The organism is Pseudomonas sp. FSL R10-1350 (assembly GCF_009600525.1).
Classification (GTDB): domain Bacteria; phylum Pseudomonadota; class Gammaproteobacteria; order Pseudomonadales; family Pseudomonadaceae; genus Aquipseudomonas; species Aquipseudomonas helleri.
This window is the reverse complement of sequence record NZ_WIVR01000046.1, coordinates 1-42,600: the sequence shown is the minus strand read 5'-3', so window position 1 is coordinate 42,600 and position 42,600 is coordinate 1. Positions and strand designations below refer to the sequence as shown.

The window sequence follows — 42,600 nt, the reverse complement described above, 5'->3', positions numbered from 1 at the left end:
TGCCCCGGTCGGCCAGCGCTGCCGGCCCCAACAACAGGGCTTGCCAGCCGCGCAAACCTGGCGCACCCGGTGACGCCTGCGGCTCATTGCCGGACGCCTGGTGGCTGATACTGGCAGCCGTATGCGCTACCGCAGGCGCGGGCCGGGAATCACGGAAAAAGTCGGCAACTTCGGCATCAGCGGGGTGTTCAAGCAACTCCTCAGGGGTCCCCACCTGCACTAAACGGCCATGGCGCAGCACGGCGATGCGATCCGCGAGGCGCAGGGCTTCCGCGGGGTCATGGGTGACAAGCAAGGTGGTAATGCCGCGCTCGTGCGCTAGTGACAAAAAGTGATTTTGCAGGTCGCGGCGGATAGTCGGGTCCAGCGCACTGAAAGGCTCGTCCATCAGCAGGATGTCTGGCTCTGTCACCAAGGCCCGGGCCAGGCCGACCCGTTGCTGCATACCCCCGGAAAGCTCGTGGGGATAATGCTCACCCCACCCCTGCAACCCCACCGCCTGTAACTGCAAGGTGGCAGCGGCATGACGAACCGGCTCGGGTTCGCCGCGCAGCTCCAGCGGCAGCGCGACGTTATCCAGCACCGTACGATGGGGTAACAGGCCAAAGTGCTGAAAGACCATGCCGATGCGGCGCGAGCGCAAATCCCGCAAGCCCTTGTCGTTCAGCCCGCTAATGGCCTGACCGTCAATCAACACGTCACCGCTGGTGGGCTCGATCAGGCGGTTAATGTGGCGCAACAGCGTTGACTTGCCGCTGCCTGAAGTGCCCATCAGGCACAGCACTTCACCGCGCCGCACCTGCAAGCTGACATCGCTGACGGCCAATAGCTCAGGGGCGGTTTTTTTCCCTGAATAGGTTTTGGTGACGCCCCGAAACTCAAGCACCACGTCGCCCTGGCTGGCGAATTCTGTGGGCACTTGAGGAGGCCTTTGTGGCGATGGAGTTCGCTCCGCCGCCAAAGGAAGTTGAATGACTGTCACAGGTGCTCCTGACAAACGCCGCTTGAAAACGGGCATCTGGTTCGCCCACAGGCTGCAAAAGTTGAGCGTCAGCGCATGACCTGAAAACAGTTAGCCTGATGCAAGAAAGCGCCGGACTAAAAGCCCGACGCTGTAGAGAGGCATAAAGCTAAACGATCTTAAAAAACAAAAATAAATACCATTTAATTATTAGCTTAAGCTTCTTAATTATTTCGGCTTGTGACAGTCGCGCAGCCACAGTTGATTGTGGAACCGGGCGCCTGAATGTTTGGAATGTGCAGACGATTATCTGAAGGGCTTGGCACCGTATATTGGCCCTGATCAGCGCCATGGAGCGCTCCACTTCAGAGGTCCCCTAATGAGCATTCTGTTTTCTCCCTACACGCTGTCGGGCATAGAACTGAAGAACCGTGTCGTGATGGCGCCCATGACTCGCGCACGCGCCTTGACCACCGTGCCTGACGCGCTCACGTTGCTCTATTACCGCCAGCGGGCAAGTGCAGGGCTGATCATCAGCGAAGGGGTTCCGGTTTCCGTTCAGGGCCGCGGCTATCTGTTCAACCCCGGCCTGTACACCCAAGAGCAAGTAGAAGGCTGGAAAAACGTCACCAGCGCCGTGCATGAAGACGGCGGCAAGATCTTCGCCCAACTTTGGCACGTGGGCCGGGTATCGCACACCACCTTGCAACCCGATGGCGGCGCCCCGGTGTCCTCCAGCAATAAGTTGGCGGCCAATTCGCTGGCCTATGCCTACGACAAAGACGGTCAGCCCGGACCGATTCAAGCCAGCCCTCCCCGTGCGTTGTCGACCGAAGAAGTCGAAGCGCTCAAGCACGACTTTGTCCTGGCTGCCCGCAGAGCGGTTGAAGCGGGTTTTGACGGGGTGGAGATCCATGGCGCCAATGGCTATCTGTTTGAGCAGTTCATCAATCCAACGGTCAACGACCGTACGGACCGCTATGGCGGCTCCATTGAAAATCGCATTCGCCTGCTACTGGAAACCCTGGATGCAGTCGCCGATGCAATCGGTCGCAGCAAGGTGGGGGTGCGGGTTTCGCCCTTTGGCCGGCTGTTTGATATGGCGCCCTTTGATGATGAGGCCGAGACCTGGGTCGCCGTCGCGCGCGAACTGCAAAATCGGCGCATTGCCTACGTTCACCTGAGCGATCAATTGACCATTGGCGCCGAACGCATGCCCGAAGGTTTTGCCCAGACCTTTCGCGATTCGTACCAAGGCACCTTGATTGCTGCCGGTGGCTTTGATCGCGAATCGGCCGAGGCGGCGCTGGCGTCAGGTGAGCTGGATCTGGTCGCATTTGGCCGACCCTTTATTGCAAACCCGGACCTGGTGGAGCGGATGAAAAACGACTGGCCGATTGCACTGCCTGATCGCTCAACGTTCTACGGCAACAGCGGCGAAAAAGGCTACGTCGACTACCCGTTTTATACGCCAGCCCAGTAACCGTACTCACTTGAAGCGCCCGCCCGCGGCGCTTCAGGTCACTGCTTTAAACGGTCCCAAGGCTTAGGTCCGGTCGAAAAATCACTGCATCACGTTGTGCCAGCGCCAGCAGTTCATCCACGACCATGCGGACCTTGGGCTGTAGATAACGCGTCCGTGGCCAAATCACGTTTATCGGCATTTCAGCCCCGGCATAAGCCTCAAGCACCGGGACCAACAGGCCCTGTTCAACAGGCGTTTGCACCAGCCAAGTGGGCAGTTGTGCCAGGCCGCCCCCGGCAAGGGTCAGGTTTAATAACATCTCCCCATCACCGACCTCATGCTTGACCCGCACCTCATGTTCATGGGTTTGCCCCTTTTCGTCATTCAACATCCAGGTTTTGCGGGTGCCATTACGCCAGCCGACAATGCAATCGTGATGCAATAGATCATCGGGTGCCCGGGGTGTGCCATGCGCTTGCAGATAGGCCGGGGTCGCACAAATCAGCAGGCTTTGGCTGCCCAACTTGCGGGCAACTATATCGGCGTCATCTTTCAACACACCGATTCTGACCACAAGGTCGACACCCTCGTTGACGATATCTACCAGCCGCTCACTGAAGCTGACAGACAGATCGAGCTGCTGATAACGCACCGCCATGTCGATCAGCGTCGGCAAAATATGCCGACGGCCAAAGGCTGCAGGAAGATCGATGCGCAGCCGGCCAACAGGCGCTTGCTGGCCAGTGGTCAAAAAGCCCTGCGTTTCGGCCAGCTCATCCATCACCCGCAGGCAACTGGCCAGATACGCCTCGCCTTCAGCGGTCAGCACCAGGCGCCGGGTGGTGCGATGCAGCAGCTTCACCCCTAAACGCGACTCAAGGCGCGTGACACTTTTGCCCACCGCCGAGCTGGTCACACCCAACTCAAGCGCGGCAGCCGTGAAGCTTAGTGCCTGAGCGGCAGACACAAACTCGCGAATACCGTCAAAAGGGTTTTCAGACATTAGAGGCTCCAGGGCCTGGGGCTGTTTTCAGAATGGGATCGCCACCCTACCAGCTTGATCGTGGCTTATTCACGGGCATTACGCTCAGGCCAGACCACCTCAAGGCGGGTATGAGTGATGCGCCACTCCCCGTCGATTCGCTGATACTGATCGGCATACAGACCAAGCAACAGCAACGGGTTTGGATCGGGTTTCGAAGCCGTTTCAAAATCAATCAAGTAGCAGCGACCTTGCGCCGTATCCGGCCCGGTCAACTGGATCCAGTGGTTCACAATGGCATGCATAAAGGGATAACTCCCTTGCTTGTCCCGATCGAACAGCGTGAAAGCCTCAGCCAGGCCAGCACGTATGGCGTCGATGCCATGCATGTTGCCGACCGTGACTTGCACCACGGCGTCTGCCGAAAAAACCTGGTCCAGTGCCGCGATATTGTTGCTGTCCAGATGGTGTGCGTAAAGCGTGCGGAGTGCGCGAATCTCTTCGCGATCCAGCAATGCCTTGAGTTTAATGTCCATGCCAGTGACCTCTTAAAGATGCATGCCTGGAGGTTGGATGCCAACGCCCAATCAGTAGAACTGTCACTGTAGTCAGGATTAGGAGAAAGATAATGCGGGATTAATTCCAAACATTGTGGAATTGAAGGATGGAATAGAGCACTGGCGCAACGGTCAAGAAGGATGTAAGCGCACCCGACATTGATGGTTTTAGTTGGTGCGCAGAAACGAAAAAAGGACCCGAAGGTCCTTTTTTCAACGATTCACAGACTTCAGCTGAACTCTGTAAATCTTTATTTGGAGCGGGAAACGAGACTCGAACTCGCGACCCCGACCTTGGCAAGGTCGTGCTCTACCAACTGAGCTATTCCCGCGTTTTGGTGTTGCGCATTCTATAGGTTTCCAAGAATGCGTCAACCCCTTGATTCAAAAAGTTTTATTTATTTTGTCGAGGTGGTCTTCAAATGCGGCCAGGCAGCCCGCAAGTATTGAACCATCGACCACAGCGTCAACCCTGCCGCGACCATCAGTAACCCATAACCGATCAGGACCCAGAAGCTGAAGTCTGACGGGTTGGCCAGCAAGATGACCAATGCCAGCATTTGCGCCGCTGTTTTCCATTTGCCCATGTTCGACACGGCAACCTGGGCGCGCGCCCCCAGCTCTGCCATCCACTCGCGCAAGGCCGAGATGACGATTTCACGGCCAATGATCACCGCTGCCGGCAAGGTCAGCCAGAAGTTGTGATGTTCTTGCACCAGCAACACCAGCGCGACCGCCACCATCAATTTGTCGGCAACCGGGTCCAGAAAGGCGCCGAACGGTGTGCTTTGTTCCAGTCGGCGGGCCAGATAACCATCCAGCCAGTCCGTTGCCGCGGCAAAAGCGAACACAGAGCTTGCAGCGGCATAACTCCAGCTGTACGGGAGGTAAAACAACAGAATAAAGAACGGAATCAGAAGAACGCGTAGAACGGTGATCAAATTAGGGATATTCATCGGCACAACTGGCTACGAGGTGAGGGAGCATTCTACTCGCTGTGCAGGTTTGCATAAATCAACTCAGCGAGCTTTTTACTGATACCGGGTGCTTTGGCAATTTCTTCGATGCTGGCACGAGACAGCTCTTGTAATCCACCAAAATGTTTCAGCAGGTCACGGCGACGGGTTGGCCCCACCCCCGCAATCCCTTCCAGGGTAGAGGTGTTACGGGTTTTACCACGTCGCGCACGGTGCCCGGTAATGGCAAAACGGTGGGCCTCGTCGCGGATCTGCTGGATCAAATGTAGCGCCGGCGAATCACCTTTCAAGGTGAATTCATGGGCTGCATCGTTCAGGTACAGGGTTTCAAAGCCCGCCTTGCGCGTCGTGCCTTTGGCCACGCCGAGCAAAATCAGGTCCGGTACGGCCAGCTCATTGAGCACGTCACGAGCCATCGAAAGCTGCCCCTTGCCCCCGTCGACCAGGAGGATATCGGGCAGCTTGCCCTCGCCTTCCTTGAGCCGACTAAAACGGCGCATCAAGGCCTGGTGCATGGCGGCATAGTCATCGCCCGGGGTCACACCTTCGATGTTAAAACGCCGGTAGTCGGATTTGATCGGGCCTTCCGGGCCAAACACCACGCAAGAGGCAACGGTGGCTTCGCCGCTGGAGTGGCTGATGTCGTAGCATTCCAGCCGCTGGGGGATTTCATCGAGCTTCAAGACTTGCGCCAGGGCTTCAAAGCGCGCCGCAACATGCAGGCGGTTGGCCAGACGCGCGCTCAACGCCTGCTCAGCGTTGGTCACAGCCAATTGCTGCCAGCGCGCACGGGTACCGCGCACGCGATAACTGATGGCCATCTCGCGCCCGCGCAGGGCTTCAATCGCCTCGCTGATAGCCGCAAAGCTTTCGTGTTCGACGTTGACGATCAACTCGCTCGGCAAATCGCGCTCGGGGCTGCTGATGTAGTACTGCCCGAGGAACGCGGCCATGACTTCGGCCACCTCCTCCTCGATCCCCACCTGCGGGAAGAAGTTTTTGCTGCCCAGCACGCGACCACCGCGCACATTGATCAAATGCACGCAAGCACCGCCCGGGTTGACGAAGGCCGCGACGATATCCACATCGCCGGTGCCACCTTCCATACTTTGCTGGTCCTGAACCCGACGCAATAACGAGATCTGATCGCGTATTTCGGCTGCCCGCTCAAAATCGAGGGTGCTGGCGGCCTGCTCCATCTCGTTACCGAGTTCTTCCGTCAACGCACTGCTGCGCCCCTCAAGGAACATCACCGAGTGGCGCACATCCTGGGCATAGACCTCTGGCTCAACCAGACCGACACACGGTCCCTTGCAACGCTTTATCTGGTACTGCAAGCACGGCCGGGTGCGGTTCTTGAAATAGCTGTCTTCACACTGACGGACCATGAAGGTTTTCTGCAACAGGCTCAAACTCTCACGGATTGCCCCCGCGCTGGGGTAAGGCCCGAAATATTTGCCCTTCTGCTTCTTGGCGCCGCGATGAATGCTCAGGCGCGGGTATTGACCATCCGACAGAAATACGTACGGATAAGACTTATCGTCGCGCAGCAGGATGTTGTACGGCGGGCGCCATTCCTTGATCAGCGTCTGCTCAAGCAGCAACGCCTCGGTTTCGTTGGCGGTGATCGTGGTTTCGATTTGCGCGATACGGCTAACCAGCGCCGCTGTTTTGGGCGCCAGCCCGGTTTTGCGGAAATAGCTGGCCAGGCGTTTTTTCAGGTTCTTGGCTTTGCCCACATAAAGCAGGCGCGCCTCACTGTCGAACATGCGATACACGCCGGGCCTGCCGCTACACGTCGACAGAAATGCACTGGAATCAAACACGTCAGTCATCGTCAGCCAGCATCAACCATGCCATGACGAACGGCCAGCAACGCCAGTTCAACATCACTTTTGACCGAGAGCTTTTCATAAATGCGATAGCGGTAGGTATTGACTGTTTTAGGCGACAGGCAAAGCTTGTCGGAAATGACCTGGACCTTTTGGCAGCCAACAATCATCAACGCGATCTGGATCTCGCGTTCAGACAAGGCATCAAAAGGAGAATCGCTGGCAGGCTGGAAAGACTTGAGCGCCAACTGCTGAGCCACTTGCGGGCTGATATAGCGCTGCCCGGCAAACACCAGGCGAATGGCCTGAACCATTTCGGCCAAACCAGCCCCTTTGGTCATATAACCCGCAGCGCCTGCCTGCAACAAACGCGTCGGGAACGGGTCCTCTTCACACACTGTTACCGCGACGACTTTGATGTCCGGATGGCTGCGCATCATTTTGCGCGTCGCTTCCAGGCCACCAATGCCGGGCATCTTGACATCCATCAGGACGACATCCGGTTTCAACTCACGCGCCTTGGCGAGTGCCTCTTCGCCAGACTCGGCTTGACCAACGACCTGCAGACCATCGATATCCGACAGCATTCGTGTAATGCCCGTACGCACAAGATCGTGATCATCGACCACCAGAACCCGAATCAAGTCGACACCTCGCAAATTGCGTCTAAGTTGGTGCCGCCTACCTTAACAAAAAACAGTCAGCCGACCTACCTATCCATGCATTCATGAATCAATACGCCAGCACCCAGGGCCACTGATCAATCGTTGGACTCTTGACGCTTGCGCAACGGCTGCGCCACCGACATTTTCGCCAGGCTTGAGGTTAATTGGCGAATGGCATCCTGATCGTCTTTATGCAGCCCGCGATACGTGACCAACACCCGCTCTTCCACCTGGGTAAGGTTATCGACCAGTGTCGGCGTACGGGTGCCCGTCAACACATACAGAACATCAACGCCACGTGCTGCAACACGCGACAAGTAATCGGCTTTTGGCGCACGGTCGCCATTTTCATATTTGCCTTGGGCGTTCGCTTCAACCCCGCCGATTTCGCCAAATAATTTTTGCGAAAGGCCCAGACGCTCTCTTTCTTGCCGTAAACGCGAACCAATTCCATTCATTTGAATATACGACTCCACTCTTCACACCCATTAGGATGGTATAGTCTGCAATAATTGAACAATATTGAACGGTTTTGAACTATGGCCGGAATTCGTACTGCGGCACAAGCGAAGGCTTGGCTCGAACATCAAGGGAAGTCTGTTCAACAGTTCGCGCGTGAACATGGCGTTGACCCGGCGACAACCTATCAAGTGCTTGCAGGACGCAAAAAAGGAAAGCGCGGAGAAGCCCACAAGGTGGCGGTATTGCTGGGAATGAAAGACGGCATAATTCTCCCTTCTCCTGGCGACTCAACTGAAGACAAAAGCGACGGCCTGATGTGAGTCTGCGCCCAATTTGATTGAGCGACATAAAGAGATTAGCTGCCTCTGGCGATGCAAGCACGTAAACCGACAAAACGGTTATAAGCTAAGCATTGCATCCTGACCAGCGCTCATGGCAGCTACATTTTCCACATGAAGGTGATAGCAATTTTTAATTGAATCGCGCTACCGCTCTCGAGTAAGCTCCTGACCATTCAGTGGAGAACACACATGTTGCATAACGTACACACAGCCATTAGCAAGCAGGTCGCTACCCAGCGCCAGGCTGCTGCTGTGCGCACGCACAATGCACACTCGACTGCACGATTTTATTTTGGGTATTGGTTTAGCCACTGGCGCGCCTGATACCCATCCGGCGGCCACTTTCAAGGGGTCGCCTACCAGAGAATTCTCACCCCCGGTCGGCTACCCGACCGGGGGTTTTGTTTTTTTAGTCCCTGCAAAAATGACTTATTTGAGGAATGCACACATGAACTACACCACTTATTACCGCTTCGACCTTTGCACTGCCTGGCGATTTATCAGCCGCCGTTCGGGACAGCCTGCCGCCTCCGAACGGACCCACATCGGTGGCACGCATGAACTCACAGCCAGTCTGGCCAATTGTCGAACACCCCAGTAGGGCTGAGCGTGCGGGAAAGCCCGCCGCCTGCCCAGGAAGCACACACCATGAACGCATCTGTATCTGCTCTGCCAAACACCGCTCACACCGACACCAAAGCTGCCCTGACCCAGCGCCTGCCCAGCGCCTCACAGCTCAAACAGCAGTTGCCACTGGGCGCAGAACTCAGCCAGTTGGTGAGTCAGCAGCGCCAAGCCATCCGCGCCATCCTCAATGGCGAAGACTCCCGCCTGTTAGTAGTCGTTGGCCCTTGCTCCCTTCACGATCCGGTCTCGGCACTGGAATACGCCAGTCAACTGGCCGCCCTGTCTCGCGACCTGAGCGAAGACCTGTTGCTGGTGATGCGTGCCTACGTCGAAAAACCCCGCACCACCATCGGCTGGAAAGGCCTGGCCTACGACCCGCATCTGGACGGCAGCGACGACATGGCCCACGGCCTGACGCTGTCGCGCGAGCTGATGATTGAAATGCTGCGCATGGGCTTGCCCGTGTCTACCGAACTGCTGCAACCTATGGCGGCCGGCTACTTCGATGACGTGCTGGGTTGGGCGGCGATTGGTGCGCGCACCACCGAATCCCAAATCCACCGCGAAATGGCCAGCGGCCTGGATCTGTCGGTCGGCTTCAAAAACGGTACTGACGGCGGCGTAGGCATTGCATGCGACGCCATGCGTTCATCCGCCCACGGCCACCGCCACTTCGGTGTCGACAGCCAAGGGCATCCAGCCATCATCATGACCTCCGGCAACCCGGACACCCATCTGGTCTTGCGCGGCGGCCACAGCGGCCCGAACTACGACCGCAGCAGCGTGGCCAAGGCCCGCGCCGGTCTAGAAAAAAATGCCATCCCTGCGCGCCTGATGGTTGACTGCAGCCACGCCAACAGCGGCAAAGACCCTCTGCGCCAGCCGCACGTGTTCAAAGACGTATTGGCGCAACGCCTGGAAGGTGATCACTCGCTGATTGGCGTGATGCTCGAAAGCCATCTTTTCGAGGGTTGCCAAGCGCTGGGCAACGACCTGCGCTACGGCGTCTCCGTCACTGACGGCTGCCTGGGATGGGAAGCCACCGAGCAGTTACTGCGCGATGCGGCAAGCCAACTGCAACAGCAACGCCGTGCGCTGCTGGCCGCCAGCTAAACAATCGTCCTGCCTGACTGAATGCGCACCGCTGGGCCCTGCCCACGGTTGCGCGAAGTCGATCCCGTCTGACAGGCAAGCCGACAGATGTCGTCTGAAACTCTCCCGGCTCTAAACGATTACCGCCCTCGCGCACTTGGAATCGTCCAGCGCCCGCTCTGCCTGAAGGCCCACAGCCTGGCGCGGCCGACGGTAATACCCTGCAACCCGATCTGCCCGCTTCATGTTGTCGACTAAGGTGTTTTTATGACCTCAAAACACTCTCTGGAGAAACAACATGCACCGCACCCCCAGCACTCGCTACCCCCTTTTATTGGTCCATGGACTGTTCGGCTTTGAACGGATCGGGCCATTGCATTACTTCAACGGCATCAAAGAAGCGCTGCACGATTCAGGCGCCCACGTATTCACGGCCTCCGTGTCTGCCGCCCACAACAACGAAACCCGTGGCGAACAATTGCTCGCGCACATCCATGACCTGCGCCAGCAAACGGGCGCCAAGCGGGTCAATCTGATCGGGCACAGCCAGGGCGCCCTGACCGCACGCTATGCCGCTGCTGTCGACCCTGAATCGGTGGCCTCGGTGACCTCCGTCAGCGGCCCCAATCACGGCTCCGAGCTTGCCGACCGCCTGCGCCTGGCCTTCACCCCCGGCCAATTGCCAGAGACTGCGGCGGCAGCCCTGATCACCGCCTTCAGCACCTTCATGTCGATACTCAGCGGCAAACCCAAACTGCCCCAGCATTCACTTGAAGCCCTCAATGCGCTGACCTCAAAGGGTGTTGCCGACTTCAACAAAAAATACCCGCAAGGCCTGCCAGCAACGTGGGGCGGTATGGGGGCGGCGCAGGTCGACGACGTGTTCTATTACTCCTGGAGCGGCATTATCAAAGGCTCGTTACTCTCCGAATCAATGAACCTGTTTGATCCCATGCACAACGCCTGCCGCGTGTTTTCCAGCTTCTTCACCCGTGAAAGCAAAGCCAATGACGGCCTGGTAGGCCGCTTCAGCTCGCACCTGGGCACGGTCATTCAATCGGATTATGAGATGGACCACCTGGACACCATCAATCAAATGGCCGGCATGACTCGGCGCAAGGCCAACCCCGTAGCGCTGTATATCGAGCATGCGCAACGTTTGAAAAACCAGGGCCTTTGAGGCTGAAGTCGGGATCTTTAATCCATGGGAACTTTGCCGAGAAAAAAGCCACTGAATCCGGTAGGCTCACCACTTTCTTGAAAGGAGTAACTCCCCATGGCCAAAGCCACTGCCCGTCACATCCTGGTTTCCAGCGAAGCCAAGTGCAACGAACTGAAAGCACAAATCGAAGGCGGCGCTGATTTCGCCGAAGTTGCAAAGGCCAACTCCTCTTGCCCGTCCAGCCGTCAAGGCGGCGACCTGGGTTCGTTCGGTCCAGGCCAGATGGTTAAAGAATTCGACACCGTGGTCTTCAGCGCGCCAATCAACGTGGTGCAAGGTCCGGTTAAAACCCAGTTCGGTTACCACCTGCTGGAAGTCACCAGCCGCCAGGACTAATCCCCCAGGCTCTGCGTGAAAGCGGCCCACCTTTTGGTGGGCCGTTTCGTATCCGCAGTCGCGAAACGCGTGCTAAGTTTCCTCATCGATGAAATCACCGTGTCTCACCTGAGGAATTGATCATGAGCCTGAAAGGTAAAACCGCCTTGGTTACCGGTTCCACCAGCGGTATTGGTCTGGGTATCGCGCAAAGCCTGGCCAAGGCTGGCGCCGACCTGATACTCAACGGTTTTGGCGACGCCAGCAAAGTCATTGCCGAACTGCAACAGTTTGGCGGCAAGGTGGGGCATCACCCGGCCGATGTCAGCGACCCGGCGCAAATCGCCGACATGATCCACTACGCCGAACGCGAATTCGGCGGCATCGACATTCTGGTCAACAACGCGGGCATTCAGCACGTGTCCAGCGTCGAAGAGTTCCCGGTCGAGCGGTGGGATTCCATCATCGCGATCAACCTGTCCTCGGTGTTCCACAGTACCCGCCTCACCCTGCCCGGCATGCGCAAGCGCGGCTGGGGCCGCATCGTCAATATCGCCTCGGTTCATGGCCTGGTCGGCTCGGTCGGCAAAGCCGCCTATGTGGCTGCCAAGCACGGGGTCATCGGCCTGACCAAAGTGGTCGGCCTTGAAACCGCCACCAGCAATATCACCTGCAACGCCATCTGCCCCGGCTGGGTACTCACGCCGCTGGTGCAAAAGCAAATCGACCAGCGCATCAGCCAGGGCATCGACCCGTACCAGGCCCAGCACGACCTGCTGGCCGAGAAACAACCGTCTCTGGAGTTCGTCACCCCACCGCAACTCGGCGAGTTGGTGCTGTTTTTGTGCAGTGAAGCCGGCAGCCAAGTGCGCGGCGCAGCCTGGAACGTTGACGGCGGCTGGTTGGCGCAATAGCAGGCGCGCAATCCTGCTTGTTAGCCATGCAAAAATGCATGCCAAGCCTGCACGCATCCGGGTTGTCATCAGCAAATTTGCACTGTTAGCATCGACCATCGTTCGCCCGCGAACACATTCTAAAAATAATGCACAGCAGGGAGTTAGTGATGACTGCTCAGGTTTCATCCTCGCCGACACAGGATGTCGAGCCGACCCAAAGCACGGTACTTGCCGAAGTCCGCAACCATCTTGGCCACCTGACCCTCAACCGCCCCAGCGGCCTCAACGCCCTCGACCTGCCCATGGTCCGCAGCCTGCAACAGCAGCTCGATGCCTGGGCAGGCGATGCCAACATCAAGGCCGTGGTATTGCGCGGCGCTGGCGAAAAAGCCTTTTGTGCGGGCGGCGACATTCGCTCGCTATACGACAGCTACAAAAGCAAAGACACCCTGCACACCGTGTTCTTCGAAGAGGAATACGCCCTTGACCGCACGCTGCACCACTACCCAAAACCGCTGCTCGCGTTGCTCGATGGCTACGTTTTGGGCGGCGGTATGGGGCTGGCACAAGGCTGCGATCTGCGCCTGATCACCGAACGCAGCCGTCTGGCCATGCCGGAAGTGGCCATTGGTTACTTCCCTGACGTTGGTGGCAGCTACTTCCTGACCCGCACCCCCGGCCAGATCGGCACCTACCTGGGCGTCAGCGGCGTGCAAATCCGCGCCAGCGATGCGTTGTATTGCGGGCTGGCCGACTGGTACACCGACAGCAGCAAACTGCCTGAACTGGATCAAAGCCTCGACCACCTCCAGTGGCGCCAATCGCCCCTTGAAGACCTCAAGGCGCTGCTGGCTACCTTTGCCGTGCAAACCTTGCCCGACGCGCCGCTGGCCAACTTGCGGCCCGTGATTGATGAAGTGTTTGCCCACAATAGCGTGCTCGAGATCGTTGCTCACCTGCGCGCCGTGACAGCTCCGCAACACCGCGAATGGGCCACCGAGACCGCCAACCTGCTGGAAACCCGCTCACCGCTGGGCATGGCCGTCACCCTCGAAATGCTCCGCCACGGCCGTCAACTGACCCTTGAGCAATGCTTCGAGCTGGAATTGCACCTGGACCGCCAGTGGTTTGATCGCGGCGACCTGATCGAAGGCGTGCGCGCACTGATTATCGACAAGGATAAAACCCCGCACTGGAACCCGCCGACCTTGAGTGAACTGGACCCCAAGCACGTCGCCAGCTTCTTCACCGGCTTTAAAAAGAGCGAGGTGTAAGCCATGCAAGACCTCGAACTGACTGAAGAACAAGTGATGATCCGTGACATGGCGCGTGATTTTGCCCGTGGCGAAATTGCCCCCCACGCACAAGCCTGGGAAAAAGCAGGCTGGATCGACGACGCGCTGGTATCAAAAATGGGCGAGCTGGGCCTGCTCGGCATGGTCGTCCCCGAGGAGTGGGGCGGCACCTACGTCGACTACGTCGCCTACGCGCTGGCCGTCGAAGAAATTTCGGCCGGTGATGGTGCGACGGGTGCGCTGATGAGCATCCACAACTCGGTAGGCTGCGGGCCGATTCTCAAATACGGCAGCGAAGCGCAAAAACAAACCTGGCTAGCCGACTTGGCGAGCGGCCAGGCCATCGGCTGTTTCTGCCTGACAGAACCGCAAGCGGGCTCCGAGGCGCACAACTTGCGTACCCGCGCCGAACTGCGCGACGGCCAATGGGTCATCAACGGGGCCAAGCAATTTGTCAGCAACGGCAAGCGCGCCAAACTGGCCATTGTGTTTGCCGTGACTGATCCGGAGCTGGGCAAAAAAGGCATCTCGGCCTTTCTTGTGCCCACCGAAACACCCGGCTTTATCGTCGATCGTACTGAACACAAAATGGGCATTCGCGCGTCAGACACCTGCGCCGTCACCCTCAACAACTGCAGCGTGCCCGAAGCCAATCTGCTGGGCGAACGCGGCAAAGGGCTGGCCATCGCCCTGTCCAACCTGGAAGGCGGACGCATCGGCATTGCCGCCCAGGCGCTGGGTATTGCACGGGCGGCTTTTGAAGCAGCGCTGGGCTACGCCCGTGATCGCGTGCAGTTCGACAAGGCGATTATCGAGCACCAAAGCGTGGCCAACATGCTGGCCGATATGCAAACCCGCCTGAACGCCGCCCGCCTGTTGATCCTGCACGCAGCACGCCTGCGCAGCGCTGGCAAACCGTGCTTGTCAGAAGCCTCGCAGGCCAAACTGTTTGCTTCGGAAATAGCCGAGTTTGTCTGCTCCAAAGCCATTCAGATTCATGGTGGTTATGGCTACCTGGAAGACTACCCGGTGGAGCGTTACTACCGAGACGCGCGGATCACCCAGATCTACGAAGGCTCGAGCGAGATCCAACGCATGGTGATTGCCCGCGAGCTGAAGAACTACCTGATCTGACCCCGCAATGCCCCGTCTGCGACGCCGTGCTGTCGCACAGCAAACAGGACAGCGAGTATCTTCAGCATCCCCCAATCGGTTCCCTCTCCTTCGGGAGAGGGCTAGGGTGAGGGGGCTTTGGCTTTTATGTACATATCCATTGCTGCGGCAACGGCCACTTAGGGTTCCGGCCTTACGCCGCGTCACTTTAAAAAGTTGTAGAGACCGGACACATGGTTGACGGGGCCTCTCAGATCAAAGGCCAGATCAAGATCAAAAAATCGCGAGACAAGCTCGCTCCTACAGTGGGTTGCGCAGACGCTTAGCTGTTCTTGAACTGCGCTTCGCGCTTGCCGACGAACGCCGCCATGCCTTCTTTCTGGTCATGGGTGGCGAACAGCGAGTGGAAAACCCGGCGCTCAAAACGCACGCCTTCGGTCAGGTTAACTTCAAACGCACGGTTGACGCTTTCCTTGGTCAGCATCAGCACCGGCAGGGATTTTTTGGCAATGGTAGCGGCCACTTTCAGCGCTTCTTCCAGCAACTCGTCCACCGGGATTACCCGCGCCACCAGGCCCGAACGCTCAGCCTCGTTTGCATCCATCAAACGCCCGCTCAGGCACATTTCCATTGCCTTGGCCTTGCCCACGGCGCGGGTCAGGCGCTGGGTGCCGCCCATGCCCGGCAATACGCCGAGGTTGATTTCCGGCTGACCAAATTTGGCATTGTCACCGGCCAGAATAAAATCGCACATCATCGCCAACTCACAGCCGCCGCCCAAGGCAAATCCGGCCACCGCAGCAATGATCGGCTTGCGTCGGGTCGATACCCGGTCGCTGTCCGAGAACAGATCTTCAAGGTAAATCTGCGGGTAGGTCAGCTCCGCCATTTCCTTGATATCGGCCCCGGCAGCAAAAGCTTTTTTCGAGCCGGTGATCACGATGCAGCCAATGTTGTTATCCGCTTCAAGGCCGTCCAGGGCGTGATTCACTTCGCTTACCAACTGTGCGTTGAGCGCATTCAACGCCTGCGGCCGGTTCAGCGTGATCAGGCCCACTTGCCCGTGAATGTCCAACAAAATGGTTTCGTAGCTCATCGATAACGTCCTCAATTCAAAGATTGCGCGAAATGACCATGCGCTGAATATCGCTGGTGCCTTCGTAGATCTGGCACACCCGCACATCGCGATAGATCCGCTCCAGCGGGAAGTCGTTCAAATAGCCATAACCTCCCAAGGTTTGCAACGCCTTGGAACACACCCGCTCGGCCATCTCCGAGGCGAACAGCTTGGCCTGCGACGCTTCGACCAGCGCCGACTGGCCGCTGTCGCGCAGAGCCGCCGCGTACTGGACCATTTGCCGGGCGACGGCGATTTCTGTCGACATGTCTGCCAGACGAAACGCTACCGCCTGATGCTCAACCAGCGGCTGGCCGAAGGTCACCCGCTCACGGGCATAATCACGCGCCGCTTCAAAGGCTGCGCGGGCCATGCCGACCGCCTGCGAAGCAATACCAATGCGCCCGCCTTCAAGGTTGCTCAAGGCGATTTTGTAGCCCTGCCCTTCCTCGCCCAAGCGATTAGCCACGGGCACTTTAAGGTCGGTAAAAAGGATCTGGCAGGTGTCCGAAGCATGTTGCCCCAGCTTGTCTTCTACCCGCGCCACGCTGTAGCCGGGTGAATCGGTGGGCACAATAAACGCGCTGATACCGCGCTTGCCCGCCGACGGATCCGTCACCGCAAACACAATCACCACCCCGGCGTTTTGCCCCGAAGTGATGAACTGTTTGCAGCCATTAAGGACGTAATGATCGCCCTCAAGACGCGCTCGGGTTTTCAGGTCGCTGGCATCAGAACCGGCTTGCGGTTCAGTCAAGGCGAACGCGCCGAGCATGGCACCGCTGGCCAAGGGTATGAGGAACTCGCGCTTCTGCTGCTCGGTGCCGTATTTGAGAATCGGCACGCAGCCCACCGAGTTGTGCACGCTCATGATCGTCGAGCAGGCGCCATCACCCGCGGCGATTTCTTCCAGGGCCATCGCGTAGGCTTGATAGCCGGTGTCGCAACCGCCCCACTCTTCGGGCACCAACATGCCGAAAAAGCCCAGCTCGGCCATTTCGTTGACCGCTTCACGGGGGAAGCGATGTTGCTTGTCCCACTCTGCCGCAAAGGGTTTCAAGCGCTCTTGGGCAAACTGCCGGGCCGCTTCGCGAATTTGTATGTGTTCAGATGTAGGCAGCATAAAACTCCTTAATACAGGCATTCCACGGCAATCGCCGTGGCTTCGCCGCCGCCAATGCAGACAGCTGCAATACCGTGCTTTAACTGTTTGTTGCGCAAAGCCGAGAGCAATGTCACCAGAATCCGTGCGCCCGAAGCGCCGATCGGATGCCCCAGCGCGCAAGCCCCGCCGTAGACGTTGACCTTGTCATGGGGGATGTCCAGCTCGCTCATGGTCACCAGAGTCACCACCGCAAACGCTTCATTGATTTCAAACAGGTCGACCTCGGACAGGTCCCAGCCAGTCTTGCTCAACAACCGCTTGATCGCGCCAATCGGCGCAGTCGGGAACAGCCCCGGCTCGTCGGCAAACGCTGCATGCCCATGGATCACCGCCAGCGGCTTGAGGCCACGTTTCTGCGCCTCGGAGCGGCGCATCAGCACCAACGCCGCCGCACCATCGGAGATCGAACTGGAGTTGGCCGCTGTCACCGTACCGCCCTCACGGAACGCCGGTTTCAACGTCGGGATTTTCGCCAGATTGGCCTTGGGAGGTTGTTCGTCATCGCTGATCAGACGCTGTTCTTTGCCCACCGTGACCTGCACCGGCACGATCTCGGCGCCGAAGCTGCCGTCCTTGATCGCTTGCTGGGCACGGGTCAGCGACGCTACCGCAAAATCATCCTGAGCCTCGCGGCTAAAGCCATGGGCCTGTGCGCAATCTTCAGCAAAGGTGCCCATCAAGCGGCCTCGGTCGTAAGCGTCTTCGAGGCCATCGAGGAACATGTGATCGAGCACCCGACCGTGGCCCATGCGATACCCGCTGCGTGCCCGGTCCAGCAAATACGGCGCGTTGGACATGCTCTCCATACCGCCCGCAACGATCACCTCGGCACTGCCGGCCAGCAGTTGATCATGGGCCAGAATGGCTGCCTGCATGCCCGAGCCGCACATTTTGTTCAGCGTGGTGCAGCGCGTGCCCTTGTCCAGCCCGGCGCCCAAAGCGGCTTGACGTGCAGGCGCCTGGCCCAGACCGGCAGACAGCACGCAGCCAAACAGCACTTCATCCACGCTGCTCGGCGCAATGCCCGCGCGCTCAACCGCCGCACTGATGGCTACGGCGCCAAGCTGCGGCGAGGTCAAGCCTTTGAAGTCGCCCTGAAACCCGCCCATGGGCGTTCGTACTGCGCTGACAATGACAATCGGATCATTGGCTAAAGTCATTTCTCACCTCTTATTTGGCGGCCATGCGCAAGGCACCGTCGAGACGGATGACCTCGCCATTGAGCATGCTGTTTTCAATGATGTGCCGTACCAGCGACGCGTACTCGGCAGGCTTGCCCAAGCGCGGCGGAAACGGCACACCGGCGGCCAGCGAATCACGGACTTCAGGGGTCATGCCGGCCATCATCGGCGTTTCAAAAATGCCGGGGGCGATGGTCATCACACGGATCCCGTAACGGGCCAGCTCGCGTGCGGCAGGCAAGGTCAGGCTGGCAATGGCGCCCTTGGAAGCGGCATAAGCGGCCTGACCAATCTGCCCGTCAAACGCCGCCACCGACGCGGTGTTGATGATCACTCCGCGTTCGCCGTCAGCATCCGCAGCGGTTTCGGCAATGGCTGCTGCCGCCAGACGCAGCATGTTGAAACTGCCGATCAGGTTAACGTTAATCACCTGGCTGAAGCTCTCCAGCCCATGCGGGCCGTTTTTACCGAGGATTTTTTCACCGCGTACAATCCCGGCGCAGTTGACCAGGCCATTGACCCCGCCAAATGCCGCAACGGTGGCCTCCACGGCCGCCTGAGCGGCATCCGCCTGGCTGATATCGGCGACCGTACTCTGCGCGCCCAGCGTGCGCGCCTGGGCGGCCACGGCATCGGCATTCAGATCAACCAGCATCACTTTGGCGCCCGCTTTAATCAGCATTTCTGCCGTTGCGGCGCCTAATCCGGACGCACCACCGGTGACGATAAATACCTTGTTTTCAATTTGCATAAGGGTTCCTGACGACTGGATTTCAGGCTGTAACTTTGGCGCTTAGCGCCTGTTCAGCCTTGGCGATTTCTTGATTGCGCAAAATAAAGCGCTGCAACTTGCCGCTCGGGGTCTTCGGCAATTCACTGACAAATTCAACTTCACGGGGGTAGGCATGCGCCGCCAGCCGCTGGCGCACGTGCAAGCGCAAGGTTTCGGCCAGTTGCGCATCGCCCAGGTATTGAGGGCTCAGCACCACAAACGCTTTGACCACTTCGGTACGCTCCGGGCAGGGTTTGCCGACGACAGCGGCTTCGACCACTGCCGGGTGTTCGATCAAGGCGCTTTCTACGTCGAACGGGCCGACGCGATAGCCCGAGGTGGTGATCACGTCATCGCTGCGCCCGACAAAGCTGATACTGCCGTCCGGGTTCAACTCCACGGTGTCGCCGCTCAAGTAGTAATTGCCGACAAACGCTTTGGTAGTGAAACCTTCATAGCCGCCAAACCAGCACATCGGCGACTGGCTGCGATCAACGGCCAGAATCCCCGGCTGCCCCACCGGCAGTTCCTGATGGTTGTCATCCAGCACCACAATCCGGTGGCCAGGCGAAGCAAAGCCGGCTGCGCCCATATGCACCGGGTGCTCCAGGCCATGGTGATTGCACAGCACCATGCCGACCTCGGTTTGACCGTAGTGATCATGAATAGTGACGTTGAGCTCTTCGCCGAACCAGCGAATGACTTCCGGGTTAAGCGGTTCACCGGCGCTGCTGACAGCCCGCAACTGGCCTTTGATCTTGCTTGAAAACGCCTCGCCGGCAGCAATCAGCATGCGGTAGGCGGTCGGGGAGCCCGTGAGGTTGGTAATGCCGTATTTCTTGATGACCCGGCAGGTGCTTTCGACGGTAAACGGCCCGTCGTAAAGCGTGATCGGGTGGCCCATCGACAACGGCCCGGTGATCCCGAAGTAAATCCCGTAGGCCCAGCCTGGGTCAGCGAGGTTCCAGAACGAGTCCTCAGGGCGCAGATCCACCGCATCGCGGGTGTAACTCTGGAATGCGACGATGGCCTTGAGCGGCACCAGCAGCGGCTTGGCCGGGCCGGTAGTGCCCGACGTAAACATCAACAGAAACGGGTCTTCCCCACTCAGCAGCACCGGTTCACAGACGGCCGGATAATTGTCCAGTTCAGCCCAGAAACTGAAATCGCCGCGTACCAGTCCCTGGCCTTTGGCGCCAGCCACCGTGACGATGGCCGGGCAGTCGTTGACTTCATTGAGTTTGGGCCGGTTGACCGCGTCGGTGACCACCAGCGCAGCACCTGAACTGTTAAGACGGTGCTCAATGGCTTTGGGGCCGAAGGCAGTGAACAGCGGTTGATAGATCGCGCCGATGCGCCAGGTGGCAAAGACCACCACCAGCAACTCGACATTGCGCGGTAACAAGCCCGCCACCTTGTCGCCCTGCTTCACGCCCTGGGCCAGCAAGAAGTTGGCAAAGCGCGCGGCCTTGTCCTGCAAATCGGTGAAGGTATACGTGGCGCTACTGGCGTCGCGCCCTTCCCAGAACAGTGCAATACGCCCTGGCAAAGCGTGCCGGTCGCAGCACTCAACGCAGGCATTGAGTGCAGACAAATGGCCGTTCAGTGCACCAGCCACCGTCCGTTGGTAGTCAAAGTCATTCATCGCGGTCAGATAGTCGCGCATCAGCAGAATCCCTCGGTCTTTATTGTTGGAGTGGGAACCGTGAAAAGTCCCACTGATAGTCGCCTCGGCAAGGCTCTACAACAATAGTCAAACCGCTCAAGCTGGCTGACTGTTTTGGCCAATCAAACACCCGTGCCCTCTTTAAGCCTGCAACAGCGGGCGCAAGCGCTTGCCGGGGATGACCGGCTTGCTGAAAAACGACCCGTCAGTCACATATGTAGTGCCTAAAAATAAACACTACATATTTGTTGACGACACGAATTTCCCATCGCATTATGCAGACGTCTTCCCCACCGGAAGCGCTGGAAAGGGTTGTTGCAAGCATGCTCGACGAGCTGTCGGGCTGTTCCGGGATAGGTACTGCCCACAAGGCAGAATTGATGAAGCTGACCTGGCTTGATCGTCCGAGTTTAAGGCGTGAGAGGCTAGCGAAACGTCCTCAAGAGGCTTGTGGTGATGCGACATGTCGCTCAAGCATCCTGGTTAACGTTGCTCTCCCTCGCTGTAAGCAGCATGTTGTAGTGTTTTGTTTCACTACTACATCTGCCGGACTCAAGGCCAGATCTGCTTTAGATGGATATTACGTAGCGCTGCATGTGCAGTTGCGCGAATCAATTAGACAGATCAACGAGTGGTCAAGGAGTTAGCTATGAACCTGAATAATCAACCGACTGTTAACGAGCTGGCTCGACTCTTCGCTGCTCAGAAAGACACGCTGAACGACCACATTCTGTGGGTGTGCAATGAAGGCACTGTACGTATTGAACCGGTTGTTGCGTGCAAGGAAGAAACCCAATTCGAGAAAGAGCGCCCACACATGCGAGCTCATCTCAAGATGTACCGCCGTGGCCAAGGCTACGTGGGCAAAAAAGCCGCTGCCGATAAAGAGTTTATTGCGCGCGTGCTGCAAACATTGACACTGACTTGGGAAAAAGCTCAAACCGAGCAAGCCCTGGTTAAAGTTAACAGCTACAGCTGATAACGTCCGCCCGATAAAACCCCGGATAACCTCCGGGGTTTTTTATGGGTATTAAATAGACGGCGTTTTAATACACGTTTCAGTGCCTCGACCACCAGGCCCATAACCCTCTTGGCTACCGCGCATATAGTCGGGCAGATAATAGGATTTATGCAGAGTCGTCGTGTAATGGCCTTGACTGTCCTGATCGTGGGTGATGACGCCAAGCCCCAAGCCACGGTCTGTCGGCGCCTCAGCGCTGTCATTGGCAAAGTAGATCGACAATAACTGCCCTTGCGCAGCGGCATACCCCGAGTAAGTAATGGGTACTTGCTCAGTTCCAACATTGAGCGTTAATCGATAAGTGCCAAAACTTTTCTCAAACTGACTGGCCTCTTCATCAAGCGTCAATACAAGATCCCCCTTTAAAGGGCCGTCATGGCTGTCAAAACCCGTGCACTTATAGTGACCGGCAATATGCAGAGGGTCCGCAGGTGCCGTACTGGCCACACTGCTGGTTGAAACAACGCAAACAAAGCATGCAGCGATAAACGTTTTTCCTGGCGCAATACTCAGCATGTTTAGCCCCTTGAACAAAATAATAGCAATTGGCCTTTAATTTTGTTTTAAGCCAATGCGTTAATAACAACGTCGGGCAAACTACACGCTAACTGACAAGGCCACAGCCAGGATCTGACAGCAGATTGTTCCAAAATTTTTCGAGATATACGGGATGTACTTTTATTTAGTTAAGTCCGGATTATCCAAGGTGTAGACAAGAACGCCCCTCTTCCCGCCTGTAGGAGCGAGCTTGCCTCGCGATCTTTTGATCTTGGCCCCGAAGGCTTTACGGCTGCTGCGCAACCGGACGTAGCCTCGCAAGGCTCGTCAACTGCTACAAGAACGTGCTACCGCGGCATGTAATCGCGCTGCCAACTACGCGGGATTTTTAGCGATACCAGCCCCAGGAACGACGCCAGCCCCGCACTGAACAACAGGGCCCGGATGCCGAATTGCGACTCCAGCGCCGCCCCCGCGACGGCACCGGCCAACATGCCCGTCCACGGCACTACCTGCAAATGCCAGTTGGGCCGCCGCTCACCCAGTATCCAGCGCCCCAAGCTGCGACCAAACCGCGACAACGCACCCGTCACATAAGTCAGCCCCACCTGCAAGCCATTCACCTGCTCGACCGCCGCATTGACCATGCCCATGGCCAGCACTGCCGTTAGCAATACCGTCACTTGCGACTGCAATGGCAACAAAGCCGCCGTGCACAGCAACGCCGAAATCAGCAGCATCAAGGGCAAAGCCCGGCGGCCGCCCCAGCGTGCAAAAACCACTCCCAGCGCATTCCCGGCAACAAACGCCAGTACCGCAAAGCCGAGGCGCAAGATCACCTGTGTATCGCCCTGGGCAATGCCCACGGCCAGCCGCGTGGTGTTACCGCTCATAAACGAAATGAAATCACCGACCGCCAGAAAACCGATGGCATCGGTCATCCCCGCCAGCACCGATAAACAGGCGACAAACGTCAAACCCACACGGTTACGCAAGGCACGCACGCGCACAAACGCGGAGGTTTTAGACGTTTCCAATGGCCCACGAGACATCCACTACAGTCCTTTTAGAAATAGGTGCGGGTTAAATATATGCAGTAAAGCGCTTTACGGAAGCTACCCACACGAAAATTCCGTTTTAATCGTAGGTCTAAGCGAACCAAGTCTGAAAAAGGCGTCTAATAATCACCACTCTCAAGGAGCAGAGGCACGAGCTGCACTGACAGGGAACCGACAGGTAATCAGGCAAGCCACACGCTTGGCCTTGTATATCATTGCGCTTCAATACCCAACGTAGGGTTGGTATAAAGCGCGCTGAAAAAATCGGCCCTTTTTCCATCGCTGATCCAGACGTAGCGTTCAGCGGGCTCAACACTTAATTCGCAGACAGTTCAAGGTACACGTCGTATGAAGATCAGCATTATCGGTTTGCCAGTGGTCATGGTGGCGGTTTTGGCACTGGCTGGTTGCGCAACCCCCACTGTGGTGACCTTGCAAAACGGCACGCAGTACCTGACCAAAGACATGCCCAACACCAAAAGTACCAGCGGCTTTTATGAGTTCGAGGATATCGCCGGCAAGCACATCAAGGTCAAAGCTGCAGATGTAGCCACCATCAAAGCGAACAAATAATCCCTCAGCTACCGCTCAAAATCAGACTGCGGTAGTGCCCCGGGTTGGTACCGGACCATTTGCGAAAGGCTTTGTAAAACGAGCTGGTATCGGCAAAGCCCAAACGCAGGGCGATGTCCGCAAAACTGAGGTCCGGTTCAGCCAGCCAACCAATCGCCAACTCTTTACGTACGCCGTCCTTGAGCCCCTGGAAGGTTTGCCCCTCCTCGGCCAGACGTCGCCGCAAGGTTGAAGCCGACAGGTACAGGCTTTGCGCCATGCCTTGGGTTTCAGGCCACTGCTCGGCAGGTAGCTGTCGAAGGTCTTGTTTGATCTGGCTCGCCAGGCTTTGTGGATCGCGGTATTTGACCAGGATATTGGCGGGGGCCTGGGCCAAAAACCGTTGCAACTCTTCGTTACTGCGCTTGATCGGCGCATCCAGGTAATCGGCCGCAAAGATCATCCGCGTGCGCGGCCGATCAAAACGCAGGTTTTCGGAAAACATCACCTCATAGTCGCCACAGTAATCAGGCTGGGCACAGCGCAACTCAATGGCCAGAATCGGAATCCGCCGCCCCGCCAGCCAGCAAGTCACGCCGTGCACGATCATCCAGTAGGCAAAGTAGGTGAAGGCACGGCTGGACTGCCCTTCAGGCTCATGCAAGACGATTTCGGCCACGCTCTGCTGGCGGACCAGCTGCGCCGGCAATCGCTCAAGCATCAGCGACAAAAAACCCAGCACCAGCTCCACGCCCTGCGCGAGGGTGGGCTGGGCCATGGCCGAGCGGCACATAAACTCCAGGCTGCCCGCACGCAGCTTGCGCGGGTCCATGCCGAAAAACTCGTCATCAAGGCGCCGCGCCAACAGCCGCCACATGCGTGCATAGGCAATGGCTGGTACACGCGCTTGCGGCGCGTCCAGCAGCGCCGGGTCAATGCCGACCTTTTGCAGCACTTCGTGCATGGCGCCAGTGGTTGCACAGCTTTGCAACAGCGCTTCACTCACCAACTGGATAGAGATGGTGTCTTTGTTCAACATTGGCGCCGATCCCAGGCCGATGACAGTCAAGTGTCGGCCATCTTAAGCAGCGCCAGTCAAAAAGCCAGCCCTAGACCAACCGCTGAATCGGTTTATGCCGCCAAACCAGTCGGTAATAGGCAGTCTGCATGATCAGCATCGTGATGTACGTCACCGGGAAGGCCATCCATACGCCCTCCAGCCCGAAGTGCGCATTGAGCGCATACGCCACCGGCAGTTCGATGCACAGCACGCAAAACACGGTGATGCTCATCGGCACCAGCACCACGCCGCTGGCACGCATGATCCCGCCAATGGCCGACTGAAAACCGAACACCAGAATGCTCCAGAGCATGATGTGCAGCAGGTGCCCGGCACGCATGTGCGCTTGCGCGTCGGTGATGAACAACCCCAGCAACCAGTCGGACAACACATACCCCAGCAGGATCAAGGTGCCGGTCAGGCACAGGTTGATCAGCAAACCGGTGCGCAAAATCGGCCCGATACGCTCGATGCGCCCGGCACCGATCGCTTGTGCGCCAAGAATGGACGCGGTAATGGCAATCGACAGGGCCGGGAACTGCACGTAATTGACGATTTGCGTCACCGCCCCATACGCCGCTGTGGCTTGCGAACCATGGCTGTTGACCAGCGCCAGAATCACCAGCTCCGACAGCGACAGCACCACCATTTGCAGGCCCGTCGGCAAACCGATGCGCAGCACTTTGGCGAGGATTTCGCGGTTCAGGCGCAACGCCAACCACAACTCGCGATCCGGCGCCATCACGTGGTTTTTATGACGTAAACGCAACACCAAAAACAGCATCGCCAGTACGTTACCAAACAGCCCCGCCACCGCCGCGCTCTGGATGCCCATCTGCGGCAAACCGGCCCAGCCAAGGATCAGCGCCGGGGTTAGCAGCAAGCCCACGGCCGTAGAAACCATCAGCGCCAGCAACGGCGACACGGTGTCACTGACCCCGCGCAGCAACTGGGTGAACAGGATAAACACCAGCAGCAACGGCATGATCAGCATCATCACCCGCGCATAGCCAACGGCTTCGTCGAGCACGTCAACCGGGGTGCCCAGCGCCTGCATCGCCGGGCGCGCAAAGAGGCTGCCGAGCACCGCCGCCAGCAACCCGACCAACGCGCCCAAGGTCAGCGTGGCACCGGTGATCTGTTTGACCATCGAGGTCTCACGCGCACCCCAGGCCTGACCGATCAGCACCGAAGCACCTGCGCCCAGGCCGATAACCAGCGCAATAAAGAAAAACACAATCGGAAACATACCCGAGACCGCTGCCAGCGCCTGGGTACCGAGCAATTGCCCTACGTAAATCCCGTTGAGGGTGCCGGAAAAACTCTGCAGAAAATTGGACAGCACCATCGGCGCCAGAAAGATCAGATAGATCTGCCACAGCGGCCGTTGCGTGGGGGTTTGCATAACACAGGGTCCTAAGTCAAAAGCGCTGACGGGTTATACCTCAACGCGACAGTGTACGGGCATCAAACCCGAACTCGGCTACCCTATCCTGACGCCGGGCTGAACATGAAGAATAATTAAGAAACGTTTCAGCTTTTTGTGGGCAAAATGTGCTCACTGTTGACAAAGGCCAATCAGGTGACGGTATGACGCGCATTTTGACCATCGAAGATGATGCCGTAACGGCGAAAGAGATCGTGGCTGAACTGAGTAGCCACGGGCTGGAAGTTGACTGGGTCGCCAATGGCCGTGAGGGCCTGGTTCGCGCCGTGAGTGGCGACTATGACCTGATTACCCTGGACCGCATGCTCCCCGAGCTGGACGGCCTGGCGATTGTAACCACGTTGCGCACCATTGGGGTCAGCACGCCGATTCTGATGATCAGCGCCCTCTCCGATGTGGACGAGCGGGTACGCGGCTTGCGCGCCGGCGGCGATGACTACCTGACCAAACCCTTTGCCAGCGACGAAATGGCCGCCCGGGTTGAAGTTCTGCTGCGCCGTAAAAGCCCGGTCGACAAGCACGAAACGTCGTTGCGGGTTGCCGACCTTGAACTCAACCTGATCACCCGTGAAGCCAGCCGCTCCGAGCAGCAACTGAGCCTGCTGCCCACCGAGTACAAGCTGCTGGAATTTTTGATGCGCAACACCGGGCAAATCCTCTCGCGCATGATGATTTTCGAAGAAGTCTGGGGCTATCACTTTGACCCTGGCACCAACCTGATCGACGTGCACATTGGTCGCCTGCGCAAAAAAATCGACCCGCCGGGCCTGGTGCCCCTGATTCGTACCGTTCGAGGCTCGGGTTATGTCATTGCCGAACCCCTCTAAGGGCTGGCGCTCCTCCAGCAGCCGACTGCTGGCGCTGTACAGTTTTTTGTTCGTGGCCTGGAGCTGCATCCTCATGGGGGTGCTGTATTACGAGGTCTCGGACTACCTGGGCAACCTGGCCAAGCATTCGCTGATGCAGCGTCAACATCTGTTTGCCCGCTTTAAAGGCGAGCAACTGGATGACGCGCTCGCCACCAGCATGACGTTCGATCTTCGAACAGTAGATGCTTATGGGCTGTTCGATGCGCAACACCGGCCCATCAGCGGGCCGATCCTGGCCATTCCGCCGGACCTGCCCCTCGATGGCCAGATCCACGAACTGGCGAACTGCATCAACTCCGACGACCCTGACCTGCCGCGCGACAGTTGCGACGCGGTAGCCACCCAAACCCAAGATGGCCGCCTGCTGGTTCTGGTACGCGATAACGGCTCGTTGTTCGCGGTAACGCGGATCATCTTGCACGCGCTGTTCTGGGGCCTGTCGCTGACCATCATCCCCGGCATTGCGGGCTGGCACCTGCTGCGTCGGCGACCGTTGCAACGCATTCGGGCCATTCAGGCCAGTGCTGAGGCGATTGTCTCCGGCGACCTGACCTACCGTTTGCCGCTGTCCAACCGGCGTGACGAACTGGACATGCTGGCCGCCATCGTCAACGCCATGCTCGACCGCATTGAGCGGCTGATGCACGAAGTCAAAGGCGTGTGCGACAACATCGCCCACGACCTGCGCACCCCGCTCACCCGCCTGCGCGCGCAGTTGTACCGGATCCAGCAGCAAGCGGCAGAAGGCTCGCCCGAGGCGCTGCAACTGGACGAAGTGATTGGTGAAACCGACACCCTGATGGCGCGTTTTCGTGGGCTGCTGCGGATTTCCGAACTGGAAGACCACCAACGGCGCTCAGGTTTCCTGCCGCTGGACCCGTTGGCCTTGCTGCAGGAGCTGTACGATTTTTACCTGCCACTGGCGGAAGAAGGCCAGGTCACGTTGACTCTGGACACCCCGCCCGCGCTTCCCGGCACGACCGGTGACCGCGCCTTGCTGTTTGAGGCGCTGGCCAACCTGTTGAGCAACTCGATCAAATTCACCCCGCCGGGCGGCGAAGTGATCTTGCGCGCAGCCAACGAAGACGGCAGCCCGCTGATTGAGGTGCTCGACACCGGCCCCGGTATTCCCGAGGCCGAGCGTGAGGCGGTATTTCAGCGTTTCTACCGCTGTGACGACAAACACAGTGGCTTTGGCCTGGGCTTGTCCATCGTGGCGGCCATTGTCAATTTGCACGGCTTTAACCTTGAAGTCGGCAGCCGTAAAGGCGGTGGCGCCAGACTGACCCTGCACTGCCGGCAAAGCCTGATCAACGTCGGTTGAACACCACTCATAAAACCACTCCTTTCGCAGCCTTCGGCAGCGACTACGGGTGGTTTTTGTTAGCAACGTAACAACTTGGCACATTTCTTTCTTGCGTTTGCGCGCTTGCATTTCTGCGACTACGTAAAGGGAAGTCATGTCTGAGTTTGGTGCTATCACTGTTCCACCTAAACGGCCGGCGGCTTTCGTCTGGCATTACATTCGCCAAAATCCCGGTTGGTACTGGGCGATTGCCTTGCTTCAGGTCGGCGCGGCAATGGCCGCCACCCTCATGCCGTATGCCATCGGGCGCATCACCGGCGCCGTCAGTGAAGGGCTGTGGGACCACACCGATTTGTTCCAGGCCAGCCTCCCGGCACTCGGCCTGCTGTTCGGCCTGGCCGTGGCGCAGATGGTGTTTGCCCGCGGCGCGACCTTCTGCATGATCATGGTGCGCCCGCAACAGAAGGTGCAGATCACCCGCGACCTGTTTGCCTACCTGCAACAGCACTCACCGCGCTATTTCGGCGAACACTTTGCCGGCAGCCTGGCCCAGCGCATCAGTGAAGGCAGCATCGGCCTGCTGGATGCCACGTGGGTGTTGATCGTCGAGATGTTGCCGATTCTGGTGGTGCTGACCACCAGCCTGGTGCTGCTCACCCTCGCCTCGCCCTGGCTCGGTTTGGGCCTGTTGGTGTGGGTTGTCAGCTATTCATTGCTCGCGTACGTGCTCTCACGCAAAGCCCAAGTGCTGGCCAATGACCACGCCAAGACCCGCAGCGTCACCACCGGCAAAATCGTCGATGCGGTGAGCAACCTCAGCAGCATCCGCCTGTTCGCCCGCCAAGACTTCTAGCTCGGCTATTTAAGCCGCTACCAGTCAACCGAAAAAAAGGCCGCGCAACGCTCATTCTTCTACCAGGAAAAGATCCGCCTGCTGCAAGACAGCCTGTCCATTGTGCTGCGCGTGGGCCTGGTGGCACTGGCGCTGTACCTGTGGCACCTGGGCAAGATTGATGTAGGGCAACTGGTGATGGTGGCCACGCTGGGCCTGATGATCGTGGCGCAGTGCAGCTTCTTGAGCATGCAGTTCATGCACTTTTTCGAGTTTGTCGGCAACATCGAAAACAGCATCAATACCCTGCTGCAACCCCACGAAATGCCGGATCGCAAAGACGCCCAACCGGCGCTGATCGATAAAGGCTCGATCCACTTTCGCAATGTGGATTTCAGCTACAACCCCGGCAAACCGATTTTCCGCCACTTCAATCTGGACATCCCGGCCGGGCAACGGGTCGGGATTGTCGGCCTGTCGGGCTCTGGCAAATCCACCCTGCTCAACCTGTTGTTACGCTCTTATGATCCCCAGGGCGGCACCATCGAAGTCGATGGCCTCAATGTACTGGGGATGACCCAGCAATCGCTGCACACGCACATTGCCTTAATCCCGCAAGAGCCGGGGCTGTTCCACCGCTCACTGCGCGAGAACATTGGTTATGGCGACGTGCAGGCCAGCGACGAACAAATCGCCCAGGCCGCGCAACGGGCCCATGCCCACGAGTTTATTCTGCAAATGCCCGAAGGCTACGACGCCTTGATTGGCGAACGCGGGGTCAAACTGTCGGGGGGGCAACGCCAGCGCATCGCCATTGCCCGGGCGTTGCTTAAAAACGCGCCGATCCTGGTGCTGGACGAAGCCACCGCCAGCCTCGATTCCGAAACCGAAAGCCTGATCCAGAACAGCCTCGACGACATCATGGCCGACAAGACTGTATTGGTCGTTGCCCATCGTCTGTCCACCCTCGCCCACCTGGACCGTATTGTCGTATTGGATAACGGCTCGATTGTTGAAGATGGCAACCACGCACAACTGCTGGAACAACAAGGTCTGTATTACCGTTTATGGCAACACCAGTCGGATGGTTTATTAAGCGATATCGACCAGCCCGAAACCATTACCGAACTTTAAACCCCTCTGTAGGAGCGAGCTTGCCTCGCGATCTTTTGAATATTTAAAAGATCGCGAGGCAAGCTCGCTCCTACAGTTTTTTTCTGCAGTCAAAAACAGCCATAGAACCTTTAACACTAACGCTATAACCCAATAACTTCACTGTACTCATAGCTGTCAAACAGGTGTTTCAAAGGTGTTCCATTTTTAACAGCAAAGCCACGGCCTGCCTGATTGTCAGACAATGTACACGCTACCCGTTCCTGTTTAAAACCCCGCTCAAAACCCTCTGCATACCCCGCACTGCTTATTTATATAAAAAATATAAAAAAGTTCACATGACTCACATCAATTAAACGTATTGGCACACCGGTTGCTTTATCAAAGTTAACAAAACTTAACATTGAGCTGTCATGCCTTAGTTAATAGATCCCGTTGTAACCATGCACTACCAAGGCCGCGTGCGGACGCTGTTTGTCCGCGCTGGGGGAGCGGCTTGCTTGAAAAAAGTGATTTGCCAGGGTCGACACAACCCAACCGGAGTCATGAGGGCCCACAAGGCCATTCCAATAAACATCTAAAAAAGTCGGATGGAACCATGCAGAGTAAGCGTTCTGGTTTTAACGTAAAGCCATTGGTTGCAAGCCTGCAACGGCATCGTTGGGTGCCGTTGTATCTGGTCGCTCTGGGGATGAGCGCTGGCCAGCTTCAGGCGGCAGAAACACCTGCGACAGATGATTCAGCTGCACCCACCACACAACTGCAACGCGTCGAGGTCACCGGGTCGGCCATTCGCCGGGTAGATGCCGAAACGGCAGTGCCCATTACCATTCTCAACATCGAACAACTGCGCAATGAAGGGGTCACCACCACGGCGCAAATCCTGCAACGGGTCACCGGCAACCAGTCGACGATCAACGCGGCCAGTTCCGTGGGTTCCTCATCGGGCGGTGCCAGCTTTGCCGACATGCGCGGCATCGGCTCCAACAAAACCCTGGTGCTGCTCAACGGCCGCCGCCTGGGCAACAACGCCATCGATGGCTCGGCCGTCGACATCAACACCATTCCCTTCGCGGCCATTGACCGCGTAGAGATCCTGCGCGACGGTGCATCGGCGTTGTACGGCACCGACGCCATCGGCGGGGTGATCAACTTCATCACTAAAAAGTCCCTGACTGACGGCACCCTCACCCTCGGCGGCGAAGCCCCCGGCCACAGCGGTGGCGGCAACAGCCACGACCTGAATGCCAGTTGGGGTTACGGCGACCTGGAGCAAGACCGCTTCAACGTGTTCGGCGTAATCGGCTACAACAAGCAGGACAGCTTGAAAGCCACAGATCGTTCGTTCTCGAAAAGTTACGTCCCCGGCCGCGGCCTGGACCAGACCTCGGGCGTCTCCTACCCGGCCAACTACAGCCAGAATGGCGTGACCACCAACCCGCTGTCCGCCAGCAACTGCGACGGTCCCAACCTGGTCGCGCGCCAGGGTGTATGCCGCTACAACACGCGCACTTACCTGGACCTGTTGCCTGAAACCGAAAAGACCTCCTTCTTCGGCCGCGCCACCGGCAAGATCACCGATGACGACAACGTCAACCTGGAGTACTTCTGGGCGCGCAACAACAACTCGGTGAACATTGCCCCGGCGAACCTGGTCGGCGTCACCCTGGACCCGACGTCGCCGTACTTCCCGGGCAATGGCATCACCCCCGGCTCCACCAGCGCGTCTTTTGACCCCAGCCAACCGGTGGGCCTTAACTGGCGCGAAACCGCTGCGGGCGGGCGCTCAACCAAAGACCAGAACACCAGTCAGCGCGTGGTGCTGAGCTTTGACGGCGTGGCCAAGGGCTGGGACTACAACCTCGGCGCGTCGTACAACCAGAACCAGGTCACCGAAAGCCTCACGGGCGGGTTTGTCAGCGACTCAGCCATGCTCGACGGGATCGCCAATGGCATCATCAACCCGTTCGGCCCGCAAAGCGCAGCCGGCCAGCGCCTGATTGACGCCAGCCAGTACCGTGGTCAGTACATCTCTTCGGTAGGGCGCGTGTCGGGTATCGATGGCCGTGCCAGCCGCGAAGTCGGCGACTGGTTCGGCGCAGGCCCGGCCGGGCTGGCCATCGGTGGCGAATACCGTCACGAGGCCTACCAGCAGAGCTATGCAGCCTTCGCAGACGACCTGGCCAGCCTCGGCGTCGACCCTAACGCCCGCGTCTCGGCAGACCGCAACGTGAAGGCGGTGTACACCGAACTGAACGTACCGGTGCTGGACACCCTGGAACTGTCGGCCGCCGTGCGTCACGACAAATACAGCGATTTTGGCAGCACCACCAACCCGAAATACTCGTTCCGCTACCAGCCGATCAAAGAGCTGGTGGTGCGCGGCGCGTACAGCGAAGGCTTCCGCGCACCCTCGCTGTATGAGCTGTACAACCCCGAATACCTGACCTACACCCAGGGCTTCTATAACGATCCTAAACTGTGCACCAACGGCACCGTGCAACCGGGCGGCGATGCGGGCCGCGATTGCGGTCAGCAGTTTCACCGTCGCACTGGCGGCAACACCAACCTGTCGCCAGAAACCGCGCGCAACCTGACCCTTGGTTTCGTCTATCAACCGGTTCGTGACCTGTCGGTGGGGCTGGATTTCTGGTGGATCCACATCGCCAACCAGATTGCCGAGTTCCCGGAATCGACAGTATTTGACGATCCAAACGCCTATGCCGACCGTTACATCCGTAACCCCGATGGCTCGATCAACTACGTGCAAACCGGCAACGCCAACCTGGGTGCGGTCAAAACCAGCGGTGTCGATGTCAGCGCCGACTACAAATTCCCCAACACGCCTTACGGTCAATTTGGCCTGGGCCTGCAAGGGACCTACGTCACTCGCTACGACTACCAGACCACCATTGGCGGCAACTACACCGACAACGTGGGTGACTTCCAGGGTGTCGGCGTTGTCGCGCGCTGGAAACACGTGTTGAGCGGCACCTGGAACCTGGGGCCTTACCGTGGCTCGCTGGTCAACCGCTTCACCAGCGCCTACAACGACTTCGACCCAAGCACCCACAGCCGTGTGGCGTCGTACACCTTGTGGGATATTTCGGCCGGTTACACCTTCGACAAAACCGTCGATCTGGACGTGGGCGTGAAAAACCTGTTTGACCGCGACCCGCCGTTCACCAACCAGGCCTATAACTTCCAGAGCGGTTACGATCCACGCTACACCGACCCACTGGGCCGTACCTTCTTCGCCCGTGCGACTTACCACTTCTGATTCGTTCACGACGTTGATTGTGTGGGAGCCGGGCTTGCCCGCGATGGCATCGACCTGGTGCCGGTTCAGGACCTTATCGCCTGAATCGCGAGCAAGCCTGCTCCCACAGTGACTCCCGCAGCCTTGCCAAGCGCAAGGCTGCGGGTTTATTCAACACAGTAGATGGCTCCACACGCGGCACAAGGAAACCCCATCATGTCTTCATTTTTCATGCCCCTGCTCCGCTCGCTGCTGGTGCCCGCGTTGTCGTGCGTGTGCCTGGCTGTCAGCGCTGCGCCCGGCCCGGCCATGACGGTCTATGGCGAGGCGGCCAAATACCCCGCCGACTTCAAGCATTTTGAATTTGTGAACCCCAACGCGCCCAAAGGCGGCTCACTGAGCCGTGCAGCGATGGAAATCGGCCAGTTCAACCACATCGTGCCCTACGTCGATCAAGGCACCGGTGTCGTGCAAGTAGATCAGTGGGTGTATGAGCCAATGGCCTTTCGCTCACTGGACGAGCCCTACACAGTCTACGGCCTGATAGCGCAACAGATGGAGCGCGACCCTGACGGCCTTTGGGTGCGTTTTTACCTCAACCCTAAAGCTCGTTTTAGCGACGGCACACCCATCACCGCGCAAGACGTCGCCTTTACCTACAACACCCTCATGACCCAAGGCAGCCTGAGCTATCGCATGCTCTACGGAGAGGTCAAAGACGTGGTCATCGAAGGACCTAGGCAAATTCGCTTCGACTTTAAAAGCAACCAGAACCGCACTCTGGCTCTGGACCTGGCCAGTCTGCATGTTCTCCCCGAGCACTGGTGGAAGACCCGCGACTTCGCCAATGGCGGCGGCTTCGAACCGCCCCTGGGCAGCGGCCCGTACACCGTGTCCAACGTCGACCCGGGCCGCAGCATCAGTTTTCAACGCAACCCCGATTGGTGGGCCAAAGATTTGCCCGTGAGCAAGGGCTTGTACAACTTCGACCGCCTGACAGTGAATTTCTACAGTGACACCGACATCGCCCGGCAACTGCTCAAGGCCGGTGCGTTTGATTACAACCGCGAATTCTCGGCCACCGGTTTCAGCATCGGCTACGACAGCCCGGCCCTGACCGACGGGCGCCTGCAACGAGGCGTGTTTGCCAAGGACAAACCGGGCGCGCCCCAAGGGTTTGCCTTCAACCTGCAAAACCCGGCGTTCCAGGACCGCCGGGTGCGCCAGGCGCTGAGCCTGCTGTGGGACTTTGAGTGGACCAACAAACAAATGATGCGCAACTTTTATGTGCGCCTGCAGAGCTACTTCCCGAAAAGCGACATGGCCGCCACCGCCCTGCCCGACGCCCGCGAGCTGGAGATTCTTGAACCGCTGCGCGGCAAGATCCCCGACGAGGTGTTTACTCAGATCTATCAGGCGCCGAAAACCGACGGCAGCGGCTACATCCGCGACAAACAGCTGCAAGCCCTGGCGCTGCTCAAGGAGGCAGGCTGGACGCCCAAGAACAACCAACTGGTGAATGCCCAAGGGGAACCGTTCACGTTCACCTTCCTCGATGGTCAGGGCGGTTTTGACCGCATGGTCATGCCGTACAAACGCACCCTGGCGCAGATCGGTATCACCATGGAGATTCGCAAGGTCGATTCCGCGCAGTACATCAACCGCCTCAATGCGCGCGACTACGACATGATCGTGGTGGCGTTCCCGCGCAGTGGCCAACCCATCGTCTCGCCGGGCCGCGAGATGTACGACATGTTCGGCTCAGGCAGCGCCACCCAGGTTGGCTCGTCCAACTCATTTGTGCTGCGCGACCCGGCGGTCGACACCCTGCTCGACGGGCTGGTGCAAGCCAACAGCCGCGAGGAGATGGTGCATTACGCCCGCGCCCTCGATCGCGTGCTGCAATGGGGCTACTACATGATTCCCAACTACTACTCCATCGGCACCCCGACCGTGTACCAGAACCGCTTCGGCCGCCCGGCCATCGAACCCAAGTTCGATGAAGGCCTGGACACCTGGTGGGAAGTCAGCAAAACCGCGCAAACCAACGCGCAGCTGAAGGAGCATTGAAATGCTGCATTACATCAGTCGACGTTTGTTGCTCATCATCCCCACCTTGCTGTGCATTCTGGTGGTGAATTTTCTGATTGTTCAGGCCGCACCCGGCGGCCCGGTTGAACAAGCCATTGCCCGCTTGCAGGGCTTCAGCGGCGCCGGAGTAGGCGGAGGTGGCGGTGAAATCGCCGCCGGGGGTTCGGGTGCCAGCCGCAGCAGCCGGGGCCTGGACCCGGCACTGATCGAGGAGATCACCAAGCATTACGGCTTCGACAAACCCATGCACGAGCGCTTGTGGCTGATGCTCAAGAACTACGCGCAACTGGATTTCGGCAACAGCTTTTTCCGTGGGGCCAAGGTCACTGACCTGATCTTGCAGAAGCTCCCGGTGTCGATCTCGCTAGGCTTGTGGGCCACCCTCATCACCTACCTGATCTCGATCCCGCTGGGGATTCGCAAGGCCATTCACAACGGCAGCAAATTTGATGTGTGGACCAGCACCGCGATCATCATTGGCTACGCCATGCCCGCGTTTCTGTTTGCCATTTTGCTGATCGTGGTGTTCGCGGGCGGCAGTTATGTGAGCTGGTTTCCGATCCAGGGCATGGTCTCGGACGACTTCGACAGCCTGAGCTTTTTCGGCAAGATCGCCGACTACCTGTGGCACATGGTCTTGCCGGTAAGCGCGCTGGTGATCGGCGGCTTTGCGACTCTGACCATCCTCACCAAAAACAGCTTCTTGAATGAAATCAGCCGCCAGTACGTGGTCACTGCGCGGGCCAAAGGCCTGACCGAAAAACGCGTGCTCTACGGCCATGTGTTACGCAACGCCATGTTGCTGGTGGTGGCCGGCGTGCCGCAGGCGCTGATCGAAGTGTTCTTTGCCGGTTCCTTGCTGATCGAAACCATCTTCAACCTCGATGGCATCGGCCGCATGAGCTACGAGGCGGCGATATCCCGCGATTACCCGGTGGTGTTTGGCACGCTGTTTCTGTTCACCCTGTTCGGGCTGTTGATCAAGTTGATCGGCGACATTTGCTACACCCTGCTCGACCCCCGTATCGACTTCTCGGCGAGGAATGCCTGATGTTTACCCTCTCTCCTCTGGGCCGTCGACGCCTCGCCCACTTCAAGGCCAACCGCCGTGGTTGGTGGTCGCTGTGGTTATTTGTCGGCCTGTTTGTGCTGTGCCTGGGCGGCGAATTGATCGCCAACGACAAACCGCTGGCCGTGCATTACAAAGACCATTGGTACTTTCCGATTGTGTCGCACTACAGCGAAACCGACTTTGGCGGCGAGCTGCCCTTTGAGCCGGACTACAGCAGCGATTACGTGCGCAAGTTGATCACCGACCAGGGCGGCTGGATGCTCTTTGCGCCCATTCCGTTCAGCTACGACACGGTCAACTACGACCTCAAAGAACCGGCGCCCAGCCCACCGAGCGCAACCAACTGGCTGGGCACTGACGAACAGGCCCGTGACGTGCTGGCCCGGGTGATTTTTGGCGCGCGAATTTCGATTCTGTTTGCCTTGATCCTCACCGCAGTCAGCGCCTTGATCGGCATTACCGCCGGTGCCTTGCAGGGTTTTTATGGCGGCCTGGTGGACCTCATCGGCCAGCGTCTGCAAGAAGTCTGGGCCGGGCTGCCGGTGCTGTACTTGCTGATTATTTTGTCGGGCTTTGTGGCACCGAGCTTTTGGTGGCTGCTGGGCATCATGGCGCTGTTCAGTTGGCTGGCGTTGGTAGACGTGGTGCGCGCCGAGTTTTTGCGCGGGCGCAATCTGGAATACGTCAAAGCCGCACGGGCGCTGGGGCTGACCAATGGCGCGCTGATGCGTCGGCACATTCTGCCCAACGCCATGACCTCGACCCTGACGTACATCCCGTTCATTTTGACCGGCGCGATTGCAACCCTCACCGCCCTGGATTTTCTCGGTTTCGGCATGCCGCCCGGCACCGCCTCGCTGGGTGAATTGATCGGTCAGGCCAAGCGCAACCTGCAAGCCCCGTGGCTGGGCCTGACTGCGTTCTGCGTACTGGCGCTGATTTTGTCGTTACTGGTGTTTATCGGTGAAGCCTGCCGTGACGCGTTTGATCCCCGGAGTTGAGATGAACGACACATTGATTGAAATACGTGACCTGCGCGTCGGCTTTGCCGGGCGTGAAGTGGTGCACGGCATCAACCTGGATATTCACCGGGGTGAGTGCCTGGCGCTGGTGGGCGAATCGGGCTCGGGCAAGTCGGTGACGGCGCACTCGATCCTGCGCCTGTTGCCGGGCAAGAGTGTGGAAACCCAAGGCAGCATCCGCTACAACGGCACCGACCTGGTAAACGCCAGCGACAGCCAGTTGCGCAACCTGCGCGGCAATCGCATCGCGATGATTTTCCAGGAGCCGATGACCTCGCTCAATCCGCTGCACACGGTTGAAAAGCAAATCAGTGAAGTGCTGATCACCCACAAAGGCCTGAAAAAACGCGCCGCCCGCGAACGCACCCTGGAACTGCTGACCCTGGTGGGCATTCGCGACCCGCACAAACGCCTTAATGCGTATCCGCATCAGCTGTCTGGCGGCCAGCGCCAGCGGGTGATGATCGCCATGGCGCTGGCCAACGAACCTGAACTGTTGATCGCCGACGAGCCGACCACCGCGCTGGACGTCACCGTGCAGCAGAAGATTCTGGAACTGCTGATCGACCTGCAACAGCGTCTGGGCATGTCGTTATTGCTGATCAGCCACGACCTCAACCTGGTGCGCAAAATCGCCCAGCGCGTGTGCGTGATGCGCGGCGGTGAAATTGTCGAGCAGGCCACCTGCGAGGATCTGTTTAAAGCCCCGCAACACCCTTACAGCCGCATGCTGATCGAGGCCGAACCTAGCGGCAGCCCTGTGCCCTGCGATTACCGGCACAACCTGCTGGAAGTCGACGATTTGAAAGTCTGGTTTCCCCTGCCAAAGCCCCTGTTCAGCCGCGAGCGGCATTACGTCAAGGCCGTGGACGGGGTCAGTTTTGAGCTGAAAAAAGGCAAGACCCTGGGCATTGTTGGCGAGTCCGGCTCGGGCAAATCGACCTTGGGCCAAGCGATCTTGCGGTTGGTGGAGTCTGAGGGCGACATCCGGTTTGGCAACAAACAGCTCAACCTGCTTAATCAGGACCTGCTGCGCCCGTTGCGTCGGCAAATGCAGGTGGTGTTCCAGGACCCCTTCGGCAGCTTGAGCCCGCGCATGTCGGTGCAGCAGATCATCAGTGAGGGCTTGCTCGCTCACGACATCGGCACCGAACAAGAGCGTGAAGCCGCAGTGATTCGCGTGCTGCAAGAGGTGGGACTCGACCCTGAGAGCCGCCACCGCTACCCGCACGAATTCTCGGGCGGCCAGCGCCAGCGCATCTCCATCGCCCGGGCGCTGATCATGGAGCCGGCCCTGATCCTGCTCGACGAACCGACCTCGGCACTGGACCGCACCGTGCAAAAACAAGTGGTGGATTTACTCCGTGACTTGCAGGCCCGGCATGGCCTGACCTACCTGTTTATCAGCCACGATCTGGCGGTGGTGCATGCCCTGGCCCACGACATGATCGTGATCAAGGACGGCAAAGTGGTGGAACAAGGTGATGCGCAAACCCTGTTCGACAACCCGCAACACCCGTACACCCGCGAGCTGTTACAAGCGAGCAGCGTAACGGTTTGAACCGGTTGTAGGAGCGAGCTTGCCTCGCGATCTTTTGATCTTTTAAAAGATCGCGAGGCAAGCTCGCTCCTACAGACATATAAACAAATGGAATATTTAAATCGTTTTATATTCTTTTTTAAAAGATTATTTTCCTGCAAGACTCTCGTCATAAATCTTCTAACTCATGATGAGAACGAAATGAAAAAACTCACTGCCCTCACCGCGCTGACGTTGGCTGTTTTGTCGGGCCTGGCCCACGCTGATCGTCTGGATGACATCAAAAAGTCCGGCGTACTGCGCGTGGCTTCGTTTGACAGCAACCCGCCATTCGGTTTCGTGGACGCTAAAAGCAAGCAAATTGAAGGTCTGGACGTGGACTACGCTAAGGCCATCGCCGACAAACTGGGCGTGAAACTGCAACTGCAACCGACCAACCCGGCCAACCGCGTACCGCTGTTGCTCTCCAACAAGGTCGACCTGGTACTGGCCAACTTCACCATCACCCCTGAACGCGCCGAACAGGTGAACTTCAGCATTCCGTACTTCGCCTCGGGCCAGCAATTTATCGTCAAAAAAGGCACCCTTAAATCCGAGGAAGACCTGAACAAATGGCGCGTCGGCGTCGACAAAGGCACGGTCAACGAAGGCGTGCTGCGCGAGAAATTCCCGGGCGCCAAAGTGATTGCCTACGATGACACCCCGTTCGCCTTCACCGCCCTGCGCAATGGCAACGTCCAGGCGATTACCCAGGACGGCCCAAAACTGATCGGTTTGCTGGCCAATGTGCCGGACAAAGACAAGTACGAAGTGCCGCCGTTCACCATTTCCAATGACCTGATCGGCGTGGGCATTCCAAAAGGCGAGCAAGGTCTGACCGACGTGGTCAACCAAACCCTCACCGAGCTTGAAGCCAAAGGCCAGGCGCAAAAAATTTATGACACCTGGTTCGGCCCGGACACCAAAACTCCGCTGACCCGCCTGTACAAAATCGGCGACAAGAGCTAAGTCGCGCTAGCAACACTGAATAACCCGTCACGGACAACCGGACGGGTTTGTTTGTTTCTGGATGGACGTTGTTTATGTTCGGTGAACTGCTTGCCCCGCAATACCTGCATTGGCTGTTCGATGGTTTTGTTCTCACCCTGATCCTTTCGCTGTTGACCTGCCTGGTAGCCACCGGGCTGGGGTTTTTGCTGTGCCTGGCGAGGATCTCGCCCTCGCGCCTCTGGTCATGGCCCGCACGGGCATATCTGGCGCTGTTTCGTAATACGCCGCTGCTGGTGCAACTGTTTTTCTGGTACTTCGGGGTTACGGCGATGCTGCCCGAAGGCTTGGTGGTGTGGCTTAACCAGCCGCGCAGTCTGGACCTGGGTCTGTTCGAGCTTGAATGGCCGTCCTTTGAGTTTCTTGCCGGTTTCTGGGGCCTGATGCTCTACACCGCGGCATTTATTTGCGAGGAGTTCCGCGCAGGCGTCAGTTCGGTGCGCCTTGAGCAACGTGCCGCCGGGTTGGCGCTGGGCTTCAAGCCGGCGCAAGTGTGGCGTTACATCGTCTTCCCGCAAGCCCTGCGCACCGCACTGGGGCCCCTGCTGGGGCAATACATGAATGCCCTGAAAAACTCATCGCTGACCATGGCCATCGGCTTGGCGGAGCTGTCTTATGCGTCGCGTCAGGTCGAGACCGAAACCTTCAAGACCTTCCAGGCCTTTGGTTTCGCCACTTTGCTGTATGTGTTGAGCATCGCCCTGCTTGAAGTCATCGGGCAGTTGATTGCGCGCAGCAAGTGGTATCGGCAGGGAGTACTCTAAGCCATGGACTTTTCGGTAATTAGCGACAACCTGTCGTACTTCTTGATCGGCGCCTACCCCAACGGCCCGCTGGGCGGGGCTGCATTGACGCTGGTGTTGAGCCTGTTTTCGGGGGTGATTTCGGCCATCTTGGGCCTGTTGCTGGGCATTGCCCTGGTGATGATTCGCTCTAAAGTGCGCTGGGTATTACTCGGCGTACTGGGGTTTTTGCGGGCCATTCCGGTGCTGATGCTGATTTTCTGGAGCTACTTTCTGCTGCCGATTGTGTTCAATGTCGATGTACCGGCATTGGCCACCGTGGTCTGCGCCCTGTCGTTGATTGGCGGCGCCTACCTTGCGCATTCGGTGTACGCGGGCATCAGCAGTTTACCGGCGGGGCAATGGGCGGCGGGCAAAGCGTTGGGGCTGGGCACATGGCAAGTGTTGCGCTTGATCATCCTGCCGCAGGCATTGCCGATGATGCTGCCTTCATTCCTCAACCAATGGATTTCACTGATCAAGGACACGTCGCTGGCGTACGTGATTGGCGTGGGGGAGCTGTCGTTTGTGGCGACCCAGGTCAGCAACCGGGTAATGGTGCACCCGACCGAGATCTACCTGTTTGTCGCGCTGGTGTACTTCGTGTTTTGCAGCAGCCTGGACCTGATTGCCAACCGGCTGATCAAGCCCAAGGCCCAGCCCCGATAACTGCTGTTACAACGTGCCATAACTATGTACCGCAAGCACACAACCAATAAGCGTTCCAATAGGTCATCGAAAGGTTTTAGCCGGCCGAATTTCTCACAGCATGAAGCTGGATAGGCCGGCTGTAATAAAAGGAGTTTTACCTTGAACATGATCGACAACAATGACGCTCCCGTGGTGGCTGGCAAAGCAGGCGCTGGCGCCTACAACGCTCAGGTGCGCGATTTTCTTAATGAACGACTCAAGCAGCACGGGACCGACTGCGAGCAACTCTACATCACCACGGTTCACAGTGTGATCGAACCCAAAGTGACGTTCAGTCAAGACTTGCTGGCACTGGGCAATGACACCCTGGAGTGGGAGACCGTGCAAGCCCATGCCGAAGGTGTGGTGGGTATTTTCAGCAAGCAGTGGACATTCGAAGACGAGCACATATTCAGCAAACTGAGCGTCTCTGATGTTGAAGCGCTCATGCACGAACTGCTGGCAGAAGCCCGGAACAAATGGTTTGCCTGATCTAGCCGCGTAGCGCTGCACAACCCCCTGTAGGAGCGAGCTTGCTCGCGATCTTTTGATCTTGATCTAAAAAGGCCCCATTAAACCACGCTGGCCGAACGCAGGTTTTGCGCAGTGGGTAACCCGGCAGGACGCCGGGTTAGCCG

The 42,600-nt window shown here is 58.2% G+C and carries 39 protein-coding genes and 1 tRNA gene; 23 read left to right on the top strand and 17 right to left on the bottom strand.

Annotated elements, in window-relative coordinates; genetic code table 11:
* A partial coding sequence (locus GHO25_RS18435; protein ID WP_153391665.1) for an ATP-binding cassette domain-containing protein occupies nt 1-1,018 on the bottom strand: 1,018 nt, incomplete at its 3' end.
* Nucleotides 1,019-1,340: 322 nt separating this feature from the next.
* On the opposite strand from GHO25_RS18435, the gene GHO25_RS18430 reads away from it, so the two are divergent.
* A complete protein-coding gene (locus GHO25_RS18430; protein WP_153391663.1) occupies nt 1,341-2,444 on the top strand; it encodes an alkene reductase in 1,104 nt (367 codons plus the stop codon).
* A gap of 46 nt (nt 2,445-2,490) precedes the next feature.
* Here the strand turns inward: GHO25_RS18430 and GHO25_RS18425 are convergent, their stop codons facing one another.
* From GHO25_RS18425 to GHO25_RS18395, 7 genes are all read right to left on the bottom strand, one after another.
* Nucleotides 2,491-3,429: a LysR family transcriptional regulator gene (locus GHO25_RS18425; RefSeq protein ID WP_153391661.1), complete on the bottom strand. Its 939-nt coding sequence runs from the start codon at nt 3,427-3,429 to the stop codon at nt 2,491-2,493.
* Between the two features lie 65 nt (nt 3,430-3,494).
* Nucleotides 3,495-3,944, bottom strand: a complete 450-nt coding sequence (locus tag GHO25_RS18420) for a nuclear transport factor 2 family protein (RefSeq protein ID WP_153391659.1) — start codon at nt 3,942-3,944, stop codon at nt 3,495-3,497.
* 277 nt (nt 3,945-4,221) lie between these two features.
* Nucleotides 4,222-4,297 (bottom strand) — tRNA-Gly (locus GHO25_RS18415).
* A gap of 66 nt (nt 4,298-4,363) precedes the next feature.
* On the bottom strand, nt 4,364-4,921 hold the full coding sequence (gene pgsA, locus GHO25_RS18410) for a CDP-diacylglycerol--glycerol-3-phosphate 3-phosphatidyltransferase (protein WP_048370021.1): 558 nt from the start codon (nt 4,919-4,921) through the stop codon (nt 4,364-4,366).
* 32 nt (nt 4,922-4,953) lie between these two features.
* Nucleotides 4,954-6,777, bottom strand: a complete 1,824-nt coding sequence (gene uvrC, locus GHO25_RS18405; RefSeq protein WP_048370019.1) for an excinuclease ABC subunit UvrC — start codon at nt 6,775-6,777, stop codon at nt 4,954-4,956.
* A 2-nt stretch (nt 6,778-6,779) separates the two neighbouring features.
* Nucleotides 6,780-7,418: a UvrY/SirA/GacA family response regulator transcription factor gene (gene uvrY / locus GHO25_RS18400; RefSeq protein ID WP_082148726.1), complete on the bottom strand. Its 639-nt coding sequence runs from the start codon at nt 7,416-7,418 to the stop codon at nt 6,780-6,782.
* A 116-nt stretch (nt 7,419-7,534) separates the two neighbouring features.
* Nucleotides 7,535-7,897, bottom strand: a complete 363-nt coding sequence (locus GHO25_RS18395) for a helix-turn-helix domain-containing protein (protein ID WP_153391657.1) — start codon at nt 7,895-7,897, stop codon at nt 7,535-7,537.
* An 81-nt stretch (nt 7,898-7,978) separates the two neighbouring features.
* On the opposite strand from GHO25_RS18395, the gene GHO25_RS18390 reads away from it, so the two are divergent.
* The 7 genes from GHO25_RS18390 (at nt 7,979) to GHO25_RS18360 (ending at nt 14,823) form a co-directional block, all read left to right on the top strand.
* Nucleotides 7,979-8,221 carry a DNA-binding protein gene (locus GHO25_RS18390; RefSeq protein ID WP_153391655.1) on the top strand — a complete coding sequence of 81 codons (243 nt, stop codon included), beginning with the start codon at nt 7,979-7,981 and terminating at the stop codon, nt 8,219-8,221.
* Nucleotides 8,222-8,890: 669 nt separating this feature from the next.
* Nucleotides 8,891-9,982, top strand: coding sequence for a 3-deoxy-7-phosphoheptulonate synthase (locus tag GHO25_RS18385; RefSeq protein ID WP_153391653.1), 1,092 nt, complete (start codon nt 8,891-8,893; stop codon nt 9,980-9,982).
* A gap of 277 nt (nt 9,983-10,259) precedes the next feature.
* Nucleotides 10,260-11,141: a triacylglycerol lipase gene (locus GHO25_RS18380; RefSeq protein ID WP_153391651.1), complete on the top strand. Its 882-nt coding sequence runs from the start codon at nt 10,260-10,262 to the stop codon at nt 11,139-11,141.
* Nucleotides 11,142-11,237: 96 nt separating this feature from the next.
* Nucleotides 11,238-11,519: a peptidylprolyl isomerase gene (locus tag GHO25_RS18375; RefSeq protein ID WP_048370005.1), complete on the top strand. Its 282-nt coding sequence runs from the start codon at nt 11,238-11,240 to the stop codon at nt 11,517-11,519.
* A 122-nt stretch (nt 11,520-11,641) separates the two neighbouring features.
* Nucleotides 11,642-12,412 (top strand): 3-hydroxybutyrate dehydrogenase, encoded by a 771-nt coding sequence (locus GHO25_RS18370; protein WP_082148725.1) that lies wholly within the window; start codon nt 11,642-11,644, stop codon nt 12,410-12,412.
* A 149-nt stretch (nt 12,413-12,561) separates the two neighbouring features.
* Nucleotides 12,562-13,668 (top strand): enoyl-CoA hydratase/isomerase family protein, encoded by a 1,107-nt coding sequence (locus GHO25_RS18365; protein ID WP_153391649.1) that lies wholly within the window; start codon nt 12,562-12,564, stop codon nt 13,666-13,668.
* A gap of 3 nt (nt 13,669-13,671) precedes the next feature.
* Complete coding sequence (locus GHO25_RS18360; protein ID WP_048370002.1) at nt 13,672-14,823, top strand: acyl-CoA dehydrogenase family protein; 1,152 nt, start codon at nt 13,672-13,674, stop codon at nt 14,821-14,823.
* A gap of 301 nt (nt 14,824-15,124) precedes the next feature.
* On the opposite strand, the gene GHO25_RS18355 is transcribed toward GHO25_RS18360, so the two are convergent.
* The 5 genes from GHO25_RS18355 to GHO25_RS18335 are packed head-to-tail and all read right to left on the bottom strand — an operon-like array spanning nt 15,125 to nt 20,703.
* Nucleotides 15,125-15,898, bottom strand: coding sequence for an enoyl-CoA hydratase (locus tag GHO25_RS18355; protein ID WP_048370000.1), 774 nt, complete (start codon nt 15,896-15,898; stop codon nt 15,125-15,127).
* 16 nt (nt 15,899-15,914) lie between these two features.
* A complete protein-coding gene (locus tag GHO25_RS18350; protein WP_153330064.1) occupies nt 15,915-17,042 on the bottom strand; it encodes an acyl-CoA dehydrogenase in 1,128 nt (375 codons plus the stop codon).
* An 8-nt stretch (nt 17,043-17,050) separates the two neighbouring features.
* Nucleotides 17,051-18,244: an acetyl-CoA C-acyltransferase gene (locus GHO25_RS18345; protein ID WP_153330066.1), complete on the bottom strand. Its 1,194-nt coding sequence runs from the start codon at nt 18,242-18,244 to the stop codon at nt 17,051-17,053.
* A gap of 10 nt (nt 18,245-18,254) precedes the next feature.
* Nucleotides 18,255-19,016: an SDR family NAD(P)-dependent oxidoreductase gene (locus GHO25_RS18340; RefSeq protein WP_153330068.1), complete on the bottom strand. Its 762-nt coding sequence runs from the start codon at nt 19,014-19,016 to the stop codon at nt 18,255-18,257.
* 22 nt (nt 19,017-19,038) lie between these two features.
* Nucleotides 19,039-20,703, bottom strand: coding sequence for an AMP-binding protein (locus tag GHO25_RS18335; protein WP_153330071.1), 1,665 nt, complete (start codon nt 20,701-20,703; stop codon nt 19,039-19,041).
* Nucleotides 20,704-21,352: 649 nt separating this feature from the next.
* Between GHO25_RS18335 and GHO25_RS18330 the strand changes: the two genes are divergently transcribed.
* Nucleotides 21,353-21,682: a hypothetical protein gene (locus GHO25_RS18330; protein WP_048369992.1), complete on the top strand. Its 330-nt coding sequence runs from the start codon at nt 21,353-21,355 to the stop codon at nt 21,680-21,682.
* Nucleotides 21,683-21,733: 51 nt separating this feature from the next.
* Here the strand turns inward: GHO25_RS18330 and GHO25_RS18325 are convergent, their stop codons facing one another.
* Both GHO25_RS18325 and GHO25_RS18320 read right to left on the bottom strand, forming a co-directional pair.
* Nucleotides 21,734-22,240, bottom strand: coding sequence for a hypothetical protein (locus GHO25_RS18325; protein WP_153330073.1), 507 nt, complete (start codon nt 22,238-22,240; stop codon nt 21,734-21,736).
* 329 nt (nt 22,241-22,569) lie between these two features.
* Nucleotides 22,570-23,274: a YoaK family protein gene (locus tag GHO25_RS18320; protein ID WP_153330075.1), complete on the bottom strand. Its 705-nt coding sequence runs from the start codon at nt 23,272-23,274 to the stop codon at nt 22,570-22,572.
* A 354-nt stretch (nt 23,275-23,628) separates the two neighbouring features.
* On the opposite strand from GHO25_RS18320, the gene GHO25_RS18315 reads away from it, so the two are divergent.
* The gene (locus tag GHO25_RS18315; protein WP_048391386.1) at nt 23,629-23,853 is read left to right on the top strand and encodes a YgdI/YgdR family lipoprotein; all 225 of its coding nucleotides are present in this window, start codon (nt 23,629-23,631) and stop codon (nt 23,851-23,853) included.
* A gap of 4 nt (nt 23,854-23,857) precedes the next feature.
* On the opposite strand, the gene GHO25_RS18310 is transcribed toward GHO25_RS18315, so the two are convergent.
* Together GHO25_RS18310 and GHO25_RS18305 are read right to left on the bottom strand one after the other, a co-directional pair.
* Nucleotides 23,858-24,871, bottom strand: a complete 1,014-nt coding sequence (locus GHO25_RS18310) for an AraC family transcriptional regulator (RefSeq protein WP_153330682.1) — start codon at nt 24,869-24,871, stop codon at nt 23,858-23,860.
* Nucleotides 24,872-24,941: 70 nt separating this feature from the next.
* Nucleotides 24,942-26,297, bottom strand: coding sequence for an MATE family efflux transporter (locus GHO25_RS18305; RefSeq protein ID WP_153391647.1), 1,356 nt, complete (start codon nt 26,295-26,297; stop codon nt 24,942-24,944).
* Nucleotides 26,298-26,482: 185 nt separating this feature from the next.
* On the opposite strand from GHO25_RS18305, the gene GHO25_RS18300 reads away from it, so the two are divergent.
* The 13 genes from GHO25_RS18300 to GHO25_RS18245 all read left to right on the top strand — a co-directional run bounded on the left by GHO25_RS18300 (nt 26,483) and on the right by GHO25_RS18245 (nt 42,454).
* Nucleotides 26,483-27,166 carry a response regulator transcription factor gene (locus GHO25_RS18300; protein ID WP_153330680.1) on the top strand — a complete coding sequence of 228 codons (684 nt, stop codon included), beginning with the start codon at nt 26,483-26,485 and terminating at the stop codon, nt 27,164-27,166.
* The gene (locus tag GHO25_RS18295) at nt 27,144-28,532 is read left to right on the top strand and encodes a HAMP domain-containing sensor histidine kinase (protein ID WP_153391645.1); all 1,389 of its coding nucleotides are present in this window, start codon (nt 27,144-27,146) and stop codon (nt 28,530-28,532) included. Before GHO25_RS18300 ends, GHO25_RS18295 begins: the two co-directional genes overlap by 23 nt.
* A 136-nt stretch (nt 28,533-28,668) precedes the next feature.
* Nucleotides 28,669-29,367: an ABC transporter transmembrane domain-containing protein gene (locus GHO25_RS26620; protein WP_256677247.1), complete on the top strand. Its 699-nt coding sequence runs from the start codon at nt 28,669-28,671 to the stop codon at nt 29,365-29,367.
* 102 nt (nt 29,368-29,469) lie between these two features.
* Nucleotides 29,470-30,480, top strand: a complete 1,011-nt coding sequence (locus GHO25_RS26615) for an ABC transporter ATP-binding protein (RefSeq protein ID WP_372240946.1) — start codon at nt 29,470-29,472, stop codon at nt 30,478-30,480.
* Nucleotides 30,481-30,955: 475 nt separating this feature from the next.
* Nucleotides 30,956-33,739: a TonB-dependent receptor gene (locus GHO25_RS18285; RefSeq protein ID WP_178110137.1), complete on the top strand. Its 2,784-nt coding sequence runs from the start codon at nt 30,956-30,958 to the stop codon at nt 33,737-33,739.
* A 195-nt stretch (nt 33,740-33,934) separates the two neighbouring features.
* Nucleotides 33,935-35,788 (top strand): extracellular solute-binding protein, encoded by a 1,854-nt coding sequence (locus tag GHO25_RS18280; RefSeq protein ID WP_153391641.1) that lies wholly within the window; start codon nt 33,935-33,937, stop codon nt 35,786-35,788.
* A gap of 1 nt (nt 35,789) precedes the next feature.
* Nucleotides 35,790-36,860 (top strand): microcin C ABC transporter permease YejB, encoded by a 1,071-nt coding sequence (locus tag GHO25_RS18275; RefSeq protein ID WP_153333183.1) that lies wholly within the window; start codon nt 35,790-35,792, stop codon nt 36,858-36,860.
* Nucleotides 36,860-37,882, top strand: a complete 1,023-nt coding sequence (locus GHO25_RS18270) for an ABC transporter permease (RefSeq protein ID WP_048369961.1) — start codon at nt 36,860-36,862, stop codon at nt 37,880-37,882. The genes GHO25_RS18275 and GHO25_RS18270 overlap by 1 nt, the downstream gene beginning before the upstream one ends.
* A 1-nt stretch (nt 37,883) precedes the next feature.
* A complete protein-coding gene (locus tag GHO25_RS18265) occupies nt 37,884-39,464 on the top strand; it encodes an ABC transporter ATP-binding protein (RefSeq protein ID WP_153391639.1) in 1,581 nt (526 codons plus the stop codon).
* Nucleotides 39,465-39,644: 180 nt separating this feature from the next.
* On the top strand, nt 39,645-40,451 hold the full coding sequence (locus GHO25_RS18260) for an ABC transporter substrate-binding protein (RefSeq protein ID WP_048369959.1): 807 nt from the start codon (nt 39,645-39,647) through the stop codon (nt 40,449-40,451).
* 74 nt (nt 40,452-40,525) lie between these two features.
* Complete coding sequence (locus tag GHO25_RS18255; RefSeq protein ID WP_048369957.1) at nt 40,526-41,254, top strand: amino acid ABC transporter permease; 729 nt, start codon at nt 40,526-40,528, stop codon at nt 41,252-41,254.
* A gap of 3 nt (nt 41,255-41,257) precedes the next feature.
* The gene (locus GHO25_RS18250) at nt 41,258-41,941 is read left to right on the top strand and encodes an amino acid ABC transporter permease (RefSeq protein ID WP_048369956.1); all 684 of its coding nucleotides are present in this window, start codon (nt 41,258-41,260) and stop codon (nt 41,939-41,941) included.
* Nucleotides 41,942-42,082: 141 nt separating this feature from the next.
* On the top strand, nt 42,083-42,454 hold the full coding sequence (locus tag GHO25_RS18245; RefSeq protein WP_153374377.1) for a hypothetical protein: 372 nt from the start codon (nt 42,083-42,085) through the stop codon (nt 42,452-42,454).
* The last annotated feature ends 146 nt before the right edge of the window (nt 42,455-42,600 follow it).

What these genes read in the sequence shown, in the direction of transcription:
- GHO25_RS18430 (WP_153391663.1), top strand. Translation starts at nt 1,341, where the DNA reads ATGAGCATTCTGTTTTCTCCCTACACGCTGTCGGGCATAGAACTGAAG.
- GHO25_RS18425 (WP_153391661.1), bottom strand. Translation starts at nt 3,429, where the DNA reads ATGTCTGAAAACCCTTTTGACGGTATTCGCGAGTTTGTGTCTGCCGCT.
- GHO25_RS18420 (WP_153391659.1), bottom strand. Translation starts at nt 3,944, where the DNA reads ATGGACATTAAACTCAAGGCATTGCTGGATCGCGAAGAGATTCGCGCA.
- pgsA (WP_048370021.1), bottom strand. Translation starts at nt 4,921, where the DNA reads ATGAATATCCCTAATTTGATCACCGTTCTACGCGTTCTTCTGATTCCG.
- uvrC (WP_048370019.1), bottom strand. Translation starts at nt 6,777, where the DNA reads ATGACTGACGTGTTTGATTCCAGTGCATTTCTGTCGACGTGTAGCGGC.
- GHO25_RS18395 (WP_153391657.1), bottom strand. Translation starts at nt 7,897, where the DNA reads ATGAATGGAATTGGTTCGCGTTTACGGCAAGAAAGAGAGCGTCTGGGC.
- GHO25_RS18390 (WP_153391655.1), top strand. Translation starts at nt 7,979, where the DNA reads ATGGCCGGAATTCGTACTGCGGCACAAGCGAAGGCTTGGCTCGAACAT.
- GHO25_RS18385 (WP_153391653.1), top strand. Translation starts at nt 8,891, where the DNA reads ATGAACGCATCTGTATCTGCTCTGCCAAACACCGCTCACACCGACACC.
- GHO25_RS18380 (WP_153391651.1), top strand. Translation starts at nt 10,260, where the DNA reads ATGCACCGCACCCCCAGCACTCGCTACCCCCTTTTATTGGTCCATGGA.
- GHO25_RS18375 (WP_048370005.1), top strand. Translation starts at nt 11,238, where the DNA reads ATGGCCAAAGCCACTGCCCGTCACATCCTGGTTTCCAGCGAAGCCAAG.
- GHO25_RS18370 (WP_082148725.1), top strand. Translation starts at nt 11,642, where the DNA reads ATGAGCCTGAAAGGTAAAACCGCCTTGGTTACCGGTTCCACCAGCGGT.
- GHO25_RS18365 (WP_153391649.1), top strand. Translation starts at nt 12,562, where the DNA reads ATGACTGCTCAGGTTTCATCCTCGCCGACACAGGATGTCGAGCCGACC.
- GHO25_RS18360 (WP_048370002.1), top strand. Translation starts at nt 13,672, where the DNA reads ATGCAAGACCTCGAACTGACTGAAGAACAAGTGATGATCCGTGACATG.
- GHO25_RS18355 (WP_048370000.1), bottom strand. Translation starts at nt 15,898, where the DNA reads ATGAGCTACGAAACCATTTTGTTGGACATTCACGGGCAAGTGGGCCTG.
- GHO25_RS18350 (WP_153330064.1), bottom strand. Translation starts at nt 17,042, where the DNA reads ATGCTGCCTACATCTGAACACATACAAATTCGCGAAGCGGCCCGGCAG.
- GHO25_RS18345 (WP_153330066.1), bottom strand. Translation starts at nt 18,244, where the DNA reads ATGACTTTAGCCAATGATCCGATTGTCATTGTCAGCGCAGTACGAACG.
- GHO25_RS18340 (WP_153330068.1), bottom strand. Translation starts at nt 19,016, where the DNA reads ATGCAAATTGAAAACAAGGTATTTATCGTCACCGGTGGTGCGTCCGGA.
- GHO25_RS18335 (WP_153330071.1), bottom strand. Translation starts at nt 20,703, where the DNA reads ATGCGCGACTATCTGACCGCGATGAATGACTTTGACTACCAACGGACG.
- GHO25_RS18330 (WP_048369992.1), top strand. Translation starts at nt 21,353, where the DNA reads ATGAACCTGAATAATCAACCGACTGTTAACGAGCTGGCTCGACTCTTC.
- GHO25_RS18325 (WP_153330073.1), bottom strand. Translation starts at nt 22,240, where the DNA reads ATGCTGAGTATTGCGCCAGGAAAAACGTTTATCGCTGCATGCTTTGTT.
- GHO25_RS18320 (WP_153330075.1), bottom strand. Translation starts at nt 23,274, where the DNA reads ATGTCTCGTGGGCCATTGGAAACGTCTAAAACCTCCGCGTTTGTGCGC.
- GHO25_RS18315 (WP_048391386.1), top strand. Translation starts at nt 23,629, where the DNA reads ATGAAGATCAGCATTATCGGTTTGCCAGTGGTCATGGTGGCGGTTTTG.
- GHO25_RS18310 (WP_153330682.1), bottom strand. Translation starts at nt 24,871, where the DNA reads ATGTTGAACAAAGACACCATCTCTATCCAGTTGGTGAGTGAAGCGCTG.
- GHO25_RS18305 (WP_153391647.1), bottom strand. Translation starts at nt 26,297, where the DNA reads ATGCAAACCCCCACGCAACGGCCGCTGTGGCAGATCTATCTGATCTTT.
- GHO25_RS18300 (WP_153330680.1), top strand. Translation starts at nt 26,483, where the DNA reads ATGACGCGCATTTTGACCATCGAAGATGATGCCGTAACGGCGAAAGAG.
- GHO25_RS18295 (WP_153391645.1), top strand. Translation starts at nt 27,144, where the DNA reads ATGTCATTGCCGAACCCCTCTAAGGGCTGGCGCTCCTCCAGCAGCCGA.
- GHO25_RS26620 (WP_256677247.1), top strand. Translation starts at nt 28,669, where the DNA reads ATGTCTGAGTTTGGTGCTATCACTGTTCCACCTAAACGGCCGGCGGCT.
- GHO25_RS18280 (WP_153391641.1), top strand. Translation starts at nt 33,935, where the DNA reads ATGTCTTCATTTTTCATGCCCCTGCTCCGCTCGCTGCTGGTGCCCGCG.
- GHO25_RS18275 (WP_153333183.1), top strand. Translation starts at nt 35,790, where the DNA reads ATGCTGCATTACATCAGTCGACGTTTGTTGCTCATCATCCCCACCTTG.
- GHO25_RS18270 (WP_048369961.1), top strand. Translation starts at nt 36,860, where the DNA reads ATGTTTACCCTCTCTCCTCTGGGCCGTCGACGCCTCGCCCACTTCAAG.
- GHO25_RS18265 (WP_153391639.1), top strand. Translation starts at nt 37,884, where the DNA reads ATGAACGACACATTGATTGAAATACGTGACCTGCGCGTCGGCTTTGCC.
- GHO25_RS18260 (WP_048369959.1), top strand. Translation starts at nt 39,645, where the DNA reads ATGAAAAAACTCACTGCCCTCACCGCGCTGACGTTGGCTGTTTTGTCG.
- GHO25_RS18255 (WP_048369957.1), top strand. Translation starts at nt 40,526, where the DNA reads ATGTTCGGTGAACTGCTTGCCCCGCAATACCTGCATTGGCTGTTCGAT.
- GHO25_RS18250 (WP_048369956.1), top strand. Translation starts at nt 41,258, where the DNA reads ATGGACTTTTCGGTAATTAGCGACAACCTGTCGTACTTCTTGATCGGC.